This window comes from Mediterranea sp. ET5 (genome assembly GCF_023337025.1).
GTDB lineage: Bacteria > Bacteroidota > Bacteroidia > Bacteroidales > Bacteroidaceae > Phocaeicola_A.
Genome location: NZ_JAMBLN010000003.1, coordinates 115,344 through 173,014, shown reverse-complemented (window position 1 = coordinate 173,014; position 57,671 = coordinate 115,344). Strand labels below are relative to the sequence as shown.

Annotated in this window: 43 protein-coding genes, 1 tRNA gene and 2 pseudogenes (2 of these 46 cut by a window edge); 28 read left to right on the top strand and 18 right to left on the bottom strand. The window is 50.6% G+C overall.

Annotated elements, in window-relative coordinates; genetic code table 11:
• The 9 genes from M3087_RS03560 to mtgA all read right to left on the bottom strand — a co-directional run.
• A protein-coding gene (locus tag M3087_RS03560) for a DUF4843 domain-containing protein (RefSeq protein WP_249093783.1) crosses the window boundary here: on the bottom strand, positions 1-361 show its 5' portion. The gene continues 335 nt to the left of window position 1, outside the view; only the first 361 of its 696 coding nucleotides appear in the window; its start codon is at positions 359-361; its stop codon lies off the left edge, out of view.
• Positions 362-368: 7 nt separating this feature from the next.
• Positions 369-1,772, bottom strand: a complete 1,404-nt coding sequence (locus M3087_RS03555; protein WP_022385175.1) for a RagB/SusD family nutrient uptake outer membrane protein — start codon at positions 1,770-1,772, stop codon at positions 369-371.
• A gap of 42 nt (positions 1,773-1,814) precedes the next feature.
• Complete coding sequence (locus tag M3087_RS03550) at positions 1,815-5,054, bottom strand: SusC/RagA family TonB-linked outer membrane protein (RefSeq protein ID WP_249093782.1); 3,240 nt, start codon at positions 5,052-5,054, stop codon at positions 1,815-1,817.
• Between the two features lie 377 nt (positions 5,055-5,431).
• A complete protein-coding gene (locus M3087_RS03545; RefSeq protein ID WP_022385173.1) occupies positions 5,432-7,027 on the bottom strand; it encodes a PKD-like family lipoprotein in 1,596 nt (531 codons plus the stop codon).
• A 12-nt stretch (positions 7,028-7,039) separates the two neighbouring features.
• Positions 7,040-7,834, bottom strand: a complete 795-nt coding sequence (locus tag M3087_RS03540) for a DUF4843 domain-containing protein (protein WP_249093780.1) — start codon at positions 7,832-7,834, stop codon at positions 7,040-7,042.
• A 12-nt stretch (positions 7,835-7,846) separates the two neighbouring features.
• Positions 7,847-9,340, bottom strand: a complete 1,494-nt coding sequence (locus M3087_RS03535; protein ID WP_249093778.1) for a RagB/SusD family nutrient uptake outer membrane protein — start codon at positions 9,338-9,340, stop codon at positions 7,847-7,849.
• Between the two features lie 25 nt (positions 9,341-9,365).
• Positions 9,366-12,758, bottom strand: coding sequence for a SusC/RagA family TonB-linked outer membrane protein (locus tag M3087_RS03530; protein WP_249093776.1), 3,393 nt, complete (start codon positions 12,756-12,758; stop codon positions 9,366-9,368).
• A gap of 153 nt (positions 12,759-12,911) precedes the next feature.
• Positions 12,912-14,807, bottom strand: a complete 1,896-nt coding sequence (locus tag M3087_RS03525) for a glycoside hydrolase family 97 protein (protein ID WP_249093774.1) — start codon at positions 14,805-14,807, stop codon at positions 12,912-12,914.
• 41 nt (positions 14,808-14,848) lie between these two features.
• Entirely contained in the window at positions 14,849-15,544 is a 696-nt protein-coding gene (mtgA, locus tag M3087_RS03520) for a monofunctional biosynthetic peptidoglycan transglycosylase (RefSeq protein ID WP_249093771.1), read from the bottom strand.
• A gap of 193 nt (positions 15,545-15,737) precedes the next feature.
• Between mtgA and hisS the strand changes: the two genes are divergently transcribed.
• Positions 15,738-17,111, top strand: a complete 1,374-nt coding sequence (gene hisS / locus M3087_RS03515) for a histidine--tRNA ligase (RefSeq protein WP_249093769.1) — start codon at positions 15,738-15,740, stop codon at positions 17,109-17,111.
• Positions 17,112-17,122: 11 nt separating this feature from the next.
• Positions 17,123-17,572, top strand: coding sequence for a nucleoside deaminase (locus M3087_RS03510; RefSeq protein WP_289551416.1), 450 nt, complete (start codon positions 17,123-17,125; stop codon positions 17,570-17,572).
• A 142-nt stretch (positions 17,573-17,714) separates the two neighbouring features.
• Here the strand turns inward: M3087_RS03510 and M3087_RS03505 are convergent, their stop codons facing one another.
• Positions 17,715-18,650, bottom strand: a complete 936-nt coding sequence (locus M3087_RS03505; protein ID WP_249093768.1) for a M23 family metallopeptidase — start codon at positions 18,648-18,650, stop codon at positions 17,715-17,717.
• Between the two features lie 907 nt (positions 18,651-19,557).
• On the opposite strand from M3087_RS03505, the gene M3087_RS03500 reads away from it, so the two are divergent.
• Both M3087_RS03500 and groL read left to right on the top strand, forming a co-directional pair.
• Positions 19,558-19,830 (top strand): co-chaperone GroES, encoded by a 273-nt coding sequence (locus M3087_RS03500; protein WP_022385164.1) that lies wholly within the window; start codon positions 19,558-19,560, stop codon positions 19,828-19,830.
• Between the two features lie 74 nt (positions 19,831-19,904).
• Positions 19,905-21,539, top strand: a complete 1,635-nt coding sequence (gene groL / locus M3087_RS03495) for a chaperonin GroEL (RefSeq protein WP_249093766.1) — start codon at positions 19,905-19,907, stop codon at positions 21,537-21,539.
• 117 nt (positions 21,540-21,656) lie between these two features.
• Here groL and hemW read toward each other — a convergent pair whose 3' ends face one another.
• On the bottom strand, positions 21,657-22,793 hold the full coding sequence (gene hemW, locus M3087_RS03490; RefSeq protein ID WP_249093764.1) for a radical SAM family heme chaperone HemW: 1,137 nt from the start codon (positions 22,791-22,793) through the stop codon (positions 21,657-21,659).
• Positions 22,794-23,036: 243 nt separating this feature from the next.
• Here hemW and M3087_RS03485 point away from each other — a divergent pair, with 243 nt between their 5' ends.
• The 3 genes and pseudogenes from M3087_RS03485 to M3087_RS03475 all read left to right on the top strand — a co-directional run bounded on the left by M3087_RS03485 (position 23,037) and on the right by M3087_RS03475 (position 27,698).
• Positions 23,037-25,196: an elongation factor G gene (locus M3087_RS03485; RefSeq protein ID WP_249093763.1), complete on the top strand. Its 2,160-nt coding sequence runs from the start codon at positions 23,037-23,039 to the stop codon at positions 25,194-25,196.
• Between the two features lie 730 nt (positions 25,197-25,926).
• Positions 25,927-26,994: pseudogene (locus M3087_RS03480) on the top strand (sensor histidine kinase); the annotation flags it as partial.
• Positions 26,995-26,999: 5 nt separating this feature from the next.
• Positions 27,000-27,698 (top strand): response regulator transcription factor, encoded by a 699-nt coding sequence (locus M3087_RS03475; protein WP_022385159.1) that lies wholly within the window; start codon positions 27,000-27,002, stop codon positions 27,696-27,698.
• Between the two features lie 97 nt (positions 27,699-27,795).
• Here the strand turns inward: M3087_RS03475 and M3087_RS03470 are convergent, their stop codons facing one another.
• Together M3087_RS03470 and M3087_RS03465 are read right to left on the bottom strand one after the other, a co-directional pair.
• Positions 27,796-27,972 carry a hypothetical protein gene (locus tag M3087_RS03470; protein ID WP_022385158.1) on the bottom strand — a complete coding sequence of 59 codons (177 nt, stop codon included), beginning with the start codon at positions 27,970-27,972 and terminating at the stop codon, positions 27,796-27,798.
• 37 nt (positions 27,973-28,009) lie between these two features.
• Complete coding sequence (locus M3087_RS03465) at positions 28,010-28,456, bottom strand: MarR family winged helix-turn-helix transcriptional regulator (protein WP_022385157.1); 447 nt, start codon at positions 28,454-28,456, stop codon at positions 28,010-28,012.
• A gap of 259 nt (positions 28,457-28,715) precedes the next feature.
• Here M3087_RS03465 and rpsF point away from each other — a divergent pair, with 259 nt between their 5' ends.
• From rpsF to rplI, 3 genes are read left to right on the top strand one after another with little or no spacing between them, the layout of a single operon-like run.
• Positions 28,716-29,060: a 30S ribosomal protein S6 gene (gene rpsF, locus M3087_RS03460; protein WP_022385155.1), complete on the top strand. Its 345-nt coding sequence runs from the start codon at positions 28,716-28,718 to the stop codon at positions 29,058-29,060.
• A gap of 3 nt (positions 29,061-29,063) precedes the next feature.
• Positions 29,064-29,333: a 30S ribosomal protein S18 gene (gene rpsR, locus M3087_RS03455; RefSeq protein ID WP_022385154.1), complete on the top strand. Its 270-nt coding sequence runs from the start codon at positions 29,064-29,066 to the stop codon at positions 29,331-29,333.
• 15 nt (positions 29,334-29,348) lie between these two features.
• Complete coding sequence (rplI, locus tag M3087_RS03450; protein WP_022385153.1) at positions 29,349-29,798, top strand: 50S ribosomal protein L9; 450 nt, start codon at positions 29,349-29,351, stop codon at positions 29,796-29,798.
• A gap of 212 nt (positions 29,799-30,010) precedes the next feature.
• Here rplI and M3087_RS03445 read toward each other — a convergent pair whose 3' ends face one another.
• Together M3087_RS03445 and M3087_RS03440 are read right to left on the bottom strand one after the other, a co-directional pair.
• Positions 30,011-30,655: a DUF3256 family protein gene (locus M3087_RS03445; protein WP_022385152.1), complete on the bottom strand. Its 645-nt coding sequence runs from the start codon at positions 30,653-30,655 to the stop codon at positions 30,011-30,013.
• Positions 30,656-30,664: 9 nt separating this feature from the next.
• Complete coding sequence (locus tag M3087_RS03440) at positions 30,665-31,582, bottom strand: DMT family transporter (RefSeq protein WP_249093856.1); 918 nt, start codon at positions 31,580-31,582, stop codon at positions 30,665-30,667.
• Between the two features lie 179 nt (positions 31,583-31,761).
• Here M3087_RS03440 and M3087_RS03435 point away from each other — a divergent pair, with 179 nt between their 5' ends.
• The 17 genes and pseudogenes from M3087_RS03435 (at position 31,762) to M3087_RS03355 (ending at position 54,048) form a co-directional block, all read left to right on the top strand.
• Positions 31,762-33,051: an NCS2 family permease gene (locus M3087_RS03435; RefSeq protein WP_022385150.1), complete on the top strand. Its 1,290-nt coding sequence runs from the start codon at positions 31,762-31,764 to the stop codon at positions 33,049-33,051.
• Positions 33,052-33,103: 52 nt separating this feature from the next.
• On the top strand, positions 33,104-33,805 hold the full coding sequence (locus tag M3087_RS03430; protein WP_022385149.1) for a DUF5020 family protein: 702 nt from the start codon (positions 33,104-33,106) through the stop codon (positions 33,803-33,805).
• A 264-nt stretch (positions 33,806-34,069) separates the two neighbouring features.
• The gene (locus tag M3087_RS03425; RefSeq protein WP_249093761.1) at positions 34,070-35,797 is read left to right on the top strand and encodes a pectinesterase family protein; all 1,728 of its coding nucleotides are present in this window, start codon (positions 34,070-34,072) and stop codon (positions 35,795-35,797) included.
• Positions 35,798-36,331: 534 nt separating this feature from the next.
• Positions 36,332-39,295, top strand: coding sequence for a glycoside hydrolase family 31 protein (locus M3087_RS03420; protein WP_249093759.1), 2,964 nt, complete (start codon positions 36,332-36,334; stop codon positions 39,293-39,295).
• A gap of 7 nt (positions 39,296-39,302) precedes the next feature.
• A complete protein-coding gene (locus M3087_RS03415) occupies positions 39,303-41,750 on the top strand; it encodes a glycoside hydrolase family 2 TIM barrel-domain containing protein (RefSeq protein WP_249093758.1) in 2,448 nt (815 codons plus the stop codon).
• 13 nt (positions 41,751-41,763) lie between these two features.
• On the top strand, positions 41,764-43,953 hold the full coding sequence (locus tag M3087_RS03410; RefSeq protein ID WP_410796824.1) for a glycoside hydrolase family 3 C-terminal domain-containing protein: 2,190 nt from the start codon (positions 41,764-41,766) through the stop codon (positions 43,951-43,953).
• Positions 43,954-44,040: 87 nt separating this feature from the next.
• Positions 44,041-44,223, top strand: a pseudogene (locus M3087_RS03405) (TetR/AcrR family transcriptional regulator); the annotation flags it as partial.
• A gap of 97 nt (positions 44,224-44,320) precedes the next feature.
• Positions 44,321-44,533 (top strand): hypothetical protein, encoded by a 213-nt coding sequence (locus tag M3087_RS03400; RefSeq protein ID WP_249093754.1) that lies wholly within the window; start codon positions 44,321-44,323, stop codon positions 44,531-44,533.
• Between the two features lie 118 nt (positions 44,534-44,651).
• Entirely contained in the window at positions 44,652-45,272 is a 621-nt protein-coding gene (locus tag M3087_RS03395) for an ankyrin repeat domain-containing protein (RefSeq protein ID WP_249093752.1), read from the top strand.
• A 247-nt stretch (positions 45,273-45,519) separates the two neighbouring features.
• Positions 45,520-46,803, top strand: a complete 1,284-nt coding sequence (locus M3087_RS03390) for a site-specific integrase (protein ID WP_021992115.1) — start codon at positions 45,520-45,522, stop codon at positions 46,801-46,803.
• Between the two features lie 66 nt (positions 46,804-46,869).
• Positions 46,870-48,162: a YhcG family protein gene (locus M3087_RS03385; RefSeq protein WP_249093749.1), complete on the top strand. Its 1,293-nt coding sequence runs from the start codon at positions 46,870-46,872 to the stop codon at positions 48,160-48,162.
• A 10-nt stretch (positions 48,163-48,172) separates the two neighbouring features.
• A complete protein-coding gene (locus M3087_RS03380; RefSeq protein WP_007842331.1) occupies positions 48,173-49,192 on the top strand; it encodes a hypothetical protein in 1,020 nt (339 codons plus the stop codon).
• A 223-nt stretch (positions 49,193-49,415) separates the two neighbouring features.
• Positions 49,416-49,724 (top strand): DUF3853 family protein, encoded by a 309-nt coding sequence (locus M3087_RS03375; RefSeq protein WP_007842330.1) that lies wholly within the window; start codon positions 49,416-49,418, stop codon positions 49,722-49,724.
• Positions 49,725-49,738: 14 nt separating this feature from the next.
• Positions 49,739-50,815, top strand: a complete 1,077-nt coding sequence (locus tag M3087_RS03370; protein WP_007852816.1) for an AAA family ATPase — start codon at positions 49,739-49,741, stop codon at positions 50,813-50,815.
• A 216-nt stretch (positions 50,816-51,031) separates the two neighbouring features.
• Entirely contained in the window at positions 51,032-51,991 is a 960-nt protein-coding gene (locus M3087_RS03365; RefSeq protein ID WP_007842328.1) for a toprim domain-containing protein, read from the top strand.
• Positions 51,992-52,202: 211 nt separating this feature from the next.
• Positions 52,203-53,606 carry a hypothetical protein gene (locus M3087_RS03360; RefSeq protein ID WP_004308779.1) on the top strand — a complete coding sequence of 468 codons (1,404 nt, stop codon included), beginning with the start codon at positions 52,203-52,205 and terminating at the stop codon, positions 53,604-53,606.
• 88 nt (positions 53,607-53,694) lie between these two features.
• Positions 53,695-54,048, top strand: coding sequence for a nuclear transport factor 2 family protein (locus tag M3087_RS03355; RefSeq protein ID WP_004308780.1), 354 nt, complete (start codon positions 53,695-53,697; stop codon positions 54,046-54,048).
• A 446-nt stretch (positions 54,049-54,494) separates the two neighbouring features.
• On the opposite strand, the gene lnu(AN2) is transcribed toward M3087_RS03355, so the two are convergent.
• The 3 genes from lnu(AN2) to M3087_RS03340 all read right to left on the bottom strand — a co-directional run bounded on the left by lnu(AN2) (position 54,495) and on the right by M3087_RS03340 (position 56,648).
• The gene (gene lnu(AN2), locus M3087_RS03350; protein WP_004308783.1) at positions 54,495-55,007 is read right to left on the bottom strand and encodes a lincosamide nucleotidyltransferase Lnu(AN2); all 513 of its coding nucleotides are present in this window, start codon (positions 55,005-55,007) and stop codon (positions 54,495-54,497) included.
• A gap of 24 nt (positions 55,008-55,031) precedes the next feature.
• On the bottom strand, positions 55,032-56,237 hold the full coding sequence (gene mef(En2) / locus M3087_RS03345) for a macrolide efflux MFS transporter Mef(En2) (protein ID WP_005786079.1): 1,206 nt from the start codon (positions 56,235-56,237) through the stop codon (positions 55,032-55,034).
• Positions 56,238-56,563: 326 nt separating this feature from the next.
• A tRNA-Ser gene (locus M3087_RS03340) sits at positions 56,564-56,648 on the bottom strand.
• Positions 56,649-56,800: 152 nt separating this feature from the next.
• Here M3087_RS03340 and M3087_RS03335 point away from each other — a divergent pair.
• On the top strand, positions 56,801-57,671 hold the beginning of the coding sequence (locus M3087_RS03335) for a 4-alpha-glucanotransferase (protein WP_249093747.1). The gene runs 1,781 nt beyond the window's last position; the window shows 871 of its 2,652 coding nt (coding positions 1-871); it begins with the start codon at positions 56,801-56,803; its stop codon lies beyond the right edge, outside the window.

Here is a 57,671-nt window from a genome sequence, read left to right as displayed (position 1 = left end):
TGTCCAAGTGCTCGGCAAGTACAGTGACAGGCAGGTAGGCATTGACTGAATCCGGTTGAAGAGTGATGACTTCGGGCAGGTCGCGGTAATGTACGCCGGCTTGTGCTGTCGATGCCGGGTCAATGTCGAAAGCGATGGAGCGGGTCCCCTTGGTAGAGGCTCCAATGATACGGATGGGGATGTTGACTACGTCTTCAGTCTTTTCGCCCGATGCAAAGGAATAGGACAGGCTGTCACCTTCGACGGGGGAGTTGAAGTAGACGGCGCTCTTGGCTTCATAGAGCATACGTTCGTTTTCCTGGCATCCTGCCAACCCTATGAGGGTGAGCAGTCCGGATATGAGGAGGATGGATGTTTTCATAATCGTTTTATTGGTTGGTAAAATTGGTGTTTTCTGTTGGTATCGGAAGTACGTACACGGCTTCGGCATCAGGCAGGACTCGTTTGGTAACGGGGGTTACGTTCATGCCCATACGTTTGTAGGCAAAGAAAGTCTGTCCTTCAGCAATGAATTCCTTGGCATACTCAGCTAACAGCTTGTCTTGTATGTTTTCGGCAGTCAACTCGTCGTTAGGCAGTCCGCGGTGGTATTGCAATTGATTGAAGTATTCGGTGGCTTCGGTCAGGTTAGGAGCTGTTTCAGTTGCAATCAGATACATTTCGGATACCTTGACCAAGGGAACACGTTCGCTATAGTTGTACTTGGTGATAAGATTATCCGAACCCGATGTCTCGATCCACCACAGGCGGCGATAGTCCATACTCAGAGAGGCGGGGAAGATGTTGTCGAGTGTGTTGCCTGTCAGGGCAAGGTAGTTGGAACTGGTGTTACCCACGTTGAAGTAGATGTCGACAATGTTGTCTTCCAGACCGACATCTTCCAGCGCGAAAAGGTTTTCCTGGACGAAGCCGTTCTGGTCAGTACCCGAGAGGTCGGCACTGGATATGAGCGGGAACAGTCCGCTGTCGATAATTTCAGTCGCATAGGTGAATGCCTGGTTCTTGCTGTCGGTACTGCCTTCATAGAGCAGGACGCGGGCAAGAACACCTGTCACAGCATAATAGTTCATGCGATATTCTCGTCCCTTGCGGATACCCGTCAGGTTGTCAAGGTCATAGTCACTGTGGTGCGGGCCATAAGGGTCGACTTCGGCGAGCAGGGAGCGTGCTTCAGTCAGGTCGGCTTCGATGCGTTGCAGTACTTCGGCGGTGGTGAGTCGGGCGAAGAGCTGGTTGGTGAGCCGATCAACATAGGGGATGGCAGGGCGGTTCAGTCCGTTGCTCATGGCAGGGGAAGGGGCGAAAAGGCGGAGCAAGTCAAAATGGAGGTAGGCACGCAATCCGAGCGCTTCTCCGCGGATCAGTTCATATTCTCCTTCGGGCAGTGCGGAGCGGTTGGCTTCCATTTTCTCCAGTAAGCTGTTGGCGTTGGCGATACCATTGTAGAGTGCTTTCCAGAGTCCGTCCTTACGCGCTTCTTCTGTACTGTTGGTGTAGTCGTAGTTGTAAGCATAATAGAAGCTGTGGAGGGTATTTCCAATAGAAGAGTAGTATTGTCCGAGGACATCCATGTAGGTCATGGTCATCAGTCCGCCATATAGCTTCTCGTCTGCCATGGTGGCGTAGATACCGATAAGGGCGTCTCGCATGCCTTGTTCGGTCTCAAAGAAGTCGTCAGCCTTAAGTTCCGACTTGGGAGTGATATCGAACCAGTCTTCGCAGGAGGTCAGCGTGAACAAGGGCAATAGTATGAAGAGTAGGGTCTTTTTCATAAATTGTTGTCATATTAGAGTGAGATAAATAATTGTTTGCCGTCAGAAGGTGACTTGTGCTGCGATGGAAAAGTGACGGGCATACGGGTAATCCGTTCCTCTTTCTTGGCGCATGGTCGAAGCTTGCAGAAAATCGTTGGCATAGAACGTCAGTTTCAGATATTGGGCTCCGAAGCTCTTCACCCAGTCGCGATCGAAGGTATAGGCCAGGCTGAGCGAGGTGGCAGAGAGGAAATTGTCCTTTTCCACAAAGCGCGAGGTAGGACGGGTGACTGATTGGTCACTGATGCGCTTGAACACGGCAGGAACACCGGGAGTCTGCCAACGGTCGTACAATGCGCGCGAATCGACGTTGTTGAACGGGTCGACATTCTCCACCTTGTCCACCAACGTCTGGTTATAGGCATAGCCTCCGAAGCGATAGAAGAAGTTGGTGTTCAGTTCCCAGCCTTTCCAGTAGATGTTAAGTCCGAAGTTACCGCTCAGCTTGGGGTCGGTCGAGGCGTAGGGCACATAATCCTGTTCACTCCATTCGTTGGTGTAGGTACCGTCGCGCTTGATAAAGACCTCGTTACCTGTAGCGGGGTCGATACCGGCTGATTGGACTACCCAGATGGTGTTGATGGAAGCACCTTCGGCATAGCGGACGTAGGGAGCGGTTGACTCTTCGGCGTCAGCCTGCTGATTGTAGGAGCTGAGACCCGAGGAAATCTTCTTGAGCTTGTTGGTGTAGTGCTGTCCGTTGGCAAACACGTTTACGTGCCAGTCCTTGTTCTGGAAGATGCTCCAGCGTACGTTGAATTCGTAACCTTTGTTCTGTGTTTCGCCCAGGTTCTCCTTGTAGGAGTCAAAGCCAAGGTAGCTCATCATGTCAACATCGACGAGTAGGTCCTTGGAGTTTTCGATGAAGTAGTTGAAGTAACCCGACAGGCGGTTGTTGAAGAAGGCGAAGTCGACGCCGAAGTTGTGTTTCTGGGTACGTTGCCACTTCAGGTTCGAGTTGCCGAATGCTTTGATAACGGCACCGATGTAGTCCTGGTAAGACAGGTTGGTGTTGTACTGGTACATCATGAGAGCCTGGTAAGGATAGAAGTTCTGTCCACCGGTGAATCCGGTACTGGCGCGCAGACGGAGCTGATTGACAATGGGTGAGTCTTTGAATACTTGTTCATTGTGGATGTTCCATCCCAAACCTGCACTCCAGAAAGTGCCCCAGCGTTGCTCGCTGCCGAATTGTGACGAACCGTCGAGACGGATGGACCCGTCAACGAAGTAGCGGTCGTCATAGCTGTAGTTCACATTGGCAAAGAAACCCATCAGCCGGCTGATGGTAGCGTCGCCTTCCACTCCGGCACCTTCCAGGAAGCCTGCACCGAGTGAAGGATGGTCTAACTGCTGGTTCGGGAAGCCGTAGATGGTATAGCTGCTGTAGTCCTCATCTTCCGATGTGATGTTCCAACCGGCATTGACGCTGAGTGCGTGTTTCTTCCAATAATTGAAATAGGATAGTACGGCGCTTCCGTCATAAGATTCAGACACGGTGTTGCCCTTTTGGTAGCTACCCTTGTTCTCTTCCTGGTTGACGAAGTCGGTATGGTCGGCCGGTTTGAAGATGTCGCTGTAGCGATTGATGCGTTCGATGGAGAATTGTCCCTTGAATTTCAGGTTGGGCAGGATGTTCCACTCTACGCTGAAGTTGTCGACGAAGTCATCATACGTCGTCTGGTCTTTGGTGTTCAGGGTGGCGTTGTAAAGCGGGTTGCTCACAGCTGTCTGTGAAGAGTTGGCGTTGCTGCTTTCGAAGACAATCTGCTTCACCTGTCCGTTTTCGTCGTAGGGATAGTAGTACGGATTCATCAGGGCATATTGGCTGAAGGAACCGTAGGGTGAGTTGTTGGAGGTCACCTTGTCGTAGGTGATTTCGTTGCGGAAGCGTAGGTTCTTGTAGTTGTACTGCAACTTGATGCTGGTGCCCAGTTTTGTACGGTCTGATCCTTTCATCACACCGTCGGTCATGTTGTAGGTCAGGTCGACCCCATAGCGGAAGTTCTCATTGCCGCCTTCCAGCTGAATGCTGTGTTGGTTGCTGATGCCTGTCGATTTCAGCGGAAGCGCAAGCCAGTCAGTGTCAACGCCCCGTTGTACGAGTTTCAGGCGATCGTTGTAGTCCTGTCTGTACATCTCTTCCACGTAGGTGGCGTTGCTGCCTGAGTAGAGCCCGGCAAGCTGTTCGTAGCGCAGCTTTTCGGAGGCGTTGAGCAGGTGATAGTCCGAGAGATCGGCAACCTCAGCGCTGACGCTGCCATAGTAGTTGAGTTGCAGTTTGCCGAAAGCCGGTGCCTTCGTGTCGATGATAACGACACCATTGGCGGCACGGGAGCCGTAGATGGCAGTAGCGGAAGCATCTTTCAGGATGGAGATGTTCTGGATGCGGTTCGGGTCGAGGTCGTATACCTTTTCTACATCGACTTCGAAGCCGTCGAGAATAAAGGTCGGCAGGTTGGCGGAACCTTTGTAAGTCTCGCTCAGGTTACTTCCACTCGCATCGGGCAAGGAGTTCATACCGCGTACTTGCACGTTGGGGACTGCATTGGGGTTGGAACCCAGAGAGAGGTTATCCACCAGCTTGAATGAGGGATCGAGGGACGAGAGGGTGGAGAGCACATTCTTGTTGGAGATAGCGGCAAGCTCTTCACCACTATAGTTCACGGCTGCACCTGTAAAAGTTTGCTTGCGCTGTGTGTAGTAGCCTGTTACCACAACGTCATCGAGGGCACGGACATTCTCCAGCAGGGTGATTTTGAGTTCGTTCTGTTTACCGACTGCGACTTCCTGCGTTTCCGTTCCGATGAAGGAGAATACGAGGGTGGGGGCATTGCCTGAGACGGCTATTTGAAATTCACCGTCAAGATTGGTTCCACTTACGGTGTCGGTCCCCTTCAGGCGGACGCTGGCTCCCGGCAAGGGCATTCCGTCTTTGTCGACCACAACACCCTTGATGGTGCGCTTCTTATTGGCGTCGGTCTGTTTGATGATGATTTCCTTTCCGGAAATTTCATACGTGAGGTTCGTTCCCTTTAGGCATTTGTCCAGGATTTCCCGTATACTCTTGTCCTTTTCATTGAGGGTGATGTTTTTGACTGCTTGGATGTCGTTGGAGCCGTACATGAAGGTGAATCCGGTTTTCTTCTGTATCTCCCAAATGACTTGCTCCAAAGAGGCCTTTTGCAGGTTGAGGGTGATGCGCTGGTCGCTCTGAGCCCACACGCTGATGCTGAACAAACAGCAACCGGCAGCGACGAAACAACGCTTTAAGCTCTTAGAAAACAGACGATTGTTAGTGGGGGGGGGGTAAAACTCCCCTGATGCTCTTTTCTCTCAAGTCTTGGTTGTGCATAGTGCTAGTTTATTAGATGGTTTATGATGGAATAATTTCTCTCCACTCAAATCTTCAATGTGTCATGACAACCTTATAACAATTGAGGGGAGGAATATGGGTAGTGAAGTTTCAATTTTTTCCGATACAATCAGCCGCAGATGGCGTAGCTTTCCGAATCTTCTTCAGTAGGTTGGAGAAGGGGGCTACGTCGTCTGCGGCTGGAAAATGGAACGAAGGTGGTTGGTACGCTTCTTTCAGGGAAGATGTGTTCCCCGTAAGTCTAGTCGGTCAACGGATAGATGGGGTCGGAGTAGTGGTCACTACCCCGCACACTCATGGAGACAAGGAAGCGGACCGCTTTCACTTGGCCGGTACCTGTGATAACCCGGGACGGGTCGGCAATGGGACGTCCACCGTTCATGTCCTTTGAGGCGCTGTAGAAATAGAGCTTGTAGGTGTTGCCCGTCTGTGTGCCTACGATAAGGTCGTCGAAGTTGAACGAGGTGTCATAGCCGTACACCTCCGAGAGGTAGAAGTACTGGTTGGTCAGGTAGGTGATGTCCTCTCCGGCAGGAATGCCCGGGAGCGGGAACTCGCGTTCGTCGTTGCTCACCCAGCTGTAAGCGTAGAGCTTGTTGTCCTCTGAAATGGAATAGATGTAGGTGGCAGTCCGGCGGTTGATGGCGACAATCTTGTCACGGGCGATGTGAAGCGACGGGTCGAGCTTGATGATTTGCTTGATTTGTACACCGGTGAAGGTGAAGCCTCCGTCAAGCAGGAGCAGATAGCGGTCGCCTGTCGAAGGCTGCTCGCAGAGGAAATAGGCTACGACAGTCGGAGAATAGACGTCGCCCGTAATGTTGGCACCTGCCGAGATGCATTCCAGATCGTCGGGATAGGTGCTTCCGTCAGCGGAAGTCACCAGAGAAGACGGCTGGAAGTTGAAGTTGACGTCGCGCAGGGCATGCTCGCTGTTGCTCCAGTATACCATCTCCTGGCCATAGCTGACGGGGATGATGAACTTGCTCGCTCCGTGCTCGTCGGCAGGGAACCCGAGACGTCCGCTGTTGTAGTTCGTCCCCGAGAAGACGGTGGCGGCGGTGCGGATGCCTGTGTTCGAGAAGTAGACTGTGTGGTTGGGAGCACGGAAGATGATGTACGGCTCCTCGTTATCCATGTTGCCGGCATAGAAGAGGGTTTCGTTGTTGAAGACTTCCGTCAGCGATTCACTCTCGAAACCTTTGTACTCGTTCTCTTCCGTGAAGATGTGGACAAGGTTGCCGCGTGCCGTCCGGTTCAGTTCAGGATTGATAAACTCTCCGGTGTAGACCAGCGACAGGTTGCGTGGAGCACCGTTCATGGGGGCGCCGAGTTTCTTGGCAAGGATGTCTTCGCTCAGGATGCCTTCATTCCAGAGGTCGATGTCCGTATTGCCGTCGGCTGTCTCCTTGAGGATATAGAATCCTTTGGAGAAGGCGGTCGAGACGCTGAGATTCATCGTCGCTGTCTTGGAGAAGTCATTGGTCAGCGAGGTTACCTCGAAAACCAGGTGGTAGAGCCCCGAGGGCAGATTGACTTCGTAGTTCAGGTCTTTGGTTGTGGCAATCCGGTCTTTGCGGAAGCCGTTCTCCTGTTCCGGCGTGTTGTCGGCGTAGATGTACCAGGCATATTCCAGCTGATCCTCGGGATAATCGGTCGTAATGGTCGGCTGCACGTTCACGAAGTTTTGCGAGTAGGACACCACCGACTGGTCGGCGAGTCCGGCAATCTCGATGTCGCTCACATAGTTGGAGCCCAAGGTCGAATCATCGTCGTAGCATGACGAGAGGCAGCAGACGATTCCGACCAGGAGGTATTGGATGATTGTTCGTTTCATAGGTGTTGCATTTTAGAATCTGATTTCACTTCCGTCAGCTTCCCGGTAGATGTCGAGTCCGGCTTCCTGACGTTTGGCATTCTCTTCTTCCAGTTTCTGTTGGAAGAATTCCTTGAGGTAGCTGAGGTAGCCACTGTCTCCATTCAGCAGGCTGCGGATGTAGCTTTCGTCCCACACTTCTCCTGTCCAGTCAATCATCAGCTGGTGTTTCACCGGTCCATAGGTGCCGAAGTACTGTTGTGACCAGTTGCCCGGTTCAAGCAGACGGTCGGTGATGTGCAGGGTGCGTTCGGTCAGTCCGGTGTAGCCGGGTTTGAAGTATTCGTTTTCGGCGAAGCGGAAGACGAGGGTGACGTCGTGTTCCTCCAGCGAAGCGTCGCGCAGCACGATGACAGGCACCTGTGTGCGGTTCTGGTTGGCTGGAACGAAGCAGAGGCGAGTGAAGTCCGGGTCATCAAATGACACATAGTGTACGCCGGGGATAGCATCGTCCTCACCCGTGCTGACCTGTTCCAGACGGACGGGGCGGTTCTGGTCGGAGAGGAAGCCCATGGTGGACACGTCAAACCACAGGGTGTCGGTCGTGATGCGTTCAGTCGAGCCGGTACCGGCGGTGATGAATGAGTAGGATGCAGTACGTTCGGCTTCCGTGACGCGGTCACTGGTCATGACCTCGCCGGTATAGTCGAGGTAGACGAAGTTCAGCCGACAATCCGTCGAGCTGTAGGGCTCCAAGTCCCGTTCGCAGGCTGTGAAAGCTGCCAGGAGGGAGCAGCAGGCAAGAGTTCGTATGAGTGTTTTCATCATCTTCGTAGTGTTTTAGTTGTTGGGGTTGTATTCGGTTCGCGGCAGGGGAAGGATGTAGCCGTCCTCGGTCATGGGTTCGTTGTCCCACAGCATCTGCGCGGTGTTGAGACGCTTGTAGGTGTAGAACATCTGACCTTCGGCGAAGAATTCCCGGCGGTATTCGTTGAGGAGGAACTCCGCACGGTCGTCGAGGGAGGCAAAGCCCGGCGTGTCGGGATCTTCATGGGCGATCATATAGGTGCTGAAGAGGGAATTGGCTTCCTCCAGTGAGGTTGTGCCCTCCATGGCGATGAGGTAGATTTCCGACATGCGGAGCATGGGGATGTAGGCATACTTCAGCGAGGCGTTCTCCACCACGTTCACATCCCAGTAGTACTTGGTTGTTGTGACCCGTCTGTCACCATAGGTGTCCCGGAGGTTTGAGTTCCACCAGTAGCGGTAGCGGTTGTGGGCATTGGTATTGACTCCGGTATACAGGGCGTCGAGCCGGTCGGGAGTGATGGTCAGGTGGTTTCGTGAGTCATACTGTATGTTGAGGTTGCCGCCGATAAGGTAGGTTTCCGAGTAGGTCATGACGTTGTACTTGCTCAGTCCGAAGAGACACTCCGAGGGGCAGAGTTTGTAGCCGTTGGTGAAGTCGTCGGCGTTACTCAGGCTGATGACAGGGTTGCCGTTGAGGCGGGCGGAGATGATTTCCATGGCGACATCGTGTGCCTGTGACTTTTCGCCGGTGTAGAGCAACATGCGTGCTTCGAGTGCCCGCACAGCCCAGTAGTTCATGCGGAACTGACGGTAGAGCATGAACTCGTCGACCGGAGCCGTCGAGCCGCTGTTCAGGCTCGCGAAGGAGTATTGGAACACCGGGTCCTTGTCGATGAGCAGTGACTTGGCCATTTCGATGTCAGCCTTCAGCTTGGCAACGTAGCCTTCGAAGTCATAGTAGGGAGGTATGTCGTTGATGGATGTGGTTTCGGAGTAGGGCAGTGATACCTTCCGGCTTCCACCCGGCACCTCGCCAAAGAGTCGCAGAACGTCGAGCTGGCAGTAGGCACGGATGGCATAAGCCTCACCCTCAATGACAGAGCGGATGTCCGGATTGGGGATGACTTCGCCCCGTTCCTCTACGTTCTTGATAATCATGTTTGCTTGTGCCACGGTATTGAACAGGGCTGCATAAACCGATTGGATAGCCGATTCGGCAGTTGACTGGGTGTAGTCATGGTGCTGGAAGAACCACTCTGCCAAGCGGTTGGTTCCTGTTTGTTTTTTGGGGAGGTCCCACAGGCAGGCGAGTGCCTCGCTGTAGGTGATGCTCAGCTGTTCGCCGTAGATGTTGCGGTCAGCCATGGTCATGTAGCAGCCGATGAGGGCATCATAGAACCCTTGTGCCGTGGAGAACTGTTCTTCGTCCTTTTGTTCGGTGTTGGCACGGATGTCCAGCCAGTCGTTGCATGAAGAGGCTCCGAACGCCGTCAGCAGAAGAATCAGGATGTATATCTTTCTCATAGTGCTTTCTGTTTAGAGTGAGTGGTTAGAATAAGAATTTGACGCTTCCCTGGATGTTACGTGCATAGGGGTATCCCGTACCGCGCTCCATCTTGATGGTCGACCAGTGGAAGAGGTCGGACATGTTGACGGCGAAGGTAATGCTCTGTACACCGGTGTTGCGGCGTACCCAGTCACTGTCCCACCGGTATTGGAGGCTGACCGACTGGAGCTCGAGTACATTGTCTGACATGACAAAGCGTGAGGTGGCGTCGGTAGCGTCGTTGCTGAATCCTTTAAAGAAGGTGTTATCACCCGGTTTCAGCCAGCGGTTGGTGAGCACGCGGCGATCGGCGTTTGAGGAACGCAGGTTGTTGATAGGTACCTCCACGCGGCTGAGCAGGGTCGAGTTGTAGCTCTTGCCGCCCCAGTAGGCGCGGAAGGAGACATTCAGTGTGAACCCTTTCCACATGAACATCGTGCCGAAGATGCTGTTGTATAGCGGTTCAGAGGAGCCTAGGAATACCTTGTCACCGGGATTCCATACGTCGGTGATGTTGCCGTCCTTGTCAAGGTAAATCTCCTGTCCCGTACTGGGGTCGATGCCCAGGGAGCGTACGGCATAGATGGCATTTTGCGGACGTCCTTCGTAGAAGAGCTTTGCCACGTCGTAGTCCTCGTTCTGGAGCATCTGTTCGTTCTGTCTCTTGATGGCATCCGACAGGCGGGAAATCCAGTTCTTGTCATAGACCAGCTGTCCGGTGAGCAACCAGTTGATTTCGCGTTTCGGGTCGCGGATGAGGTAGGTGCTCAATGACAGTTCCCAGCCGCGGTTCTTCACTTCACCCACATTGGCCATGTAGGAGGGGAAACCCATGGACAAGGGGATGTTCATGTCCGAGAGGAGGTTTGTGGTGTGCTTGGTGTAGAAGTTGAACTCACCTTTCACGCGTCCTTGCCACAAGCCGAACTCTGTGCCGATATTGAACTCCTTGGTCGTCTGCCAGGTCAGGTTCGGGTTACCCCATTCGCTCAGTACGGCTCCCACCCAGTTGAGATACTTGTTGTTGTTCTGGTAGCGGTAGATGGTTGATGCACCCGACCCGGAGCCTTCCTGTGAGCCGGTGGAGCCGTAGGACATCTTCAGGCGCATGATGTTCAAGACCGGATTGCCGGCAAGGAAGTCTTCGTGGTGCATGTTCCAGCCCACACCGGTACTCCAGAAGGGGGCATACTTCTTGTCGGCGCCGAAGGTGGAGCTTCCGTCGATACGGTAGGACAGGTCGAGGTAGTAGCGCTGGTCATACGTATAGTTGACGTTGGCTGTGAAGCCGATCATGCGTCGGCGAGTCTGTGCCTCGGTCGGGACAGCGTCCAGTGCAAACTGACGTCCGTTGCCGATGGAGGCCATGTTCTCGTTGGAGAAGCCTTCCATGTAGAAGAAATACTTGTCCGACTCCGATTCGTTGATGGAGTAGTCGAGTCCGGCATAGAGGGAATGTTTGTCGGCAAACACGTGGCTGTATGAGAGGTTGAGGCTTCCGTTGTAGTTGTACGACTTTCCGGTGCCGTACTCATAGGAACCACGGCGGAGGAAGCCTTCATCACTGCTGTAGATGGAAGATGTAATCGGGTCGACGGTGAAGTAGGAGTCTTTCGGTGAGAGGAACGTGTCGTTGTGGTTGTTGTTGGTGGTGATGCCCACCTGTCCGCGCAGGGTCAGTCCTTTCAGGATGTTCCACTCGATGGCGAAGTTGTTGGTCAGCTCTTCGTAGCCGCTCTTCTCGAACGATTTCAACATGGCATCATAGAGCGGGTTGAACTCTCCTCCCGTTTCCGAGCCGTAGAAAGCGTCGAAGAATTGTACCACCTCGCCGTTCTCGTCATACGGATTGTTATACGGTTGTTGAGCAACGTAGTCACTGAATGTGCCATAGTTGCTTTCCGTCGAACGGGTCACGCCGTACGAGGTGTAGTTCTTGAAGATAAGGTTCTTCACGGTATACATCAGTGTGATGGAACCGTTGAACGTGCGGCGGGCAGAGTTCTTCATGGCACCTTCGACGTCCTTGTATCCTGCCGTGGCGCTCCAGCGGAACTCTTCGCTTCCACCCTCCAGACGGAGGTTATAGTGTTGTCCCACGCCGGTGCGTATCGGTTTGCTGAGCCAGTCCGTGCTTTGTCCGGTGAGCACCTTGCGCAACCGTTCGTTGTAGACAGCCTGGTAGCGTATATCGGTAGAGGGAACCTCCGAGCTATAGAGTCCCAGGTAGTTCTCCAGGTAGAGTTTCTCTGAGGCATTCAGCATGTCGTAGGATGTCAGGTCGGGAGCTTCGATGTCGATGCCGACTTCGGCATTTACCTTCAGCTTTCCGGCTTCCGGCTGTTTGGTGACGACGACGATGACTCCGTTCGAACCTCTTGAACCGTAGATGGCTGTGGCAGATGCATCTTTCAGGATGTTGATGGACTCGATTTCCTCGTCGTTGTAGTCCATGAGTTTCTCCAGGGAGATTTCAAAGCCGTCGAGGATAATCAGCGGACGGTTGATGTCGTTGGATGCTGTCTGGTTGAACTCCTCCACGCTCATGGGCAGGGATGAGTTGCCGCGGATGTTGATTTGCGGTAGGTTGTTGGGGTTGCTTCCGGCAATATTGTTGACGGTGAAGTTGATGGAGGCATCGATGTTTTTCAGTGTCTGGAGCAGGTTCTGACCCTTATACATGTCGAGCTGCTCGGAGGTGATGGTCGACACGGCACCCGTATAGCTCTCCTTGGCTTTCTTGAAGATACCGGTCACCACGACGTCGTCCAGGGCCTGTGCGTCGTTTTCCAGTGTGATGGTCATGTTGGGGGTGGCTGCTACCGTCAGTGTCTTCATGCCGATGTAGGACACTACCAGCTGTGCTCCGTCCGGGACATTGTTGAGGCTGAAGTTGCCGTCAATGTCTGTGGCAACACCGAGCTCTGTTCCATCCACACGGATAGAGGCTCCGATGACGGGCAGTCCGTCTTCTTTGGACACGACGGTTCCCTTCACACGGCGTCCTGTCTGTTGTTTGGCGTCGGCAGTTGCCTGTTTGATGATGATTTCCTTTCCCGATATTTCATACGTAAGGCTGGTCCCTCGCAGACACTTGTCCAGAATTTCCCGGATGCTCTTGTCTTTCTCATTGAGGGTAATGTTCCTGACTGTCTGGATGTCGTTGGAGCCATACATGAAGGTGAATCCCGTCTTCTTCTGAATTTCCCAAATGACTTGTTCCAGGGTCGCTTTCTGCAGGTTGAGCGTGATACGTTGGTCACTTTGTGCCAACACCGTAAAGCTAAAAAAACAACATCCGGCCGTGATGAAGCAGCGCTTCAGACTTTTGGAAAGCAGTCTGTTGGTGGCATGACTACTCCGTCCGCCCGGCTTTTCTCTCAGATCTTCTCTCATTGTGCTAGTGCTTAAAGGGTTATAACTATACTGTGTGTACTCTCTTTTATGCTTCGTAAGCATTCTTTTATATAGTTATAACAATCCAGTGGGAGAAACGGGGTAGTCTTGTCTCTTGACTTTTATGCCTTTGTTTCCGGACCGGCCGGTTATCTAGTTGTCCGTGCCTTCCGTGAGAATCAGGACGAAGCCTCCACGCGGCAGGCAGTCGGTGTGCAGGACGTTGTCCGGGGAAACCGGTGTGGACGGTTCGATGTGGAAATGGCGTCCGTCGGCTTCATCGGTGATGAGGCAGACAGTGCAGCTTCCGCCAAGCGACAGACGCTGCAGGGAGAACTTCAGTGTAGCAGCCGTGTCCTTTCCATTGATACCGGCGATGTACCACACCTTCCCCTTCCGTCGGGCTATCACCACATGGTCGCCCGGAGTGCCTGCCAGCAGACGGGTGTCATCCCAGACCGTAGGCAGGGTGGACAGCAGGCGACGAACCGTTTCGGGCAATTCCCGATAGACGGAAGTACGGTCGGGCATGTGCTGCATGCCTGACTCAAAGAGCAGGGGGAGGGCAAGCTCGTGGGCATGGGTCGTGATGTGCGGATGTTGTGAGTCAGAGAAGGTGCCCGGCGTATAGTCCATCGGACCGATGACGTTGCGTGTGAAGGGCAGGGTAGCGTTGTGGCAGGCGGCACGGTCTGTCAGGACAGCGTTGTTGTTGTACCACTCGGCACCGTAGACGGCTTCCTGGGTCAGCAGGTGCGGATAGGTGCGCTGCCAGCCTTTGGGCAGGATACCTCCGTGGAAGTTCACGGTGAGGTGATGGCGGGCTGCATCTTCCAGCAGGTCGATGTAGTAGTTGATGACGGAGAGACTGTCGTCGGGGAAGAAGTCAATTTTCACGCCTTTGAACCCTTCCTTCTCCAGCCAGGCGAACTCCTGTTCGCGTTTGTTCCTGTCGTTGAGTCGGTAGAACGGACCCGGTGCCCCGTGGCTGACCCAGTTTGTGCTGGAGTTGTACCAGAGCAGGGGCTTGACCCCTTTGCTGTGTGCATAGTCGGCAACGGTTTCGATGGTGCCTCCGTTGCTCATGGAGTCCCATTCGGCGTCAATCAGTGTGTAGGACCATCCCATGTCGGCTGCCAGGTCGACATACTCCTTCAGCAGGGCACAGTCGCGCGAGCCGTGGTTGTGCGCCCAGTAAATCCAGGAAGCTACTCCCGGTTCGACCCACGAAGTGTCGTCCAGGCGGCAGGGGTCGGCTACATCGGTCACCAAGGTCGATTCCACTACGGTGGCTGCCGTGCCTATGATGGCAATGCGCCAGGGAGAGAGCCAGCCGTTGGTCAGCGGAAGGCTCCGGTCGACGAGACGGATGCGGTAGTTGTCGCTCCGGAGACTGTTGTCCAGGTAGGAGCCGCAGTGCGAGCGGTTCAGTCCGGATTCCGTCAGCAGGGCATACACGCCGTCGGTCGGTTCGCAGAGAGAAGGATAGCCCCATGCTCCTGCAGGCTGTCCGTCGGTGTTGAGGGGGAAGAAATCTTCGTTGCCCACCAGATGGCGGGGCATCCAGCGCGGACGTCCCTCCGGGATGTCGTAAGCCGTACGTTCACCGGTCAGGTGTTCGCCCTCCTCACCGTCCAGGGCATAGCGGAAGGCAACACCGTCGTCATATACCCGCAGGATGACAGAGAGTACTTGCCCGTCGGCATTTTCCAGACGGAAGGTGCGCTCATTGGCGCGGTTGGTGCAATGGAGGCGTTTGCCGGAGAGCAGGGTGTAGTCGTCGGTGTGAAGGGTTGCTTCGGAGGCGGAACGGAGCGTGAGTCCCTTTTCCCACGCACGTCGGTCGGTTTGCAGTCCGAGGTTGATGTGACGGAACACCTCTTTATCCTGATAGTTCACGGAGAATCCCGTGGGACCGTCTGCCGGACAGGACAAGGTGACACGGATGGATTGGTCGGGAGACAGGGTCTCGGTGTCAGTTGCCCGGAGGGGCAGGGAAGTCAGGAAGGCAAGCCCCAGGAGGCAGGCCGTTTGAAACAGATGTGTCATGGTATGTGATAATTGTTTTTAGTTCTTCAGCGTTTGCGTGCTCAGTTGTGCTTCTTTTCCGGTTCCGGGAAGACGGGCACCAGCTTCATCAGTCGCATGATTTTCCGCTGACGTCTGTACAGGTAGCTCGACGGATGTCCCGAGTCGAAGCGCAGGGGGTTGGGCAGAGAGGCGGCGATGAGGGCACACTGGCTGCGCGACAGCCGGTCGGGCGTGGTGTTGAAGTGATGTTTTGCCACTGCTCCCGCTCCGTAGATGCCGTCGCCCATCTCGATGGAGTTCAGATAGACCTCCATGATGCGCTCCTTGGACCAGAAAAGCTCGATGAGCACGGTGAAATAGGCTTCGAAGCCTTTGCGTACCCACGACGAGCGTTCCCACAGGAAGACATTCTTTGCCGTTTGCTGGCTGATGGTGCTGGCACCGCGACGCCGTTTCCCCTCCCTCCGTTCGTCGATGGCCTGCTGGATGGCATCGAAGTCGAACCCGTGATGCTCGGCAAAACGGTTGTCTTCCGACGCGATGACTGCCATGGGAAGGTGACGGGATATGTCCTCCAGAGGCACCCACCGGTGGTAAAGCCGGGGACTCTCTCCGTCGAAGAGGTGTCCGATGCAACGGGTCACCATGAGCGGGGTGACATAGACCGGGATGAAACGATAGAGAATCACTGCTCCAATGCTGGAGACGAAGAAGAGCAGCACGAGCCGCATACACCACCTTTTGAGCTTTTTCATTGTCGAAACGGATATTTTGGGCGCAAAGTTCGTAAATAGTTGCAATGTAAGAACGGCGTAAGGCATAAAAAGTCTTACCTTTGCTTCGGATTTTGTCACAAGCTGACATATCCTCCGCAGAACATGAACGGGGACAGCGTCCCTTCCGGACCTTTTCCCCATCGAACACAAACGTTTAAAATCACTTAGAACTATGGCAGCAAAACCTTCCATTCCCAAAGGAACCAGAGATTTCTCGCCGCTCGAAATGGCGAAGCGTAACTATATATTCAATACCATCCGTGAAGTATTCCATCATTTCGGTTTCCAGCAGATTGAGACTCCCGCTATGGAGAACCTCTCGACCCTGATGGGCAAGTATGGCGACGAGGGCGACAAGCTCCTCTTCAAGATACAGAATTCGGGCGACTATTTCTCAGGACTGACTGACGAGGAACTGTTGTCGCGCAACGCTGCCAAGCTTGCCTCCAAATTCTGTGAGAAAGGCTTGCGCTATGACCTGACCGTGCCTTTTGCACGCTATGTGGTGATGCACCGCGAGGAAATCACGTTCCCTTTCAAGCGTTACCAGATTCAGCCGGTGTGGCGTGCCGACCGTCCGCAGAAAGGGCGTTACCGGGAGTTCTATCAGTGTGATGCCGACGTGGTGGGCAGCGACTCCCTGCTCAACGAGGTGGAACTGGTGCAGATGATTGATGCCGTGTTCACCGCTTTCGGGGTACATGTCTCCATCAAAATCAACAACCGCAAGATTCTGGCAGGTATCGCTGAAATCATCGGTGAGGCAGACAAGATTGTCGACATCACCGTGGCCATCGACAAACTCGACAAGATTGGTCTGGAGAACGTCAACGCCGAGCTCGCTTCGAAGGGCATTCCGCAGGAAGCCATCGACAAGCTGCAACCCATCATCCTGCTCAGCGGAAGCAATGCCGAAAAGCTGGAGACGCTGAAGGAGGTACTTGCCGGCAGCGAGACCGGCATGAAGGGTGTGGAGGAAAGCGAATTCATCCTGAGCACCGTGGCAGGGCTGGACATCCGCAACGAGGTGGAGCTTGACCTGACACTGGCACGTGGCTTGAACTACTACACGGGTGCCATCTTCGAGGTGAAGGCGCTCGATGTCCAGATTGGCAGCATCAGCGGAGGCGGACGTTATGACAACCTGACGGGTGTGTTCGGCATGCCCGGTGTTTCGGGCGTAGGTATCTCCTTTGGTGCCGACCGCATCTTCGATGTGCTCAACCAGCTGGACCTTTACCCCAAGGATGCCGTCAACGGGACCCGTCTTCTCTTTGTCAACTTCGGACAAGCCGAAGCCGCCTACTGTCTGCCTGTCCTGGCAAAGGTGCGTGCTGCGGGCGTCCGTGCGGAAATCTATCCTGACAGTGCGAAGATGAAGAAGCAGATGAGCTATGCCAACGCCAAGAACATCCCCTTTGTGGCAATTGCCGGAGAGACGGAGATGAACGAGGGCAAGTTTACGCTGAAGAACATGTTGACCGGTGAACAGCATGCCGTGACAGCGGATGAACTGCTGGCAATGATGAAGGAGGATGCACGATGAACGAGGCATTCATGCGGAAGGCCATCGAGCTTTCCATCGAGAACGTGAAGAACGGCGGAGGTCCGTTCGGGGCGGTCATTGTGCGTGGCGACGAGATTATTGCCACGGGTGTGAACCGGGTGACCGACAACAACGACCCGACGGCACATGCTGAGGTCAGTGCCATCCGTGCCGCCTGCGAGAAGCTGGGCACCTTCAACCTCGAAGGATGTGAAATCTATACCTCGTGCGAACCGTGTCCCATGTGTCTGGGTGCCATCTACTGGGCACACCTGGACCGGATGTACTATGGCAACAACAAGCATGACGCGGCTGCCATCGGTTTCGATGACTCGTTCATCTATGAAGAGATAGCCCTCACGCCGGACAAACGTCGGCTGGTGTCACAGGAGTTGCTTCGCGACGAGGCACAGCAGGCATTCCGCGACTGGATGGACAAGACCGACAAGGTGGAATATTGAGACCGTCCGTCTGTTGACACAGGACGGTAACCCGGATTGATACACGAAGGCATGGAGAAACGCTGTCTGCCTCTTGGCAGACTGTCTCTCTGTGCCTTCGTGCTGTTTTCGTATCCGTTCCCTGTTACTTCTTTCCGGATGCTTACCGCAATCCGTGCTCCTTCTTGTACTTCTTGATTTCCCGTTTGCTCATTTCCTGCGTGATGATGTCCAACGGATGTTCGCAAGGGAACGACACTCCGCCCTTGATGACATCCACTTTCCCGAATCCGTAAAGATACGGGTTGATGAGGCGGTAGGCACGATGGTAAACCAGGTCCTTGATGTTATTCTCTTCCGTGGCTGGCAGCCATCCATACAGGCTCACATGCAGTCGTGAACCACTCCTGTAATTGGTTCCCCCGGCAAGTCCGATGGGTTGTCCCGGCAGGACCGTTTCTCCCGGTTGGACAAATATGCCGTCATTCTGGAGCAGGCTGTAAGTCATGAATGTATTGTCTTCGTGGTAGATGCGGACGTAGTTTTCCGTGTCGTTGTAAATCACGCCTTTCCCCTTGGATGCCTTGTGGTCGACTACATCCGTCACGACTCCCTTCCGCATGGCATAGATGGTGTCCCCCTCTTCCGTGTGGAAAGAAAGTCCCGCTTTCTCCTTCTCTTCAACCTTCCGGTCGATGAATCCCTTGAGTGTTACGCCTCGTTGTACCACCACCGTTTTACCCGGACGCACCGGTGGCAGGTAGACGAACGCCGTGTCAGGCTTTTCCGTGAAATCCCCTTTGCGCCACGAATAGTTGTAGCGGAAGACATAGTTGTTGCTTCCTTGCCGGGGTGTCAGTCTGAAGAGGGTCTTGCTGCCGCTGTTCAGCACGTAAGGTCGTCCGGAAGGGAGGTAACCGGTGAATCCTTGCAGGTCGGTGAAGCGGACGAATACGGACACGGGTATGTTCAGATTGTTCTCTCCAATGAATTCATAGACTCCTTTTTCCTTTTTTTCATAGCGGACGTTCACCTGTGCTCCGAGTGGCAGGGCTAACAGGAGGCAGTATGCGCAGAGGGCAAGTCGGTTGCATTTCATGGTTCTTTTAGATTTTAGGTTCTCAAAGGTATCTGTTTGTTTCGTTTTGGACAAACGATTGTCAATTTTTTTTTCTTGGATGCTTTTCAGTATCCGTAGTGCTCGCAGGATTTTCAAAAAGACAGGAATCTCTCTCTTCTGCTTGACGGAAGTGCGGAAAGAGGTCTTTTCAGCTGACGCGTCCTTTTCAAGAATCCGATAATCTGGAGACGAAACGTGAATGATTGCAAACGAAACGCCTGAAAAAAGCCTCTGATTTTAGAAAACTATACATTTCATTTTCGAAAAACAGACAAAACGTGCCCGGAACAATATTGTTTCGCGAGCCAAACAATATAGTTTGCCGCGTCAAACAATATAGTTTCATGCCCCAAACACGATTGTTTCGTGCCCGGAAGTCAAATCTTTGGAAAATGAAATGCAAAAACACCGGGTTTCATTCTCCAGAAGGAGTGCGGTGTCAATAAATCGGAAGCTTTCATAAAGCGCGGTTCAGGAAGTGGAAAGCATCCGTCAGGAAAGGTCCTGTGCTGGGATGCTTCCTGCATGACAGCATCCGGGTCGAATGGACGGCAATGTGTATTTTGCGAATCGCCTGAGAAGGGCCTCGGAATCCACCGAATCGTATTTTGGTGCAAGGAAGGGGCGTGTAGAGCGGTTCATTTGACACTTTGACAGAATTGGGAGTATGACAGGCTCCGTCCGTCTGCCAAAGCCAACTATATAATAAGGTGTAGAGGAAAAAGCCTGAACGCTGTCAAGATGTCACTCCTGTCAGTCGCAGCTGTCAATATGGAGCCCCCAATCACCTTTGGCACACTTTTCGTTGAAAGAATAGTGCCGACCCGGAAAAGAGGGGCGGCGGAAATAACCGATTAAATAATAAAATTCTAAAAATATAGGAACTATGAACGTAAAACCGTTAGCAGACAGAGTGCTGATCCTTCCGGCACCCGCAGAAGAAAAGACCATTGGTGGAATCATTATCCCCGACACCGCTAAAGAGAAACCTTTGCAGGGTAAAGTCGTAGCCGTTGGTAATGGAACCAAAGACGAAGAGATGGTAGTCAAGGTGGGTGATGAAGTTCTTTATGGAAAGTATTCCGGTACGGAACTCGAATTCGAAGGAACCAAATACCTCATCATGCGTCAGAGTGACGTGCTTGCCATCCTCGGATAAGCAGAGGCACTCCCCCGTTATTACTTCTTAGAAACATCGAACAACAAGAACCATTAAAAAACATTCAGAACACTATGGCAAAAGATATTTTATTCAATATAGATGCTCGCGACCAACTCAAGAAAGGAGTTGATGAATTGGCTAACGCCGTGAAGGTAACCCTCGGCCCGAAGGGACGTAACGTCATCATCGAAAAGAAATTCGGTGCTCCCCACATCACGAAGGACGGTGTAACCGTAGCTAAGGAAGTGGAGTTGGCTGACCCGTTCCAGAACACCGGTGCCCAGCTCGTGAAGTCGGTTGCTTCGAAGACCGGCGATGATGCAGGTGATGGTACGACAACTGCTACCGTGCTTGCACAGGCTATCGTCGGCGTCGGCTTGAAGAACGTGACTGCCGGTGCCAACCCGATGGACTTGAAACGTGGTATTGACAAGGCCGTTGCCAAAGTCGTTGAGTCTATCAAGAACCAGGCTGAGATGGTAGGTGACAACTACGACAAGATCGAGCAGGTTGCTACCGTTTCTGCAAACAACGATCCGGTCATCGGTAAGCTGATTGCCGATGCCATGCGCAAGGTTTCCAAGGACGGTGTCATCACCATCGAGGAGGCGAAGGGTACCGACACGACCATCGGTGTCGTTGAAGGTATGCAGTTCGACCGCGGTTACCTGTCTTCTTACTTCGTGACCGACACGGAGAAGATGGAGTGCGTGATGGAACGTCCGTACATCTTGATTTACGACAAGAAGATTTCCAACCTGAAAGACTTCCTTCCCATCCTCGAACCGGCTGTACAAAGCGGACGTCCGTTGCTGGTCATTGCCGAAGATGTGGACAGCGAGGCTTTGACGACATTGGTTGTCAACCGTCTGCGTTCCAACCTGAAGATTTGTGCCGTGAAGGCTCCGGGCTTCGGTGACCGTCGCAAGGAGATGCTGGAAGACATCGCTGTCTTGACCGGTGGCGTTGTCATCAGCGAAGAGAAGGGCTTGAAACTGGAGCAGGCTACCATCGAGATGCTGGGTACCGCCGACAAGGTGACCGTGACCAAGGACAACACAACCATTGTCAACGGTGCCGGTGTCAAGGAGAACATCCAGGAGCGTATCAACCAGATCAAGGCTCAAATCAAGACCACTACGTCCGACTATGACAAGGAGAAACTGCAGGAGCGTCTGGGTAAATTGTCCGGTGGCGTGGCAGTGCTCTACGTCGGTGCCGCTTCGGAAGTGGAAATGAAGGAGAAGAAAGACCGTGTGGACGACGCCTTGTGTGCAACCCGTGCAGCCATCGAGGAAGGTATCGTTCCGGGTGGTGGTGTAGCCTACATCCGTGCCATCAACGCCTTGGAAGGCATGAAGGGTGAGAACGCCGACGAGACTACCGGTATCGAAATCATCAAGCGTGCCATCGAGGAGCCTCTGCGTCAGATTGTAGCCAACGCCGGTAAGGAAGGTGCAGTGGTTGTACAGAAAGTACGTGAAGGTGAAGGCGACTTCGGTTACAATGCACGTACCGATGTATATGAGCACTTGCATGCAGCCGGTGTGGTAGACCCTGCCAAGGTAACCCGTGTGGCACTGGAGAATGCAGCTTCCATCGCAGGCATGTTCCTGACTACGGAATGTGTCATTGTCGAGAAGAAGGAAGACAAGCCTGAAATGCCGATGAACCCGGGTATGGGTGGCATGGGCGGAATGATGTAATCTTCCCCTCAAGATATAGATAACCACATAAAAGAAAAGAGTGTGCGTCTGAGCGATTCGGACGTACACTCTTTTTTTATGTGGCTGGTGAACCGGATACGTGTCGGGGAGGGGAGGTCAGTCATCCTCCACCCAGAGGAGGTCGCTCATGATGCCGTCGGAGACAAAGATGCCTTGTCGTGTCAGGTGCAGGCGGTCGCCGTCGATGGCGAGGGTCCCTTGTTGCAGGTGCGGACGGGCATTGTTCAGGCAGAAGTCATGAAGCTCCTTGCCAAACTCTGCCTGCAGGGTGGAGAGGGAGAGTCCTCTGGTGGTGCGGATGGCTGTGATGATGCGGTCGTTGTAGCGGGTGTGCAGATCGAGTGTCTCCACTTCGCAAGGCAGTTTGCCGGCTTGGATGTCTTTGATGTACCGGTCGAGTGACGCAACGTTCCATTGGCGGCTTTCCCCGTTGTAGGAATGGGCGGCAGCCCCGCAACCCAGGTACCTGGTCCCGTCCCAGTAGGAAGAGTTGTGACGGGAGTGCATGCCGGGAAGGGCAAAGTTGGATATTTCATAATGCTCGAACCCTGCATCCCGGAGCCGGTCGATGAGCATGCTGAAGAAGGTGAGGCTGCTGTCCTCGTCGACTTCTTCCACTCGATGCCGGCGGCGCAGTTCCCACAGCTCCGTGCCTTCCTCGTAGATAAGGTGGTAGGCGGAGATATGCTGCACCTGCAGACCGATGGCCTGTTGCAAATCGTTCGCCCAACTGTCACGGCTCTCTCCGGGCAGTCCGTACATCAGGTCGATGCTGATGTTTCCGAATCCTGCCTCCTGGCAGCGACGCACTGCCTCCACTGCCTGGCTTGCCGTGTGCCGTCTGTGCAGCAACCGCAACGTTTCGTCGTTGAATGTCTGGATGCCGATGCTGATCCGGTTGAACGGCAGACGGCGGAGCATGGCGACATAGTCGGGCGTAAGGTCGTCGGGGTTTGCCTCCAGTGTGATTTCAGCATCCGGACGGAGCCGGTAGTTGTTGCCGATGGTTTCGATGACCCGATGGAAATGCCGTTCCTCCAGCTGTGAGGGAGTTCCTCCCCCGAAATAGACGGTTGCCACGGACGGTTCGCCCGTATAGTCCCGTCGCATTTCCAGTTCCCGGCAAAGTGCCTCGATGTATTCATCCTTGCGCTGTTCCATCGTGGTGGAATAGAAGTCGCAGTAGATGCAGCGCCGCTTGCAAAACGGAATGTGTAGATAGATGCCTGCCATAAATGGTTCGATGATTAGCTTCAGGCGGCAAAGTTAGTGAAAATCACTCCCGGAAGAAGCAATGGGAAAGCCGTTTTTGTTGTCCCATTTTCAGCCGGATAAGCTGTAAATATGTTTTAAAACATAGTTTAGTAACACTCCGATATAATTGGCGTTCCCGATAATAATCTCTATTTTGCGTCCATTAAAAAGAAAGAAGAGTACAGAACTCTTTTAGTAGCTAACTTTTAAATCTTAGGTATCATGAAAGTATATCAGACTGATGAAATTAAAAACATTGCTCTTTTGGGCAATGATGGAGCCGGTAAAACCACCCTCACAGAGGCCTTACTCTATGAGAGTGGGGTTATAAAACGTCGCGGAAGAATCACGCAGAAGAATACGGTGAGCGATTATTTCCCGGTAGAGCAAGAGTATGGCTATTCTGTCTTTTCTACAGTGTTCCATGTGGAGTGGAACGGCAAAAAGCTGAACATCATCGACTGTCCGGGAAGTGACGACTTTGTGGGAGCAGCCATCACGGCACTCAACGTCACCGATACCGCCATCCTGCTGTTGAACGGTCAGTACGGTCCCGAGGTGGGAACGCAGAACCACTTCCGGTATACCGAGAAGCTGGGCAAGCCCGTCATCTTCCTGGTGAACCAGCTGGACAATGAGAAATGTGATTATGACCACGTGCTGGAGCAGTTGAAGAACATCTACGGTTCGAAAGTGGTCCCCGTACAGTATCCGTTGGAGACAGGTCCCAACTTCCATGCCCTGATCGACGTGCTGTTGATGAAGAAATATTCCTGGAAGCCCGAAGGAGGCGAACCGATCATTGAAGATATTCCCGAAGAAGAAATGGAGAAAGCCACCGAGTGGCACAAGGCGTTGGTGGAAGCTGCCGCCGAGCATGATGAAGGACTGATGGAGAAATTCTTCGAGCAGGATTCGCTGACGGAAGACGAGATGCGTGAGGGTATCCGCAAGGGTCTGGTCAGCCGTGGCATGTTCCCGGTGTTCTGTGTCTGTGCAGGCAAGGACATGGGTGTACGCCGACTGATGGAATTCCTGGGCAATGTGGTTCCGTTCGTTTCCGAGATGCCGAAGGTGTTCAATACACGGGGTGAAGTGGTTCCGCCCGATGCGAATGGTCCGACTTCCCTGTTCTTCTTCAAGACTGCCGTGGAGCCGCACATTGGCGATGTACAGTATTTCAAGGTGATGAGCGGTACCGTTCATGAGGGCGACGACCTCTCGAATGCCGACCGCGGTTCGAAGGAGCGCATTTCCCAGCTCTTCGTCTGTGCAGGTGCCACCCGTATCAAGGTGAGTGAACTGCGTGCCGGAGATATCGGCTGTACGGTGAAGCTCAAGGATGTGCACACCGGCAACACGCTGAACGGCAAAGACTGTGAAAACCGCTTCAACTTTATCAAATATCCGAACTTCAAATATTCGCGTGCCATCAAGCCGGTCAATGAGGCTGATACCGAGAAGATGATGGGCGCCCTCTTCCGCATGCGTGAGGAAGACCCGACTTGGGAAGTGGAACAATCGAAGGAATTGAAACAAATCATCGTGCACGGTCAGGGTGAGTTCCACTTGCGTACGTTGAAATGGCGTCTGGAGAACAACGAAAAGATATTCGTCAACTTCGAAGAACCGAAGATTCCTTACCGCGAAACCATCACGAAGGCTGCCCGGGCTGATTACCGTCACAAGAAACAGTCGGGTGGAGCCGGACAGTTCGGTGAAGTGCACATGATTGTGGAACCCTACTACGAAGGCATGCCGTTGCCCGAGACCTATAAGTTCAATGGTCAGGAATACAAGGTGACGGTGAAGAGCCAGGAAGTGATCGACCTGGAGTGGGGTGGCAAGCTGGTGTTCATCAACAGTACCGTGGGCGGTTCCATCGACGCACGCTTCATGCCGGCCATCCTGAAAGGTGTCATGAGCCGTATGGAGCAAGGTCCGTTGACCGGTTCGTATGCCCGTGATGTACGTGTGATTGTCTATGACGGCAAGATGCACCCGGTAGACTCCAACGAAGTCTCCTTCATGCTGGCGGGACGCAATGCGTTCAGTACCGCCTTCAAGAATGCCGGTCCGAAGATTCTGGAACCGATTTACGATGTGGAAGTCTTTGTTCCGAGTGAGAAGATGGGCGATGTGATGGGCGATTTGCAGGGACGCCGTGCCATGATTATGGGTATGAGCAGCGAAAACGGCTATGAGAAGCTGGTTGCCAAGGTGCCTCTGAAAGAGATGTCATCCTACTCCACTGCACTCAGTTCGCTCACCGGCGGACGCGCTTCGTTCATCATGAAGTTCGCCAGCTACGAACTGGTTCCGTCGGATGTTCAGGAGAAGCTCATCAAGGAGTTTGAAGCCAAACAGGAAAAAGACGATTAATCAGGTTCAGGAAACAGTTTCTAACTAATCCATACACTAGAAAAGCCGCTTCCGTTAAAGGAAACGGCTTTTTTATTTAATTCCCCTTAAAAAATTAAGAACTGAACGTTGGTTACCAATTAAATTTCTATTAATTTTGCACTTGTCTGAAAGCCCGTTAGGCGATAATGGCTGCTTTGTCAGCTAAAAACGTCTTTTCGGTTAATAATAGAGAATCGGCATGTAAAATCTGTTAATCAGGCGCCAACGTTATTTATGCGTTGTTAATTTTGCTCCTATGAAAAAGTCAACGATTTGGATTTTAGGCATCATCATGGGTCTCTCGTTCGTCAGCTTGCTTTATCTGCAGGTGAGCTACATCGAGGAGATGATCAAAATGCGCCGGGAGCAGTTTGACGAGTCCGTCAAGCGCAGTCTTTCCAGTGCGGCCAATTCCCTGGAACTGGCTGAGGCTGCTACGTACTTGCAAAAAGAGATGAGTAGCGGATACAAGAAAAGGACTTCGTCGGTAGGCAATCTGAATACGTCCGATACCCCGGGCATGATTCAGGTTCATCAACAGATGGTGAGGACCGGTAACGGATTCGCCCTGCGCATCCGTATCGGAGGTAGCTTGTTTGGTGATTCGGTCCGCAAGTCGTTGAGCGAAACCAACGATGACCTGCGTCAGGAGTTCTACGGACGTTTCAAGCAAAAGCGCGACCTGGTGAACGACGTGGCACTGAAACTGCTGCACCGTGCCAGTGACAAGTCGCTGGAGGAACGGGTGAACTTCAAGACACTCGACGAATGCATCAAGACGGAACTGGCAAACAACGGAATCGACATCCCTTACCACTTCACGGTGCAGACCAATGACGGACGGGAGGTGTACCGTTGTCCCGACTACGAGGAAGCCGGTTCGGAACATGTCATCCCGCAGGTGCTCTTCCAGAATGACCCGCCGGCAAAGCGCGGATGGGTGCAGATTCATTTTCCGACGCTGAACGATTACATCTACAGTTCGGTGAAGTTCATGATACCGTCGTTGATATTCACGTTCGTGCTGCTGGTGACTTTCATCTTTACGCTCTACCAGATTTTCCGTCAGAAGAAGCTGACCGAGATAAAGAACGACTTCATCAACAACATGACCCACGAGTTCAAGACACCTATCTCTACCATTTCGCTTGCAGCCCAGATGTTGAAGGACCCGGCTGTCGGGAAGTCGCCCCAGATGTTCCAGCACATATCAGGAGTCATCAACGATGAGACCAAACGTCTGCGTTTCCAGGTGGAGAAAGTCTTGCAGATGTCGATGTTCGAACGGCAGAAAGCCACTCTGAAGATGAAAGAGGTCGATGCCAACGAACTGATAGCCGGTGTCATTCACACCTTTGCCCTGAAGGTGGAGAAGTACAACGGACGCATCACCTCCGACCTGTCGGCGCTTGACCCGTTGATTTTTGTGGATGAGATGCACTTTACCAATGTCATATTCAACCTCATGGACAATGCCGTGAAGTATAAGAGACCGGAAGAGGACCTCTTGCTGAACGTGCGGACCTGGAATGAGGGCAACAAGCTCTGCATCTCCATTGAGGACAATGGCATCGGCATCAAGAAAGAGAATTTGAAGAAGATATTCGATAAGTTCTACCGCGTTCATACCGGCAACCTTCATGACGTGAAGGGCTTCGGCCTGGGCTTGGCATACGTCAAGAAAATCATTCAGGACCATAAGGGAACCATCCGGGCTGAGAGTGAGTTGGGCGTAGGAACGAAGTTTATCATTGTATTACCCTTATTAAAAAATTAAATTATATGGATGAGAAGTTGAACATTTTATTGTGCGAAGACGATGAGAATCTTGGCATGCTTTTGAGAGAATATTTGCAGGCAAAAGGCTATTCTGCAGAGTTGTGTCCGGATGGTGAAGCCGGTTACAAGGCTTTCCTGAAGACTAAGTTCGACCTGTGTGTACTCGATGTGATGATGCCGAAAAAGGACGGTTTCACATTGGCACAGGAGATTCGTGCAGCCAATGCTGAAATCCCCATCATCTTCTTGACAGCCAAGACGCTGAAGGAGGATATCCTGGAAGGTTTCAAGATTGGTGCCGACGACTACATCACCAAACCCTTCAGCATGGAAGAGCTGGTGTTCCGTATTGAAGCCATCTTGCGTCGTGTACGTGGAAAGAAGAACAAGGAAAGCAGTGTATACAAAATCGGCCGCTTTACGTTCGACACACAGAAGCAAATCCTGGCTATCGACGGCAAGCAGACCAAGCTGACTACGAAGGAATCGGAACTCTTGAGCCTGCTCTGTGCACATGCCAATGAGATTCTGCAACGTGACTTTGCGTTGAAGACCATCTGGATTGATGACAACTACTTCAATGCACGAAGCATGGACGTATACATCACCAAGCTCCGTAAACACTTGAAAGCCGATGATTCCATCGAAATCATCAACATCCACGGCAAAGGCTACAAGCTGATTACTCCGGACGTTGACTGATTCGTGAGGTCTACCTGATAAAAAAGACTCCGTTTGTACTGAGGCACAAACGGAGTCTTTTTTATGTCAGGGGCTGAGCCTCGAGCTTCTGTCCGTATCATACAATGTACTTGTTGAAGAAGATGTAAGCGGCAAGTCCGCCAAAGATAAATACGAGTGAAGTCACCAGCATGGCGTTGCTGTCCATGCAGTGCGTGAAGAATCCCCCAAGCAGGATGAGGGTTCCGATGATGATAAGGATCAGGCCAATGTGTTTACAGAACTGTTTGAGCATCGTTGTAATGTATTTGGTAGAGTGATAAAAGTCCGGGTTACTCTTTCGTGTTGGTGAAAATCTTCCGCAACACATTCTGGCTGACGCGCAATTCCTCTACGGTCAGTCCGTAAAGCGCTTCTTTCAGCGTACGGTTGGCGATGAAGCGCGTACGTTCCTCCAGCTCCCGTCCGGTTTGGGTCAGGTGTATCAGGTTGATGCGCCGGTCCGACTTGTCGGAGGTACGCACCACCAGGTGCATCCGCTCCATGTTGTCGATAAGGCGTGTCATACTGGGTTTGTCCTTGAAGGTGGCATTGCAAAGCTCCTGCTGCGTCACACCGTCTTTCTCCCACAGGAACAGGAGGACCGTCCATTGTTCAGGAGTAATTTCCAGATTGTTCTGTCTGAAGTTGCGGTAGAGCTTGCGGTTGATGGCAGCCGAGACCTTGCCGTTGAGTATGGCAAATATCAGGCGTGTGTCAAAGTTGAATTCTTCAGTCATGAAATTATTGTTTAAGCAACTAAGGCAAAGGTACGAATACTATTCTTGTCGGAGGTGCTATTGTTAGTAAAATTTGTGAATATCCTGAATTTCCTTGCCGTCCCATGGCCTGACGACTTTCCGCAAATCGGCACAAAAAGGGAGGTAAGTGGCTTATTTTCGTAAGAAAACACTTTCAAAGATTTGCAGGTTCATGAAAAATATCTACCTTTGCGCTCGATTTTCAAAAACATAATATTAATCTATTAATTTGACACGTATGAATCAATACGAAACCGTTTTCATTTTGACTCCCGTTTTGTCTGATGTTCAGATGAAGGAAACGGTAGACAAGTTCAAAGGTATTCTTACTGCCGAAGGTGCTGAAATTGTCAATGAGGAGAACTGGGGATTGAAGAAGTTGGCTTATCCCATCGAGAAGAAATCCACCGGTTTTTATCAACTGATTGAGTTTAAAGCAGACCCGACTGTAATTGAAAAGCTTGAAGTAAACTACCGTCGTGACGAACGCGTAATCCGCTACTTGACTACCAAGTTGGATAAATACGCTATCGAATATGCTGCAAAAAGAAGAAGTGTAAAATCAACTAAAAAGGAGGATTAATCCATGGCACAACAACAATCCGAAATCAGATATTTGACTCCGCCTTCAGTGGATGTAAAGAAGAAGAAATACTGCCGTTTCAAAAAGGCTGGTATCAAGTATATCGACTACAAAGATCCTGAATTCTTGAAGAAATTCTTGAATGAGCAAGGTAAGATTCTGCCTCGCCGCATTACCGGTACTTCATTGAAATATCAGAGAAGAGTTGCTCAAGCAGTGAAAAGAGCCCGTCACTTGGCATTGCTTCCATTCGTAACTGACATGATGAAATAATAAGGAGGAATTTGTATGGAAATCATTTTGAAAGAAGACATTGCAAACTTGGGTTACAAGAATGACATTGTAACAGTGAAATCAGGTTACGGTCGTAACTATCTTATTCCTACCGGTAAAGCCGTTATCGCATCTCCGGCTGCAAAGAAAATGCTGGCTGAAGAGTTGAAACAACGTGCTCACAAACTTGAGAAAATCAAGAAGGATGCTGAAGCTTTGGCTGCTCAGTTGGAAGGCGTATCGTTGAAGATCGCTACCAAGGTCAGCTCTACTGGAACCATCTTCGGTTCTGTGGGAAGCATTCAGATTGCTGAAGAGCTGGAGAAGCTGGGTCACAAGATTGACAGAAAGATTATCTTCGTGAAGGATGCCGTGAAAGAAGTTGGTTCTTACAAGGCTACCGTAAGACTTCACAAAGAGGTTTCTGTTGAAATCCCCTTCGAAGTAGTTGCTGAAGAAGCATAAACGTAGAATTATAAGTTTTCTATGATAGTGCAAGGGCATTCCTCCCGTCGTGGAGTGAATGCCCTTGTTGCATATATGACAGGTGACAAAGAAGAAACCGGCAACAGTCAGGCTTGTTGTCCTCGACTGTGCCGGTCGTTCATACCCTTTATTAATCAATCAAATTATTTGAAATGGCGGCAACGACTCGTCGCGAGTGCTTGCCGTATGTCTTAGTCTTTTCTTACGAACTTTCCGTCTTTCCATTCATAGACCACGGACTTGCGTATATACGGGATAATCTGCTGACGGTCATCCGCGTTCATATAGTCCGGGGTGGTATAGGTGAAGGATAGTGTGTTCTCCTTGGGTGAGAGCGAAGCTTTCAGGAAGGTGATGTCTGCCTTGCGCCGCAACTCGTTCAGGCTGTCAGCCTTTTCAGCAGAAGGCTGGAGGAAGAAGTCGTCAGGTCCGGGTCGTTGGGGGAGGAAATCGCTCACCGGTAGCTCTTTCCAGTCCGTTGAATAGAAACGGAGGCTGCTGTCCTCCACCGGTCCTTTGACCGTCTTCACCCAGCAGACGACCGACACGGAATCGTTGAGCGGGAGACGGCGCATTTCCCATACACTGCTTTCGGTCACCTGTGCCAGCAGGTAGTCATCGGTGAGTGTCTTGACTTCCGACGTACGGTTGAAGCGGTTGGTGACCCGTGCCTTCATGTTGCTGGCAATGAAGTCCACACAGTCAGCCCGGTTGACGGGAGTCAGGATGGGCGACAGCGTGTCGGGCATGTGGACAAATATTTCTTTTAGGGTCTGTGCCTGCATGCCGCCGATGCACAGCAGGCAACCAAGGACCGACAGGAATCTCTTTTTCATTTACTCTTGTTATTTGGAACCCAAATATAGGAAAATCATACCGATTAGCACCAATGCCAAATCGACAACCTTGCTTTTTAAATTCTTTTCACGGAAGAAGAGCGCACCGCACAGGAAGGAGACCACCACACTGCCGCGCCGCACCATCGACACGATGGAAATCATGGCACCTTCCAGACTCAGGGAGTAGAAGTAGACGAAGTCGGCTGCCGACAGGAAGATGGAGATGAGGATGATGCACCAGTCCCAGTGGAACGGGGTGGTCGTCTTCCGTTTGGGAAGCCACAGCAGGGCAATCACGGCTCCCATCATGAAGAGCTGGTAGATGTTGTACCACGACTGCACCACCATGCGGTCCAGTCCCAGTCCGCCGTCGCTGACGGGTGCCATCAGGTATTTGTCATAGAGTCCGCTGATGGCGCCGGTGACGGCTGCCAGTACGACGTAGAAGATGTAGCGGTTATGCTTGAAGTCGATGCCTTCCTTTTTCCCCGAACGGCTCAGCATGAAGAAGGAGATGACTGCCATCAGCACACCTGCCCACTGGTAGAGGTTCAGCCTTTCGCCAAACACGAGCAGGGCACCCACCAGTACCATGACCGGACGGGTCGCATTGATCGGTCCCACGATGGTGAGCGGCAGGTGCTTCATGCCGAAATAGCCGAACGTCCATGAGGAGAGCACGATGACCGACTTGAGCAACACATACTTGTGTACCTCCCAACCGGCAGCCGGTACATGGAAGATGGTGCCGTCGAGACTGTCGCTCCAAGCTGAAATCAGGATGAAGGGAAGGAAAATCAGGCTGGAGAACAAGGTGTTCAGGAACAGGACCGGGAGGACGGCGTTGTCGCGTAACGATTCTTTCTTGAATGCGTCATAGAAGCCCAGCAGTGCAGCCGAGAGGAATGCCAGAAGTAACCACATCATGGATGTAACGATTTATGTATTCTTTCTTTCGGGGTGCAAAGATACGGCTTAATTGCGCTCGGTGGATATTCCCGGATAAAAAGTAGGGTGGGGAAGAGGGTTAAAAAAGAAAAACGCCTACCTTTGCACTCGTCTTTTTAGGAACTGATGTCCATCTACATTTTTTAATACGTAATATGAAACTACTGACTACGCTCTTCGGTTTCGACCCGAAGAAACATTCCGTGAAGACAGAGCTCTTCGCGGGCATTACCACTTTCCTGACCATGGCCTATATCCTGGCGGTCAATCCGGAAATCCTCAGCGCCACCGGAATGGATAAAGAAGCTGTGTTTACATCAACTGCCCTGGCAGCTATCCTGGCTACCGTCATCATGGCACTGTGGGCGAAACTTCCGTTTGCGCAGGCATCGGGCATGGGGCTGAACGCCTTCTTTGCCTACACCATCTGCCTCAACATGGGCTATTCCTGGCAGTTTGCCCTGACGGCGGTCTTCCTGGAGGGCATCATTTTCATCCTGCTGACGGTCAGCAACCTCCGTACCCTGATTGTTGACCTCATCCCCGAATCGCTGAAATATGCCACGACCGTGGGCATCGGGCTCTTCATCGCGTTCATCGGACTTCAGAATTCCGGCATTGTGGTGGGCAATCCCGCAACCATGCTTTCCCTCGGTCACATCACGTCCGGTGCTCCCTTGCTGGCAATCATCGGTATGGTCATCACACTGATGTTCATGGTGCACAAGGTGCGTGGCGGACTCCTGTGGGGCATCCTCCTCACGACCCTTATCGGTATCCCCATGGGTCTGACCACCTTTCACGGACTGTTCAACCTGCCGCCTTCCATTGCTCCCGTTTTCTTCAAGCTCGACTTTACCCACCTGTGGAGTGTCGATATGCTGATTGCCGTCTGCACCCTGCTGTTCATGGACCTCTTTGACACCATCGGCACGTTCATCGGTGTTGCCACCAAGGCAGGCATGATGGAGAATGGCAAGCTTCCCCGTGCCAAACAGGCATTCATGTCCGATGCCATCGGTACGACGGCAGCCGGTCTGTTGGGAACGAGTACCATCGTCACCTTCCTGGAGAGTGCTGCCGGTGTGAACGAAGGCGGACGTACGGGACTGACTTCCTTCACGACGGCTGTCTGCATGGCGTTGGCACTGTTCCTTTCGCCCCTGTTCCTGTCCATTCCGGCTGCTGCCACTTCCGCCGTCCTCATCATCGTCGGCATGATGATGGTCGCCCCGGTGGCAAAGATTCCTCTTGACGATTACACCGAAGCTCTGCCTGCCTTCCTTTGCATGATTCTCATGCCCCTGGCATACAGCATTGCCGATGGCATCATCATCGGTTTCATCAGTTACGTGGTCATCAACCTGCTCTGCGGACAGCACAAGAAAATCACCATCCCCATGTATGTGATGGCCATCCTGTTCTGCTTCAAGTTCCTGCTGTAGGCGGAAGAAGATACTGACAAACTCAAGCATTCATAACCTAACAAATTCAAACATGAAAAGAATCCTATTGCTTTGTTTCATTGCGTGTGCGGCTTTCCAGTTGAAAGCGCAGAATGTACAGTTGCATTACGACTTCGGTCGTACCCTTTACCAGGAGTTGGAAGATGCCGACCGTCCGCCTGTTACCGCTACAGTGGAGTTCTTCAAACCCGACAAGTGGGGAAACACCTACTTCTTCGTTGACTTCGACTGGACCAAGAAAGGACTGGCTTCCGCCTATACGGAGATTTCCCGCGAACTGAAGTTCTGGGACGCTCCCATTTCAGCCCATGTCGAGTATAACGGCGGACTGAGCAACACCGTGTCGTTTGACAATGCCTACCTGGTGGGACCCTCTTACTCCTGGAATAGTGCCGACTTCACCAAGGGCTTTACGCTGATGGCGATGTACAAGTATATCCAGAAGCATGAAGACCCGAACAACTTCCAGATTACCGGAACCTGGTATGTACACTGCTGCGACGGCAAGTTCACCTGCAGCGGTTTTGCCGACTTCTGGCGTGAGAAGAATCCTCACGGTTACTTCATCTTCCTGTCAGAACCCCAGTTCTGGGTCAACCTGAACAAGTTCAAGGCTTTTGACGATAAATTCAACCTCAGCATCGGTACTGAAATCGAGCTGAGCCAGAACTTCAGCTTCCGCGACGGTTTCTACACCATCCCGACACTGGCTCTGAAGTGGAGCTTTGATTGACGGCTGAGGTCGCAAGGCTGAATTATCTGCAGAGGCACAAAGAGACAGGGCGATTTTATTCCCCTGTGTCTTTGTGCCTCTGTGTTTTTATGCCCTGTCAGGAGGTATGGCGGATGTCTGTGCGGCTGAAAGTATGTATTTTTTGTCATCTGACGCTCTTTTACAGCCCGTCATGTCTCCATCCTCTGACAAAATCACTACATTTGTTAGCCGTAACGAGAAACGGATAAGCGAAACAGAATTACTTAACCCTGAAAAGACGATATGAAAATCAAATTGATGTGTGCGCTTTGTGCGCTTTTGCTTTTGTCGTCGTTCCGGTCCGATGAACGCGACACCATTACAGTTTTCATGATTGGAGATTCTACCATGGCAAACAAACCCCTGGGAGGTGACAACCCCGAACGTGGCTGGGGGCAGATGCTTGCCGGTTACTTCACCGAGGATGTCCGGGTGGACAATCATGCCCTCAACGGACGCAGTTCGAAAAGCTTCATCGACGAAGGTCACTGGGAGGAAGTGCGTCGGCTGATTCGTCCGGGCGACTACGTGTTCATCCAGTTCGGGCATAACGACGAAAAGCCGAAGCCTGACCGCCATACCGACCCCGGCACGACATTCGACGCCAACCTGCGTCGATTTGTCGAGGAGACACGTGCCAAGGGAGGCAAGCCGGTGTTGCTCAACTCCATCGTCCGCCGGAACTTCTTTGACAACAAGCAGGCTGTGACAGATGACGACCTGCGCCGTGAGAAGGTGGAAGGAACGAAACTCGAAGGCGACACGCTGATTGATACCCACGGGGCTTACCTCGACTCTCCGCGCAACGTGGCTGCTGCCATGGATGTCCCCTTCATCGACATGAACCGGCTGACACATGACCTCGTGCAGGGATTGGGACGCGAAGCCTCGAAGTCACTCTTCTGCTGGATTCCCGAAGGCACCTGTGTGGCCTGTCCGAAGGGCCGTCAGGACAACACCCACCTCAATGTCTACGGTGCACGCCGGGTGGCAGGTCTGGCAGCAACTGCCATCGAGCAGGTGATTCCCGAGCTGGGCAAGTATGTGCGTCACTATGACTTCGTCGTGGCAAAAGACGGAAGCGGTGACTTCTTCACCGTGCAGGAGGCCATCAATGCCGTGCCCGACTTCCGCAAGAACGTCCGCACGACCATCCTGGTCCGTCCGGGTGAATACAAGGAGCGCGTCATCGTGCCGGAGTGCAAAATCAACATCTCCCTCATCGGTCAGGAAGGAGCCATCATCACCAACGACGGCTATGCCAGCAAGAAGAACCGTTTCGGTGAAGAGATGTCGACGTCCGGCTCTTCGACCTGCTACATCTATGCTCCCGACTTCTATGCAGAGAACATCACCTTTGCCAACACGGCAGGACGCGTCGGTCAGGCAGTTGCCTGCTTCGTGAGTGCGGACCGTGCCTACTTCAAGGGCTGCCGTTTCCTGGGCAATCAGGATACTCTCTATACCTATGGCAAGGGTTGCCGCCAGTATTACGAAGACTGTTACGTGGAAGGAACGGTGGACTTCATCTTCGGATGGTCGACGGCAGTGTTCAACCGCTGCACCATCCACAGCCTGGGGAAAGGCTACCTCACCGCTCCGTCGACCGACAAGGAGCAGAAGTACGGTTATGTGTTCTATGACTGCAAGATGACTGCCGAGCCGGGTGTGGAGGGAGTAGCCCTGTCCCGTCCGTGGCGTCCGTATGCCAAGGCAGTGTTTGTCCGTTGTGACCTGGGCGGACACATTGCGCCTGCCGGATGGAATAACTGGGGCAAGAAGAGCAACGAGGAAACCGTGACTTACGCCGAGTATCAGAGCACCGGAGCCGGTGCCCATCCGTCTGAGCGCGCCTCGTTCGGTCATCAGCTGAAGGACCTCACCGGCTACAGCATCGAGGAGGTACTGGGAGGCACCGACGGCTGGAACCCCGTGAAGAACGGGAATGCACTGGTGAGCGTGAAACGCTGATGCGCTCCGGTGCATGGCATCAGGAATTGGAAAGAAGGGTGTGTCGTTATGAGCGATGCACCCTTTGTGCGTAAAAAGGCGGTGTACATTTCTGACGTCCCCGTCAGACATTCGCGTTTGACCGGGCAAACACAAGCCTTTGACCGGGTAAACACAAGCGTTTGACTAGCCAAACTCATTAGTTTGATAGGGGTAAGTATCATACTCAGCTTGGAAAGGTATTATACTTAGCCTGGAAAGGTATTATACTTAGACCCCCTAAGTATAATACTTAGGCTGCCTAAGTATTATACTTTGGTCTATCAAACTACTATGTTTGTCAGGTCAAAGGCTTGTGTTTACCCGGTCAAACGCTTGTGTTTGGCAAATCAAACACTTGTGTTCCATCCGTCGGACAATTGTGTTTGCCGGGGGAAAGTCATGTATGAAATTGAGCGAAAGATAATTCATAAATGAAGAATAAAGTGTAAGTTTGTCAATGTATAGGCCTTTTTTCTAAATACGGAATGAAAACAACAGTTTAAAAGAACATATATGAGCTATAAGCATTTATTATTGACCGTCGGCTTACTCCTGGGAGTCTGTTCCATGACCCGTGCCGACGATTATGTCAAACAGGGCAACACGGTGACAGTGACCGTCAGTTCCCCGCAGGACAAAGGTGCCCGAAAGGTACGGCTTCAGGTGATTGGCGACAAGATTGTCCGGGTGGAAGCTACCCCGGAAGCATACTTCCCGGTGAAGCAGAGCCTGATGGTCGTCAGTCAACCGGACTTCAATGATTTTCAGGTCACCGAGACCGAGGATGCCGTGCAAGTGAAGACACATGCTGTCTGTGCTACCGTCAGTAAGACCGACGGACGGGTGGTGTTCCGTGACGGGAAAGGACATCTGCTGCTGGCAGAGACAGTCCGGGGAGGAAAAGTCTTCACGCCCTTCCGGGTACCGGAGCGGGAAATCGGAGTCGGCACGTTGACCGAACAGCAACGCAACGCCTGGTCGTGGCAGATGAAGTTTGACAGTCCCGTCGATGAGGCTTTCTACGGACTGGGACAACACCAGTCGGGAGAGCTGAACATGAAGGGAAAGAATGAAGACCTGTTCCAATATAACACGAAGGTGAGTGTACCGTTTGTGGTGAGCAACCGGGGCTACGGACTGCTCTGGGACAGCTATTCCTACTGTCGCTTCGGCAATCCGGAAGACTACCTGCAGCTGAACCGCGCCTTTACCTTATATGATAAGAACGGGCAGGAGGGAGCGTTGACAGGAACCTACACGGATAAGGCGGGACGGACGTTGGAACGTCGGGAAGACAGCCTCTATTTCGAATATGCTTGTCCGGAGACGTCGGAGCTGTGCCGGAAGTACGACCGTGGCGGTCTTGCCAACCTGCCGCAAGGTTTCCAGCTGGACGGGGCGAAGGTCGTCTATGAAGGCTCGTTGCTGGCGGAGGGAGACGGTCGGTCTGTAACCTGTCACTTTATCCTTTATTATGCCGGTTACATAAAGGTATTCGTCGATGGCAAGGAAGTGGTCCCGGAACGTTGGCGCACGGCGTGGAATCCCAATGCGTGGAAGTTCGCCTGCCGCCTGCGTACGGGAGTGAGAATCCCCGTCCGGATTGAATGGAAACCCGACGGCGGCGTCAGCTACTGCGGACTGCGTGTCGCACAGCCGCGTAGTGAGGAAGAACAAGGCAAGCTGAGTGTATGGAGTGAGATGAGCCGCGACATGGACTACTACTTTATAGCCGGTGATGACCTCGACGAGGTGATAGCAGGCTACCGTACCCTGACGGGAAAGGCACAGGTGATGCCCCGCTGGGTCATGGGGTTCTGGCAGAGCCGGGAACGTTACAAGACAAGCGACGAGATTCTCCGTACCCTGGCAGAGTTCCGCCGCCGTCACATCCCGGTAGACAACATCGTGCAGGACTGGAACTACTGGCCCGAAGATGCATGGGGAAGCCACGAGTTCGAGTCCGTCCGTTACCCCGACCCACAGGCAATGCTCGACAGCGTGCATGCCCTGCACGGGCGCTTCATGATTTCCGTCTGGCCCAAGTTCTATTGTTCCACAAAGAATTACCAGGAGCTTGACGCTCACGGATGGATGTACCGTCAAGCCGTGACAGATTCCATCAAGGACTGGGTCGGACCGGGCTATGTAGGCTCGTTCTATGATGCCTATGCCGAAGGAGCGCGGAAGATGTTCTGGCGGCAGATGGATGAGAACCTCTATTCCAAGTTCCAGCAAGGCATCGATGCCTGGTGGATGGATGCCTCGGAACCCAATGTCAGGGACTGCACGCCTATGTGGTATCGCAAGGCGTTGTGCGGACCGACGGCATTAGGTTCTTCCACCGAATACTTCAATGCATACAGCATCGTCAATGCCGATGCCATATACAACGGACAGCGTTCCGTGAATCCGGACCGACGGGTGTTCCTGCTCACACGCAGTGGCTTTGCCGGGGAACAGCGGTACAGCACAGCCACCTGGAGCGGTGACATCGCGACCCGTTGGGAAGACATGCGTGCCCAGATGACTGCCGGCATGAACTTCTCGCTCGCCGGTATCCCGTTCTGGGGAATGGACCAGGGCGGCTTCTGTGTGGAGAAACGTTACGTGGCTGCTCAAAAACTGTTTGACTCGACCGGGCAGGAGAACGAGGACCTGAAGGAGTGGCGTGAGCTGCAGACCCGCTGGCATCAGTTCGGTTGCTTTGTCCCCTTGTTCCGTACACACGGACAGTGGCCCACGCGTGAAGTGTGGAACATTGCTCCCGAGGACCATCCCGCTTATCAGAGCATAGTCTGGTATGACCGTCTGCGCTATCGGCTGATGCCTTACCTCTACAGCCTGGCAGGAGCCGTCCACTTCAGGGACTATACGATGATGCGTGCCCTGGTGATGGATTTCAATGGCGATGCAAACGTCTATGACATCAAGGACCAGTGGATGTTCGGTCCGTCGTTGATGGCTTGTCCCGTCGGGTATTATCAGGCACGTTCCCGCAGCGTCTATCTGCCGGAGCAGTGTGGCTGGTATGATTTCTATACCGGACGTTACCATGCAGGCGGGCAGACCATCACGGCTGAGGCACCTTATGAGCGCATCCCGGTCTATGTCCCTGCCGGGAGCATCCTTCCTTTCGGTCCGGAGATGGAGTGGAGCGATGAGAAGCCTGCCGAGTTGATAAACCTGTATGTGTACACCGGACGTGACGCTTCGTTTACGCTTTATGAGGACGAGAATACGAACTATGGTTACGAGCGCGGACATTATGCGACCATCCGCTTCAGCTACAACGAGGCAACGGGAGAACTGACCATTGCCGACCGGAAGGGCCGTTTCGACGGCATGTTGCAACGGCGCCGCTTCAATGTGGTCGTGGTGAGTCCGGCAAAGGCACAGCCACTGGACCTCGATGCTCCCCAAGGCACGATGGTGGACTATGACGGAAAGGCCGTAACGGTGAAAATTGTAAAGTGAACCGATGATGAACACATGGAATCTTGGATTACGGAAGGCCCTGCTGCTGATAGCCGCCTTCTGTTCGGTGGCGTGTCAGGCACGCGATGTCAGGCTCTTTGACGAAGGCTGGCTGTTCCTGTTGGGCGACGAGCCGGAGATGGCTCAACCCGGTTATGACGACAGCCGGTGGCGTCAGTTGTCGCTGCCGCATGACTGGGCGATAGAAGGTGACTTCTCGGCAACGAACCCTTCAGGAGCGGGAGGTGGTGCCTTGCCCGGTGGCGTCGGGTGGTATCGCAAACATTTCAGGTTGCCTGCAACGGAAGGAGAGCGCCGTTACTATCTCGCGTTCGACGGGGTATACATGAACTCCACCGTGTATGTCAACGGACATGAGGTCGGTTCCCGTCCCTACGGTTACAGTTCGTTTGAGTATGACCTGACGCCCTACGTCCGTCCGGACAGTGACAATGTGGTGGCGGTCAGGGTGGATAACAGCGACCAGCCCAATTCCCGTTGGTACAGTGGCTGTGGCATCTACCGCCATGTCTGGCTGACGGCAACGAATCCCTTGCACATTGCCCGCTGGGGTGTCCATGTGGTGACAGACGTCGGAGGTACCGTCGATGTGGAGCTTGCCGTTTCCGGCGATGCGGACGGTCAGCACCGGCCGGTGTTCCGTCATACCCTTCTTGCCCCTGACGGACGTACGGTCGCCGTGACGTCGGCAAAGTCGTTGCGGCAAACGCTGCGTGTAAGTCATCCGTTACGGTGGTCGGTCGACAGTCCGCATCTCTATACCCTGAAGTCAGAGGTGCTGGTCGATGGAGAAGTTGTCGATGCCGTGACCACGCGGACCGGGTTCCGTGAGTTCCGCTTTGATGCTGCGACCGGTTTCTGGCTCAACGGACGCAATCTGAAAATCAATGGCGTGTGCCTGCATCATGACCTGGGCTGTCTGGGAGCGGCGGTGAATAAAGACGCGATGCGCCGTCAGCTGGTGAAGTTGAAAGCGATGGGGTGCAATGCCATCCGGTGCAGTCACAATCCTCCTGCGCCCGAACTGCTGGACCTGTGCGATGAGATGGGGTTCATCGTGATGGACGAGAGCTTTGACATGTGGCGTCGTCGGAAGACCCGGAATGACTACGCCCGTTTCTTTGACGAGTGGCACGAACGGGACCTGTCGGACCTGCTCCTGCGGGACCGTAACCACCCCTCTGTCCTGATGTGGTCCATCGGAAACGAGGTACTGGAGCAGTGGAGCGGTGTCGGTGCCGATGAGCTGACGCTCGAACAGGCGAACCTCCTTCTGAACGCCGGACACGATGACTCCACGCTGGCACACGGCGAGGAACTGACTCCCAACTCACTGCTGACCCTGCACCTGGCAGGGATTGTGCGGAAGTATGACCGTACACGTCCCGTCACGGCAGGATGCAATGAACCGTCTCCCGACAATCACCTCTTCAAGAGCGGTGCGCTCGACCTCATTGGTTTCAATTACCATCGTGAGTGGATCAAAGATGTTCCGCGCAATTTCCCTGGCAAACCGTTCCTGCTCACCGAGAGTGTCTCGGCCCTGCAGACACGCGGCTATTTCCGGATGCCGTCGGACAGCCTGTTCATCGCTCCGGAACGTTGGGACAAGCCTTATACGGACCCGTCGATGATGTGCTCGTCCTATGACAACCAGCACGTCCCGTGGGGCTCGACCCACGAAGAGACCTGGGACATTGTCAAGCATACGCCCTATTGTGCCGGGCAATTCATCTGGACGGGCTTTGACTACCTTGGCGAGCCGACTCCTTACGGCTTTCCTGCCCGTAGCAGTTACTTTGGCATCATCGACCTGGCGGGCTTCCCCAAAGACATCTATTATATGTATCAGAGCGAATGGACCGACCGTCCCGTGCTGCACCTGTTCCCTCACTGGAACTGGACGGAAGGACAGACGGTGGACCTCTGGTGCTATTACAATGACGCCGATGAAGTGGAGCTGTTTGTCAATGGCAAGAGCCGGGGCGTACGCTCCAAAAAGGACAGCCACCAGTACCACGTAGCCTGGCGGGTCGCCTACGAGCCCGGTGAAGTGAAAGTGGTGGCGCGTAAAGGCGGACAGGAAGTGCGTTCCTCGTCCATCCGTACCGCAGGAGCACCTGCCCGCATCCGGCTTGAAGTGGACTATGAAGGCGAGACGACCGCCTTTGTCAATGCGTATGTCACGGACGAAGCCGGCAACCTCTGCCCCTGGGCGGAAGATGACTTGCGGTTCAGCGTATCCGGAGGGACTGTCATCGGTGTGGACAATGGCTCTCCGACCAGTATGGAACGTTTCAAGGCTGACCACCGCAAAGCCTTCTTCGGCAAGGCACTGGTGGTTATCCGGAAAGATAAGGATGCCGGACCAATCCGGCTGGAGGCTGTAAGTCCGATGCTTGCAGCCGGACGACTTGTAATCACGAACAATTAGCTATATGAGTACTATGAAACGATTGAAGATGATGGCAATGGCCCTGATGATGGGAGCCTCTGCCCTGGCGCAGGTCCCTGCGTATCTGGATGACTCACAACCGCTCGAAGTGAGGGTGCAGGATGCGCTGAGCCGCATGACGACACACGAGAAAATACAGCTTCTGCATGCACAGAGCAAATTCACTTCGGCAGGAGTTCCCCGTTTGGGTATCCGTCAGCTGAACATGGACGACGGACCTCACGGGGTACGTGAAGAGTTGGAATGGAACACGTGGAAGCCGGCGCGGTGGACCAATGACTCGGTGGTAGCGTTCCCGTCGCTGACGTGCCTCGCTGCCACATGGAATCCGGAGCTGTCGGCAGTCTATGGCAATGCGGTGAGCGAGGAGTTTGCCTTCCGGGGCAAGGACGTGATGTTGGGCCCCGGCGTGAACATGGCACGTACACCGCTCAACGGACGCAACTTTGAATACATGGGGGAGGACCCGTACCTGGCGGGACACATGATTGTGCCTTACATCCGGAGTGCGCAGGCAAACGGGGTCGCATGCTGCCTCAAGCATTTCGCGTTGAATAATCAGGAGATTGACCGCTTTGCCGTCAATGTCAATGTGGACGAGCGTACGCTGCATGAAATCTACCTGCCGGCATTCAAGGCTGCGGTGCAGGAAGGCGGCGTGTGGACGGTGATGCCGTCGTATCCCCTTTGGAACGGGATACATTGCTGTCAGAACGACTCGTTGCTGAACGGCATCCTGAAACGTGACTGGGGCTTTGACGGAGCAACCATCAGCGATTGGGGCGGCACGACGGACACCTGGCAGGCGGCTACCGGCGGACTGGACATCGAGATGGGAACCTTTACTGACGGGAAGGTGAAGGAGGCAGAGTTCGGTTACGACGACTATTACCTGGCGGACAAGTTCGAGAAGCTGATTGATGAAGGCAAGATACCGATGTCGGTGCTTGACGACAAGGCTACGCGAGTCCTGCGTACGATTTTCCGTACGTCGATGAATCGGCAGAAGGTCATTGGTTCATTGTGTTCCGAGGCGCACTATGATGCCTGTCTGCGGATTGGTGAGGAAGGTATCGTGTTGCTGAAAAATGCGGAGGACATGCTGCCCTTGGATTTCAATCGGTATGAGCGTATCCTGGTGGTGGGCGAGAATGCCGTGCGTTCCCTGACGAAGGGAGGCGGTTCTTCGGAACTGAAGACCCTGCACGACTGGTCTCCGCTGGAGAGTCTGCAAAAACGGTTTGGAGCAAAGATTGATTATGCCCAAGGCTACAGTTCGGGTAGAACCATGTATGACAAGGTAGACCCGGTGGACCCGGCGTTGAGCCGTCAGCTGAAGGCAGAGGCGCTGGAGAAGGCCCGTCAGGCAGACCTCATCCTCTTCATTGGCGGCATGAACAAGAACTGCCGGCAGGATTGTGAAAACTCCGACCGGGAGAACTACCACCTGTCTTTCGGACAAGATGAGCTGATTCAGGAACTGGCAGCCATCCAGAAGAACATCATTGTATGTACCTTTGGCGGCAATGCGTTTGCCACTCCTTGGATTGACGAGGTGAAAGGATTTGTCCATGCCTGGTACCTGGGTTCCATGGCAGGAGAAGCCCTGGTACGTGTGCTCGATGGTACGGTGAACCCCAGCGGCAAACTGCCCGTCACTTTTGCCAGACGTCTCGAAGACTATCCCTTTATGGAATATGGAGCGGAAGCCTATCCGGGCGTAAATAAGCAGGTCTACTACAAGGAAGGCATCTTCATGGGTTACCGTCACTTTGACACCCACAAGGTGAAACCGCAGTTCCCTTTCGGCTACGGATTGAGTTATACGACGTTTGAGTATGGCAAGCCACGCCTTTCCTCCAAGACCCTTTCGGATGGCAAGATTGTCCTGTCCGTGGACATTACCAATACAGGCAACCGTGCCGGGAAAGAGACGGTGCAGTTGTACATCGGACAGCGTAAACCCTCGGAAGTACGTCCTGCCAAAGAGCTGAAAGCCTTTGAGAAGGTCGAGTTGCAGCCCGGTGAGACGCGGACCGTCGAGTTCTCCATTGACCGGTCGATGCTGTCCTTCTTCTCGGCAAAGAGCCATGACTGGGTGGTAGAGCCCGGACGTTTCGATGTCTATGTCTGTGCCTCTTCTGCCGATGTACGCGGACAGGCGGACTTCCGGGTAGAGTGAGGTAACTTCCAAATCGCATCAGACTTCGGGTGTTCTGCGCTTGCAACCAGGCAGGACATCGAGTAGTCTGGTGCGATTTTGGGTTAAAGAGTCATTCGGAAAGCGAAAGACAGCGGAGAATTCAGGAGTGGCACGGACGTGAAGAAAGCGGAGGTCCTGTTCCGGCAGATGTTTTTCGGGCTGTCTTCCGAGCAAGCGTTCTTGAACGGTCTGAATGTGGATGAGCTGGGAAAAAACTTCCATTACATCTATTCGTTACTGAAGGTCTGATTTCATTTTATATTTTTAACCGCAATACTTCTGAACGGTCGTTCAGAAGTGAATGCTTTTATCTTATCTTTGTGCGCATGGAGCAAAACTCTGCGACATGGATAAGGCTCAGAAACAACAGGGTCGCATCGTTCTTTTCAAGGAAGAAAAGGATGGTGTAGCTTACGTCCGGATAGACTATTCGGACCATCCTTCTATTGTATTATTACTCTCCCAAGACGGTCAGGTAAAAATGGTGTACGTGCGGCATCCCAAACCCACAAGGGAATACACGCTGCCGGAAGGCTATCTTTCGTTGGATGATTCATAGGGTGCAGCTATTAGAGATTAGGAAACACACCTGCCGAATGTCGGTTATCGAAATATCCTACACCTAAAGGTGCATTTATTAATACATTAGCATTAATGTTCGACTTAAAAAAGTAAATATGAAGATAATAAATTGGACATTACTTTTTCTTGCAGCGTTTTTTTGTTGCTTTGATAGCGTGAAAGCAAATCCATTGCGGCAAGATACGATACGGGATGTAACCTATCAACTTTATCCGTTGGGGGTTGCCTGCCGTGACAATGATATGGCAACCATAAAACGGTTGCTGGCAGGAAAAGATGAACCTATGGCAATGGGTAACGATTTTTATGAGTTTGACATATTCTATACGGCGATTTACTTTGATAAAGAGGATGTACTGAAATATGCCCTTACCAGGTATAAGGACATTAATAACAGATTATATAGTGACGAATACGGGCTGACGCTCCTGACATACGCTTGTAAATTGTCTAACGTAAAGTTAGCCCGCATATTGCTGGAGCATGGCATTGATGTAAACGGTTACCAAAGTCCATACGATATATATAAAGTATATCCGATTATGGAAGCTATTGCCAATAATAACATTGAACTGGTGAAGTTGCTTTTAGAATATCATGCAGACCTTGATGTAAAAGATAGTAACGGCAACACCCCTCTTGCTTTAGCAAGGGAAATAGGTGCAAAAGAAGTAGAAGATTTGCTTTTGCAATGGATGAAATCCTCAGGAGAATAAACTGAGCCCTCGCTTGGGAGGCTTATTGTCTGTTACAAAAAAAAACCTGAGTTTGAAAAACTCAGGCTCTTATCAGCGGAGAGACAGGCTCTCGAACCTATACATTCAAGAAATATCATAAAATTGCAAATTACTGATAATCACACACAATTTGGAATACATAGTAAATCTAAATCTTTCTGAATATCTTTTGCTATTCCAAATATTGGGTGTATATTTGGGTGTAGAATTTCAAACGCACCCAATTATGAATATCAAACGAAACATCATTTTTGCATTGGAAAGCCGGAAAAAGAACGGTGTGCCAATTGTGGAGAATGTCCCCATCCGTATGCGCGTCATATACGCAAGCCAGCGCATTGAGTTTACAACGGGTTACCGCATCGATGTAGCCAAATGGGATTCCGACAAGCAGCGAGTAAAGAACGGGTGTACCAACAAATTAAAGCAAAGTGCATCTGAAATCAATGCCGATCTGCTGAAATACTATGCCGAAATTCAAAATGTGTTCAAGGAGTTTGAGGTACAGGAAACCATGCCAACTACCCAACAACTAAAGGATGCATTCAACCTGCGGATGAAGAATGCCAACGAAGAACAGCAGGAAGAAGCACAGATAAGTTTTTGGGAGGTGTTCGATGAATTTGTAAAAGAATGCGGCAATCAGAATAACTGGACTGAATCCACATACGAAAAGTTTGCAGCCGTTAAAAATCACCTCAAGGAGTTCAAGGAAGATGTGACCTTTGAATATTTCGATGAGTTCGGATTGAACGAGTATATCAATTTCCTGCGTGACAAAAAAGACATGAGAAACAGTACCATCGGTAAACAAATGGGATTCCTCAAATGGTTCCTGCGATGGAGCTTCAAGAAAGACTATCACCAGAATATAGCATACGATACGTTCAAACCGAAATTGAAAACCACCCCCAAGAAGGTAATCTTCCTGACATGGGAAGAGTTGAACAGACTAAAAGACTATCAGATACCCAAAGACAAACAGTATCTGGAACGTGTCCGGGATGTTTTCCTGTTCTGTTGCTTTACCAGTCTGCGTTATTCAGATGTTCGTAACCTAAAGAGAAGTGATGTCAAGTCCGACCATATAGAAGTCACCACCGTTAAAACGGCAGATAGTCTGAGTATTGAACTGAACAAGTACAGTAAAGCCATACTTGAAAAATACAAGGACATCCATTTTGAAAACCACATGGCATTGCCTGTTATCAGCAATCAGAAAATGAATGATTATCTGAAAGAACTGGGAGAACTGGCAGAAATTAACGAACCTATACGTGAAACCTACTACAAAGGAAATGAACGTATAGATGAAGTTACACCGAAATACGCATTACTCAGCACACATGCAGGAAGAAGGACATTCATCTGTAATGCACTGGCTCTCGGTATTCCTGCACAGGTTGTAATGAAATGGACAGGGCACAGTGATTATAAAGCCATGAAGCCTTACATTGACATAGCAGACGATATTAAGGCCAATGCAATGAACAAGTTTAACCAACTCTAAAAGTATCAGTCAGTTTCACAGATTATCCATTATTAGAGTTATCTTTGTTAAGTAATAGTTAGTGATATGGAAAATAACAACGAACATAATATAAAGAAAGGTCATTTTGATGCCTTTGTCCATGCTGTCGGTTCGGAAATAGAACAGGCACAAGTCCGACTCATTACCGCAGCCAATGCCCAGATGTTGTTCCATTACTGGAAAATGGGGAATTATATACTGTACCACCAACACCTACATGGGTGGGGTGGTAAAATTATCAAAAAATTGGCACAGGCAATCAGATTCAATTATCCTGAAAAGAAGGGATATTCGGAACGTAATCTTACTTATATGTGCCAGTTTGCCCGTTTATATCCGTTAAATGTACTTCGTAGTTTTATTGAAGCAGATTCAATACTGTCGGTCCCAAATATTCAAAACATTACTAATGAAGTCCTTAAGCTCAATAGCGGACAATTTACGCAGGAGCTTCCTGCGCAAATACAATCAGCTGATAATCAATCTTTAGAAATTACGCAGGAGGTTCCTGCGCAATTTCAGAATGTAGCAAAAACAGTAGCAACCATCTATAAAATAAAAATAGAGGATATAGAAGATTTATTCTTGGCGTCACCGATTGCAAGAATAAATTGGGCAAGCCATATGGTCATACTCAATAATCCGCTACCATTGGGCGTAAGGTATTGGTATATGAAACAATCTGTAGAAATGGGTTGGAGCAGTAATGTGCTGAAAATGCAGATTGAAAGTAATCTGTATGACAGACAAATCAAGAGTAACAAGGTAAACAACTTCACTGCCACACTTCCGGCACCTCAAAGCGATCTTGCCAATTATCTGTTAAAAGACCCGTATATCTTTGACTTGGCAGGAGCAAAGGAAAAGGCTGACGAAAGGGATATAGAAGAACAGTTGGTAAAGCATGTAACCCGTTACTTGCTGGAAATGGGTAACGGCTTTGCTTTTGTTGCCAGACAAAAACATTTCCAGATTGGGGACAGTGACTTTTTCGCCGACCTGATCCTATATAATATCAAGCTCCATGCCTATGTTGTCGTGGAATTGAAAGCAACGCCATTCAAACCGGAATATGCAGGGCAGTTAAATTTCTATATCAATGTTGTAGATGATAAACTGAGGGGAGAAAATGATAACAAGACCATCGGTCTTTTGCTGTGCAGGGGTAAGGATGAGGTCGTGGCACAATATGCCTTGGCTGGATATGACCAGCCGATAGGTATCAGCGACTATCAATTGAGCAAGGCAGTACCCGAAAATCTGAAATCTGCCCTACCGAGTATAGAAGAAGTGGAAGAAGAACTGACCTTATTCCTTGACAAGGACAAGAACCCATAATATAAAGTATATGGCAGGAAAGATACAGACGATGATTCCCCAATATGGAGAACTCAACAGAATATACAGAGACTATATAGATAATTACGCTTTTTCTTTTGACAGGCAGAAATTCATATCGGATTTCTATCAGGAGTATAATGACATGAAATCCTTTGAAGCCGCTATCCTTGAACTGGTGCTTGACAAGCAAAAAGAGCAATACACCTTGATACTCAACAGCCTGAAAACTGAAATAGAAAAGAGCATACAGGCTTATGAGATACGCCCGTTAAGTGACAGAGCCATAGAACGTGCTTGCTATCAGCACATGGAAAGGTATTCTCAGGAAATTGAAGCCCAGCTGGATGTTACAAGAAGTCTGAGCAAGCCGCTGAATGAAGCCAACAACAGGTATGATTCCATTGGTTACAGGGAGCATACAGCCGAAGAGGAAAAACAGGCAGAGAAAGAATATGAACGCTGCAAGGCTGAATATGACAGGGAAAAAGCCAAACTGAACAAACTCTATGATCAGCAAAAGGCTGCAAGAACAGAGGCATTCCAATACATGAAGAACTGTTGTGCGGACATATACCGTCAAAGCTGCCTTTTTCTGGATATATTGAAGAAATACATTCCTGACGGAAAGCAAGAGAATAAATCAAGCGAGCCAATCAGTCAGCAGGAAACGACAGAAGAACAACAGGAATATTTCAGCATGAAATTACTTTCGCTCATTCATGAGGTGTGCATAGGAGAACAGTTCGAAGAAATTTCCGCACTGGATTTCTATGCCAATATGAATCTTCACCCCTGCAACTGTAAGCTGAAAATAAAACCGAGAGAGAAAATACGTGTATGCTATCTGATATTCCTGATGAGCGAGAAACTCTCCAAACAGGACAGGGACAAATGGAAAGACAGAATACTGAAACTGCTGGATATTGACGACAGCTACTACAAATCCAAGTACAAGGAGCCTGTTTCAGATTTCCCCAGTGACAGCAACCAAAATTTCGCCAAGGAAATGGAACATATATTCAGATAATCCGTAATATATCCTGATACTTTACGAAAGTTCCACTTTTACCACTCAAAATAATTTTTGAGTGGTATTTTTATTTTCTGATATTCAATAAGATACAATGATATTCAGTTTGTACCGTCCCCATCCTTACCACTCATAACCCTACCTAATTTTGCATCGTTCGAGAACAGAAATAACAGCCAGTGCGCAGGGCTGATTGTTTAACGACTAAATAGATTGGACGATGACAAATATCCAAGAATTATTATCAAAACCCGTCTGGCAGATGACAGGCGAAGAATTCATATTCCTGAGTAAGCACGCTTCAGGTCAGGCCGAAGCATTGCCGCAACCCGTTACAGACACGGAAAAGAAGTATGTGTACGGAATACTCGGTATAGCCAAACTGTTCGGGTGCAGTCTGCCCACTGCCAACCGCATAAAGAAAAGCGGTAAGATAGACAAGGCGATTACCCAGATAGGGCGCAAGATTATCGTAGATGCGGAATTGGCTCTTGAGCTTGCCGGGAAGAAAACAGGAGGACGGAAATAATGGGAGGTATGCTTATGGACTATATGAAAGAAATAAAGGAGATTTCGGCAGAACAGGCAATAATCCTTTGGCAAGCTTCACGCCTGAGTCTGTCGAAAATCTACGAAAAAGCACCTGAGATTCTAAAAGTGCAAGGTTCGGTCATTGGTACACTGGGCAATTTCAGTGCATCCATCGGCAAAGCCAAGAGTAAAAAGACTTTCAATGTATCGGCTATCGTAGCCGCCGCATTGAAAAACGGTACGGTACTGCGGTATGTTGCGGAACTACCGGAAGAAAAAAGGAAGATTCTTTATGTGGACACGGAACAAAGCCATTATCACTGTCTGAAAGTCATGAAACGTATTTTACGGCTTGCTGGTCTTCCTGATGACAGGGACAATGAACATCTGGAGTTTCTCGCTTTGAGGAAATACACGCCCGAACAGCGTATCAGGATTGTCGAACAGGCTATCTATAATACACCGGACATAGGGCTTGTAATCATAGACGGCATCCGTGATATGGTATATGACATCAACAGTCCGGGAGAATCGACACGCATTATATCCAAACTGATGCAGTGGACGGATGACAGGCAGATACACATCCATACGATACTCCACCAGAACAAAGGCGATGAAAACGCAAGAGGGCATATCGGTACGGAGCTGAACAACAAGGCGGAAACCGTTCTGCTGGTGGAAAAGGACAAGAGCAACGGGGATATAAGCAATGTTTCAGCCATGCACATCCGTGCAATGGATTTCGAGCCTTTCGCTTTCCGTATCAACGACAATGCATTGCCTGAACTCATAGAGGGGTACAGACCCGAAGCGAAGAAACCCGGAAGACCGGAAGAGGAAAAGTTTGACCCTTACAGACATATTAGCGAACAGCAGCACCGCATAGCACTGGAAGCGGCTTTCGGACTGAAAGAGGAATACGGCTACAAGGATCTGGAAACCTCCTTAATCAAGTCATATATGTCGGTAGGTGTAAAACTGAACCATCAAAAAGCGGTATCACTTATCACCATGCTCCGGAACAAACGGATGATAGTACAGGAGAACGGCAGGAAATACACGTTCAAGCCGGACTTTCACTATTAGACCGTATAACCTGTAATCACTTCACTTTATTCGGCAGGTCTATATATTAAGAATAAAGCGAAGCGGTTGTAGGGAATAGAAAAGCGCTTCACTTTATTACCGTATCCTATATATACGAAGATAAAGTGAAGTGATTATACAGACCGTACTTCATAAAAAAGTACGGGCGAAAAGAGAAATAAATATTCCAACCATTATTCAAACACTCATCTTATTATGGATATACAGACAGCAAAACAAATCAGGATAGCGGATTTTCTGTACAGTTTGGGATATTCTCCCGTCAAGCAGCAAGGTATTAACCTATGGTACAAATCCCCGTTACGGGAAGAGACAGAACCCTCGTTCAAAGTAAATACCGAGCGCAACCAATGGTATGATTTCGCAATCGGCAAAGGTGGAAATATCATCGCACTGGCACAGGAACTCTACTGTTCCGACTATGTGCCTTATCTTCTACAGAAAATCGAAGAACAGATACCACACATACGTCCCGTGTCTTTCTCTTTTGGCAAGCAATCATTTTCCGAACCGAGTTTTCAGCAATTGGACATTGTGCTGCTGGCTTCTCCTGCCCTGCTTGCCTACCTACAGGAAAGAGGGATAAACACGGCACTGGCGAAAAGAGAATGTAAGGAAGCCCGTTTCACCCACAACGGCAAACGGTATTTCGCCATTGCCTTTCCGAACATATCAGGCGGATATGAAATTCGCAACCGATATTTCAAGGGATGTATCGCACCAAAAGAAATATCCCATATCAGACAGTCAGGAAAACCAAGGAGTACATGTTACGTTTTTGAGGGATTTATGGATTACCTTTCCTTTCTTACTTTAAGGCTGGAAAGCTGTCCGCAATCACCCGACTTCGACAGACAGGATTACATAGTTCTTAATTCCGTAGCCAATGTTCCCAAGGCACTCTATCCGTTGGGAAGCTATGAGCGCATCCACTGTTTCTTTGACAATGACCGTGCAGGAATGGAAGCAATACAGCAAATCCGAAAGGAGTATGATGCTACCCGGTATATACGTGACGCCTCGCAAATCTACAGTGGATGTAAAGATCTGAACGAATATTTACAGAAACGAATAGCCGATAGGAAAGAGCAAGCGCAATCTGTCGAAAAGAGGAATGATACGCTATCCAAGAAACCGAAAGGCTTCCGGTTATAGCCCACTATAACTACACGCTTCGCTTTCGTAGTTGTGGGCTCTCCCGAGGGGATTAGGGCTTTGCCCTAATGACCCACTCAGGGCGTTTCACCCCTGAGAACCCCGAGCAAAGAGTGACCCTCTCTTTGCAATCTCCGCTTATGGGTTACCCCTAAGAACCCCTCTGCGAAAGCGAGCAAAGTAAATCAATTGTAAACAAAGGAAAGAAGCTATGGCAACAAAATCAAGCATACATATCAAGCCTTGCAACATCGCATCGAGCGAGGCACACAACCGAAGGACTGCCGAGTATATGCGTAATATCGGGGAGTCCAGAATCTATGTCGTTCCCGAACTTTCCACCGATAACGAACAGTGGATAAATCCCGACTTCGGCACTCCCGAACTGCGAACTCATTATGACAATATCAAGCAAATGGTCAAGGAAAAGACCGGACGTGCCATGCAGGAAAAGGAAAGGGAACGCAAGGGAAAGAATGGAAAGATTATCAAGGTGGCGGGATGCTCACCCATCCGTGAAGGAGTATTGCTTATCAGACCGGACACCACACTGGCTGATGTACGCAAATTCGGTGAAGAGTGCCAAAGACGCTGGGGCATCACTCCGCTACAGATTTTCCTGCATAAAGACGAAGGGCATTGGCTGAACGGTCAGCCGGAAGCAGAAGACAAGGAGAGCTTCCAAGTCGGTAACAGATGGTTCAAACCAAATTATCATGCTCATGTCGTATTCGACTGGATGAACCATGAAACTGGAAAGAGCCGAAAGCTCAATGACGAGGATATGGCAACCATGCAGACCCTTGCTTCCGATATTCTCCTGATGGAACGTGGACAGGCAAAAGCTGTCACAGGTAAAGAGCATCTGGAACGAAATGATTTCATCATTGAGAAGCAGAAAGCCGAACTGCAACGTATAGAGGAAACCAAGCGACACAAGGAACAACAAGTAAGCCTTGCCGAACAGGAACTCAAACAGGTAAAAGCAGAGATACGCACGGACAAACTAAAGAAAACAGCCACCAATGCTGCTACCGCCATAGCAAGCGGTGTAGGTTCTCTTTTCGGAAGCGGTAAGCTGAAAGAACTGGAACATCACATCGAGCAGCTACATCAGGAAATTACCAAACGGGACAAAGCTACTGATGAATTAAAAATTCAGATACAACAAATACAGGAACAGCATAGCAGACAAATTCGTAATCTTCAAAGAATACATAATCAAGAACTTGAAGCCAAAGACAAGGAAATATCACGATTGAGCACCTTGCTTGAAAAAGCCCACAAATGGTTTCCCATGTTCAAAGAGATGTTGAGAATGGAAAAATTATGCGCTGTTATCGGGTTTACCAAAGACATGATAGAAAACCTCTTGACAAAGAAAGAATCCATACAATGTAGTGGCAAAATTTATTCCGAAGAACACAGGTGGAAATTTGACATCAAGAATGATATTTTTAGGGTTGAGAAACATCCGATGGATAGTGGTAAGCTTATGCTGACCATAAACCGACAACCCATAGTACAATGGTTTAAGGAACAATGGGAAAAGTTACAGCAGAATCTACGTAACTCGGTGCAGAGAGAGCAAAAATCCAGAGGATTTAGAATATAGAATAGCCTATTATTAATAAAATCAAGTATCTATGCATCCAAACAGATTGTTTTTATTACAGAATCAAAATCCTAAGAATTTATAAAAAATGAAGCCTAAAGAAGTTTTGGAAAAATGGATAGATTGCTTTAACAAAGCAGATGCTTATCATATAGCAGAGCTGTATGCTACTAATGCAGTAAATCATCAAGTCGCAAACGAACCAATAATAGGTAAAGAATCAATCTACAAAATGTTTGTGAATGAATTTGCCACTGCTAAAATGGTTTGTATGGTGGAAAATATTTTTGAAGATGGCGAATGGGCTATCATGGAATGGAAAGACTCTCTTGGACTTCGTGGATGCGGATTTTTTCATGTAAAAGATAACAAAATCGTCTTTCAAAGAGGGTATTGGGATAAACTTTCATTCTTGAAGCAACACAATCTTCCAATTGAATAAGTACTATCAGAATACGGACTGGGAAATTGAAATACCCAGTCCGAGTTATATAATGAATTTTACTTGTTAAACTATTTAAAGTCAGTTGGATAACAAACCATACCTTTCACATTCTCAGTAGCTCCAGGTATTAATTCAGCCACCATGCAATATTCATGAGAGACTTCGAAAGGAAATTCAATTCCTAAATCGATAGCCTTGCGATAGCCAAATCGAGGATAATACTCTTTATGCCCCAATACGACTGCTGTGCCGTAACCCAAAAGTGCTGCCCTCTGATGGGCTTACTGAATCAACATCCCCCCCCAATTCCCTTACGCTGGAATTCCGGCAAGACTGCCAATGGAGCTACACTCAGGGATGTGACAGACTGGGTGTCACTGTCTATCTTTACTTCTGTAAGTAAGATATACCAGACAATTTGTTTTTCTGTCATTTTCTTGTTCTTATCTAATTGTTAGGCTCATTGTTGTTATACATTGTTTAATTATAGATAAATCGTGAATATCCTTCTCTCTTAAATCGTAGCCCGAATGGAATACTTGTTGCCCTTTTGCAGAAATGCAAGGGATGCTTCTGCCTTCAAAGACTGCTGTTCCAAAATAGTCCGGTTGAAATTCATACCAGCCTCCATCCAAGTCGGCTTGTTTGGAAGTGCCGTCCGCATTCAAGACAAAAGGATGGATATCAATATAGCCTAATTCTTTGCTATACAGTTCCACACGGGTGGGCAACCAATTTGTTTCAATTTGATATCCTCTCTCCTGCAAAAGATCAAGGAGTTGGTCTGTATAATTGGCATCAAAATCAATGTCAATATCTCTATGCAAGCGGGTTTGCTGTCCGTACAAGACATCCACTCCCCAGCCTCCATCCAACCAAAACTGCATGTCCAGGCTTTCCAACAAGTCCAAAACTTGAAATAACTCTGTAATCGTAGTGTGTTCTTTCTTTGTCATATAATAATTCTTTAATAAATAATACTATGCGTAATTATCCAACTGCTTGATTGAAGAAATAAAATTTGCACCCACTCCAATCAGAAAGATAACCCATCCGCTGATCATAAAGACGGATGTGATACCCCATGCTTCCACCCAATATCCTGAAGCTACGATACCCAGCATTGATGGAAAGGTACTCAAACTAAAGATGAGAGAAAAAGTCCGTCCAAGCATGTCCGAAGCCAAGTTCTGCTGAATAATAGCGATGAAAAGCGCATGGTAAATGGAATAGGCTATGCCTCCTGTAAATGTTAGGCAAACAAAACCTATAAATGCGCTTGATGGTAAATAACTGGCGCTAATCAGATACAATCCCAATATCACATAAGCCGTATGCATCACTAATGTTTGCTTGCTTTTCAAAGCCTTACAGGCAAGTACTAAACCGCCCAACAATGCCCCTGAGCCCCAACCCATTTCCACAACTCCCATTTGCAAAATGTTTCCGTTGAAATGCAGAAGCGTCATAAAAGGAAATAACGTAAAAACAGGCATAAGGACAAAAGTCACCAGCGTAAAGCATACGAATAAAGGCAAAATGCCCATTGTACGCCGCAAGGTATGCCAACATTCCGTCAGTTCTTTTTTGAAATCTGGAAGAACTTTCGTTTTTTGAAGAGAAGGAATCTGGACACAAAGTAAGGTCAGACAAGCAGCAACAGCTCCGATCACATCTATGAGCAGAATATACTGTATGGGAAGCCAAACAACGAGGCTTGCCCCTACAACGGGAGCTATCACCTCACTGAAGGATTGAATGGAATGGTACAAACCTGATACCCTGACAAGATGGTGCTTGGGAACCAGTAGAGGGATGCTTGCCTGTAAAGCAGGTGCATGAAACGTACTGCCTATTGAACGACAAGCAGTCAATAGATAAAAAAAAGAAAGGTCTTTATAACCCTTGGTTATCACAATAAAAAGACATAGGGTACAGAACGCGATGAACAAGTCCGAATAAAACATCGTTTTCTTTCGATTCCATCTGTCAACATAGACCCCGGCAAACAAGCCTAATACAAATTGTGGTAAAAATCCAGCTAAAATAGCCAGAGATAAAGCTGTCGGGGATTTAAATTCGTTGCTAATCCAAAAAATAATGGAGAAGCCAACAATCGTACTTGTTAAAATAGATATGAGTTGGCCTATTCCTATCACGGCCAAAGTTGATTTCCAATGATTCATTGTGCTAATATTTCATGCGTTTATAGATAAGTACTTTCGTACATTAAGCAAAACGAAATTCTATCCACACAAAAAACTTGTATTATAATCCACTCCTGACGTTGGAATACAATAACAAATACTTTCAGGACGATGTAAAGTCCTGAAAAATCAAACTGAATGGATAGATAAATATTAGTCTTTTCTCATCGGATTCTTTTAATATCGCTACTCTTTTATTATGTAGTGGTTGTATTATCTTAAATAAAACAAAAACACCGACTTTACATTCTTGGGTGTAAAACTGGGTGTTTGTTTTGCAATCTGCTGATTTTCAGCGTTTGTTGCGGAGAGACAGGGATTCGAACCCCGGGTACCTCTCGGTACAACGGTTTTCAAGACCGCCGCAATCGACCACTCTGCCACCTCTCCAAACTCCTTTGCAGAAGTGCTTCCTTTCAAAAGCGTTGCAAAGGTAAGGCTTTTTTTGAATACCGCAAAGGTTTGGCGTAAAAAATGTGCAAGGAAGTGCCTTTTTCCGTCAAAAGGCTTTATCTTTGTCATCATTCATAATCTCAAATACGATGAAAACAACGTTTCAGATTCATTATCGTACGGTCTGGGGAGAAAGCCTGAAGGTCGTTCTGCCTGACAGGAACGTCGACCTGCATACGGATGACGGTTCGCTTTGGACCGGGGATGCAGAGCTTCCGAAGGGAGGCAAGCCTATACCTTATTATTATTGTGTGTTTGCCGGCGGACATTGCACACGCCGGGAGTGGCATCTGGCGCCTCATTATCTGATGCCCGGTGTGGCAAAGACCTGCCGGGTGTTTGATGACTGGTGCGACATCCCGTCGGATGCCTATTTTTTCACCTCGGCATTCGTTGCCCGTCAGGGAGAGGTTGAGGAGAAAGTCATGCTTCCCGGTGGGACAAAGCAGGTGGTCTTCCGTGCCACTTGTCCCATGTTGCCGGCTCTCGGGTGGCGGATGAAACTGGTCGGTAGTCACCGAGTGCTGGGAGCCTGGGAGGTGTGCCGTGCCGTGGAGATGCATCAGTTGGCCCCTCATCAGTGGGTGGCTGCTGTTCCGGCAGACGAACTGACCGTGCCTTTTGAGTACAAGTTCATTCTGGTCAGTCCGGAGGGTGAAGTGCATTGGGAGCAGGGCAACAATCATCAGTGGCAATATTTGCCGGGACGGGGGGAAGGCTTGGTCCTGCCTGAGTCCGAAATACCGTTCGACTTGCCGCTCCTCCGTCTGGCGGGAACGGCGATACCAGTCTTTTCACTCCGTTCGGAACAGAGCTTCGGAGTAGGGGACTTCGGCGATCTGAAACGTTTGGTCGATTGGGCGGTACTGACCCATCAGCAGGCCATCCAGATACTTCCTATCAATGACACCACCATGACTCACCGGTGGACGGACTCTTATCCTTACAAAGCCATTTCCA

Excerpts from the sequence above, each read along its gene's own strand:
- M3087_RS03390 (WP_021992115.1), top strand. The coding sequence starts at position 45,520 with ATGAATATCAAACGAAACATCATTTTTGCATTGGAAAGCCGGAAAAAG.
- M3087_RS03400 (WP_249093754.1), top strand. The coding sequence starts at position 44,321 with ATGGATAAGGCTCAGAAACAACAGGGTCGCATCGTTCTTTTCAAGGAA.
- M3087_RS03500 (WP_022385164.1), top strand. The coding sequence starts at position 19,558 with ATGAACGTAAAACCGTTAGCAGACAGAGTGCTGATCCTTCCGGCACCC.
- M3087_RS03540 (WP_249093780.1), bottom strand. The coding sequence starts at position 7,834 with ATGATGAAAACACTCATACGAACTCTTGCCTGCTGCTCCCTCCTGGCA.
- hisS (WP_249093769.1), top strand. The coding sequence starts at position 15,738 with ATGGCAGCAAAACCTTCCATTCCCAAAGGAACCAGAGATTTCTCGCCG.
- M3087_RS03355 (WP_004308780.1), top strand. The coding sequence starts at position 53,695 with ATGAAGCCTAAAGAAGTTTTGGAAAAATGGATAGATTGCTTTAACAAA.
- M3087_RS03525 (WP_249093774.1), bottom strand. The coding sequence starts at position 14,807 with ATGACACATCTGTTTCAAACGGCCTGCCTCCTGGGGCTTGCCTTCCTG.
- mtgA (WP_249093771.1), bottom strand. The coding sequence starts at position 15,544 with ATGAAAAAGCTCAAAAGGTGGTGTATGCGGCTCGTGCTGCTCTTCTTC.
- M3087_RS03430 (WP_022385149.1), top strand. The coding sequence starts at position 33,104 with ATGAAAAGAATCCTATTGCTTTGTTTCATTGCGTGTGCGGCTTTCCAG.
- M3087_RS03425 (WP_249093761.1), top strand. The coding sequence starts at position 34,070 with ATGAAAATCAAATTGATGTGTGCGCTTTGTGCGCTTTTGCTTTTGTCG.
- M3087_RS03440 (WP_249093856.1), bottom strand. The coding sequence starts at position 31,582 with ATGTGGTTACTTCTGGCATTCCTCTCGGCTGCACTGCTGGGCTTCTAT.
- rpsR (WP_022385154.1), top strand. The coding sequence starts at position 29,064 with ATGGCACAACAACAATCCGAAATCAGATATTTGACTCCGCCTTCAGTG.
- rplI (WP_022385153.1), top strand. The coding sequence starts at position 29,349 with ATGGAAATCATTTTGAAAGAAGACATTGCAAACTTGGGTTACAAGAAT.
- M3087_RS03415 (WP_249093758.1), top strand. The coding sequence starts at position 39,303 with ATGAACACATGGAATCTTGGATTACGGAAGGCCCTGCTGCTGATAGCC.
- M3087_RS03435 (WP_022385150.1), top strand. The coding sequence starts at position 31,762 with ATGAAACTACTGACTACGCTCTTCGGTTTCGACCCGAAGAAACATTCC.
- M3087_RS03545 (WP_022385173.1), bottom strand. The coding sequence starts at position 7,027 with ATGAAACGAACAATCATCCAATACCTCCTGGTCGGAATCGTCTGCTGC.
- M3087_RS03445 (WP_022385152.1), bottom strand. The coding sequence starts at position 30,655 with ATGAAAAAGAGATTCCTGTCGGTCCTTGGTTGCCTGCTGTGCATCGGC.
- M3087_RS03505 (WP_249093768.1), bottom strand. The coding sequence starts at position 18,650 with ATGAAATGCAACCGACTTGCCCTCTGCGCATACTGCCTCCTGTTAGCC.
- groL (WP_249093766.1), top strand. The coding sequence starts at position 19,905 with ATGGCAAAAGATATTTTATTCAATATAGATGCTCGCGACCAACTCAAG.
- M3087_RS03420 (WP_249093759.1), top strand. The coding sequence starts at position 36,332 with ATGAGCTATAAGCATTTATTATTGACCGTCGGCTTACTCCTGGGAGTC.
- M3087_RS03380 (WP_007842331.1), top strand. The coding sequence starts at position 48,173 with ATGGCAGGAAAGATACAGACGATGATTCCCCAATATGGAGAACTCAAC.
- M3087_RS03365 (WP_007842328.1), top strand. The coding sequence starts at position 51,032 with ATGGATATACAGACAGCAAAACAAATCAGGATAGCGGATTTTCTGTAC.
- M3087_RS03470 (WP_022385158.1), bottom strand. The coding sequence starts at position 27,972 with ATGCTCAAACAGTTCTGTAAACACATTGGCCTGATCCTTATCATCATC.
- M3087_RS03485 (WP_249093763.1), top strand. The coding sequence starts at position 23,037 with ATGAAAGTATATCAGACTGATGAAATTAAAAACATTGCTCTTTTGGGC.
- M3087_RS03410 (WP_410796824.1), top strand. The coding sequence starts at position 41,764 with ATGAAACGATTGAAGATGATGGCAATGGCCCTGATGATGGGAGCCTCT.
- M3087_RS03510 (WP_289551416.1), top strand. The coding sequence starts at position 17,123 with ATGCGGAAGGCCATCGAGCTTTCCATCGAGAACGTGAAGAACGGCGGA.
- M3087_RS03385 (WP_249093749.1), top strand. The coding sequence starts at position 46,870 with ATGGAAAATAACAACGAACATAATATAAAGAAAGGTCATTTTGATGCC.
- M3087_RS03475 (WP_022385159.1), top strand. The coding sequence starts at position 27,000 with ATGGATGAGAAGTTGAACATTTTATTGTGCGAAGACGATGAGAATCTT.
- M3087_RS03535 (WP_249093778.1), bottom strand. The coding sequence starts at position 9,340 with ATGAGAAAGATATACATCCTGATTCTTCTGCTGACGGCGTTCGGAGCC.
- hemW (WP_249093764.1), bottom strand. The coding sequence starts at position 22,793 with ATGGCAGGCATCTATCTACACATTCCGTTTTGCAAGCGGCGCTGCATC.
- M3087_RS03530 (WP_249093776.1), bottom strand. The coding sequence starts at position 12,758 with ATGAGAGAAGATCTGAGAGAAAAGCCGGGCGGACGGAGTAGTCATGCC.
- rpsF (WP_022385155.1), top strand. The coding sequence starts at position 28,716 with ATGAATCAATACGAAACCGTTTTCATTTTGACTCCCGTTTTGTCTGAT.
- M3087_RS03465 (WP_022385157.1), bottom strand. The coding sequence starts at position 28,456 with ATGACTGAAGAATTCAACTTTGACACACGCCTGATATTTGCCATACTC.
- M3087_RS03555 (WP_022385175.1), bottom strand. The coding sequence starts at position 1,772 with ATGAAAAAGACCCTACTCTTCATACTATTGCCCTTGTTCACGCTGACC.
- M3087_RS03375 (WP_007842330.1), top strand. The coding sequence starts at position 49,416 with ATGACAAATATCCAAGAATTATTATCAAAACCCGTCTGGCAGATGACA.
- M3087_RS03395 (WP_249093752.1), top strand. The coding sequence starts at position 44,652 with ATGAAGATAATAAATTGGACATTACTTTTTCTTGCAGCGTTTTTTTGT.
- M3087_RS03360 (WP_004308779.1), top strand. The coding sequence starts at position 52,203 with ATGGCAACAAAATCAAGCATACATATCAAGCCTTGCAACATCGCATCG.
- M3087_RS03370 (WP_007852816.1), top strand. The coding sequence starts at position 49,739 with ATGGACTATATGAAAGAAATAAAGGAGATTTCGGCAGAACAGGCAATA.